Genomic DNA, 57,671 nt, shown 5'->3' with positions numbered 1-57,671 from the left:
GCGGTTCCCTCAGGCTGCCAATGTCCAACATAAATGGCAGTATAATGACCTCCGCAGAAGTTCCGCCAACTGCTTCTCCTGCAAACATGTCTTCAAAGGTGGCTTTGTCCGGCTTTTCCCCAAGCCATGCGGTTGGTCCATCCTCATAATCCGGCTGCTGATAGTTCTTCGCAAGCTTCATGGCTACGCCTTCACTTTCGCCAAATAAGATTTCTATCATCTACACTTCTCCCTGCTCTATGAGATATTCTAAGAATGCTTCGCATCCACGTGTTACATCCACATAAGTCTTATCGAACCTGCCGCTATACCATGGGTCGGATATTGCTGTCTGCTCTCCGGCAAAGGAAAGCAGCATGGATATTTTACCGCCACGATGCCCGGTTATCCGCTCGATTCCACAGATGTTGCTTTCGTCCATCCCTATGAGATAATCATAAATCTCATAATCGGATTTTGTCAACTGTCTCGCCCGCTTGTCCCGAAAATCGGTCTCCGGCGTATTCCCGATTCCATGCTTCTTAAGCTCCGTCTGCGCCGGCGGGTAAATCGGATTCCCGATGCCATTCCAGATTTCTTCGGTGCTGGTGGCAGCCGAGGCTATCTCGAATCGGTCGGTGAGGCCTCGTCTGGCGACGAGGTCCTTTAGGATGAATTCTGCCATGGGGGAACGGCAGATGTTGCCTAAACAAATGAAAAGAACTTTTATCATGGTTTTGTTTACTCCTTGTTTTGCCCTGGAATGCCCTGTTTTGCGATGGTTTCCGGGATTTGTGTAGTTTGCTCTGAAATTACGGATTGTGGTAAATCAGAGCAGAATTGAGCAAGTTGTTACTAGCTGTTAGTAGTAAAAGGGAATTTCTTACTACTAAGGATTTTTATCTTTTTCTTTGTCATCGTCTTCTTTACCTGTATCTACCGTCTCTCCTAACATTCCGTTTATACCAAGCGAATTTGCAAATCGTTGATTTCGTTCAGATAACTCTCTTGCTACATCCATTGCCGGAGTATAAGCTATTTTACTTATTTGAGATAAATTACCCATTTGGGACAACATAGAATTATTATATATTGCACTTTGCTTTGCAGCCGCTATAGCCATTTGATTACCTGCATTTTCAAGTCTTTTTGCAAAATTCACCTGTCCTGCAATATTTCCCATAACCTGATATTGTTTTCTAATCTGTTCCATCTGAGCACTCATTGCATTTCCAATCTCCAAAGAAGGAATTACACTTGATACATCAATTTTAGGAACTGCTGACTTAATAACCAATTCTCCCAAGGTTGATAACGCTGGTTTCATCTTTTCAATCCATCTTGGAATTGATTCACCCAACACTTTAACAAGCATATTTCCTAATGCAGATACTACATCTACTAATTTTGTTTCTGTATAAATATCTTTCTCTAGAACATTTATTGCTTCCACTAATAATTTATTAATGTTTTTCAGTGATTTTCTTACCTTTTCATATTCATTCTGCGTCATTCTCTTATTATGCATTACCGTATTTCTATGTGGTTGTAGCTCATCAATCTTTTCTTTAATATTCCTAAACTGTTTATACTCCGAAAAGAAACGATTCCATAAAGATTCGCTTCTGCATTGATTTACAATATCTAAAATTTCTTCTTTTGACAAGTCTTCTACGCTTGACTCAGATAATTCTTGTTCCAATACTTCTGAAATATTTCTTCCACAAAATGGCGTAAACAAATACTCTTTAAGTTGTTCATAAGTCAACTCATTCAAAGCACTTTCAACCATTTTCGTTTTGTTTCCCTTTCCCTTCATTGCATCCTGTAAACTTTTACTAAAAGAATTATCATACCACTCAACCCCAAATATTTTGATTATTGTTATATAAACTAATTCTCGTATTCGTCTTTCAAATATACCAAATAATGGCATTAACTTACAGCAGTATAACTGAGATACCTCATCATATGAAATTACAATATTCCATGTTTTCCTATGTTCACCTTGAATAAGCCTATTAGTTACACTATCAAGATATTTTGCGGCTCTAGCTGGTGTCTCATTACAACTCAATTTAAGAAAGACCATATTTTTTTCTTTTGAAGATATCTTATATTCAATTTTCACATTATTATCTAAATTTATCTCAAAAGAAGAATCATTTACATTATTAAACAAATTTTCAAAAAGCTGTTTTATCTGTTTTTTCATTCCCAAATTGATATCACTATTATTCTTGGGAAGAATTATCATATTTACTTCCATAAATAGGTCACATCCTTTCCAACTTATAATTATAACTTCAATCACCAACTTTTTCCACAAAAATAACGCCCCGGCCTAAGCCAGAACGTCATCCCACTTCCATATTAAACTGCCTTGAACATTTTCTGTGACATCGGTTTTTCCTTCTTCTGCTCAACCTCTGCCTGCGCCTTCCTAAACTCTTCCATTCGTTTCAATTCTTCCTCTGCATCATCGAATCCGATATGTGTGTACCAATTCATTATGACCGATATATCCGAATGCCCCATGAGGTACTGTAACGTCTTGGAATTCATTGCCGATTTTGCCATATTTGAACAATAGGTGTGGCGTCACACATGTGGCGTGATATTTTGCATCTACACCCGGTAGATATCATTGTATCTGCCGACCATATGATTGAATCGGTACTGCCAGTGCATTGCCACAAGTGGCATTCCATTATCATCGTAAAATAGGAATCCACTATATCCATCTATGGTTTTCTCCACTTTCGGTGCATTTCTATCCTCGATAATTGCCTGAAACATCTGTGCCCCATCCTCTGTGATTGGCAATACTCTAGTTCCGGCATCCGTCTTTGTAGTTTCTATGATGTATCGCATATCTGATGTTCTCTGCAACATATATCACTCTTACAGATAACTTTCCTCATAGAAAAATCCCACCTATCCAAGCTATCTCCTAACTCATGTTCAAAATTAAGAGACGACCCCATGGGTAAGATTTTGTATTCAAACATTTAATTCATTTTATTTTCATAGTCTTGCAATTCATGAAAAATATTGTCCACATAAACAGTATCGTTTTCAATACGATAAAGCATAAAATATCGATGCGATAAAAAATTGATTCTTCGATATCCTAATTCTCTTAGTTTGAGATTATCACAAAGTTTCAGGCTTCCTGCAACATTTGACAGACTTATTTTTGTTGCTTCAAAATCATTTAATAAATTTCTTGCAGCCTGCTCACTTTTCTTTTCAAGCAAAAGATATGTGATGAATCTATCAAGATCCTCCTCCGCATCCTTCATCAAAACAACCTTATAATCCATACTTTGACCTCATATCAGAAATCACACAATCTGCTTCCCTGAACATTCCCTGTTCTCTGGACTTTTTCAATTTTGCAAGCATCTCGTTCTCAGTCATCGGTGCATATGGATTTGATTCTACCTGTCTTTTTATTTCAAAAGGAAATCCATTTGCCGCAACAGCCTGTGTTAAAAACATTCTAATTGCTGTTGTTGTATCTGTGCCCAAATCTTTAAATAGTGCATCTGATTTACTCTTTAACTCATCTTCTACTCTAACCTGAATTGTACTAGCCATGTTCAGCACCTCTCTTCCATCTGTTTTCTTCATTATAATGCTAAATCATATCTATTTCAATACATTTGTATTGTTTGGTAGTGTAAATTTACTGTAGAAAATTAATAGACGGATCTTGAAAATCTGCCATATTTTCAATCTACTCTAACCCTCCATCTTCTTCCTGCGCTGCATCTTCCACAACTACTGTCTCACCCTGCTCTGTATTTTCTGCATCTTCCGTGCCTTCATCCAAAGCAAAAACGCCCTCTTCCGCTTTCTCCTTCTCCTCCTCTTCCGTTTCTTCCACTCCCCCATCCTTCCGGAACTTCTCCCGGAACTGCTCTTTCTTAGCTGCCACAGCGTCCTTGAGGGCAAGCTTCTTCTCTTCGCGGTTTTCTAAGGCTTCCTGCTTCTTTGCGTCACGGAGTTTTTGCTGTTCTTCGTGCTGCGCGGCTTTCTTAAGCTCTTTTTCCTGGCGCTGCTCTTCTTTGATGCGGAGCTTCTCGGCTTTATCCTGCTCCTTCTGCTGCAGGCGGTTCTGGCGAAGTTCGTCTTTCGCCTGCTGCTTCTGGCTCTTCTTGACCTGCTTTTTGGCGGAACGCTCGATAGAACGGATCATGCTCTTGGCATCACCGACTCTGCGACGGGCACTGCGGTATGGATCGTAGAGGAAATAGGATGCTGTGGTAAGTGCCAGCAGCACCAGTCCTACGATAAGGCAGATTGGAAGCAGGAAATCGTAGAAGCCGTACTTTAATTCATAGCCGATAAAGAGAACCAGCATCACCGGGAAAACTACTGCTGAGAAAATATCGCAGATGAGTCTCCAGAGAAAGAAGCACTGCTTCTGATGTACAAAAATGGCAGCCTGCACGCCGGTAAAGAACATCAGCATCAGACAGATTTGTGATGTGATTCCATGTAAAAAGCCTACAAAGACGCACAATGCCAGTGAAAAGAAAAACATGGCAAGGGCGTAGCCTCTGCGGTATGCATATTTATATTCCCGCATTCCCTCTCGCTTATCTGCACTCAGGTCATGGATTTCATATATCCGGTCATTGACCCGCTCCTTCATATCCTCCCGGTATTTGCGGCCTTCTCTGGCATGTGCCATATTTTCGTCCATGTCTTCGTCCAGTTCCTGCAACATTTTCTGTTCCATAAAAATCTGCTGCAGCAACTCATCTTCCCGCTCTCTGCGCTTTGTGATTTCATCCTGAATCCAGCTTGCCTTCTGCATCTGGAGACTCTCTTTCATCCATTGTTCCTTTTCCATATTTTCACCCATAGCTGCCTTCTCCGTTTCATACGCTTCCATTCTGTTCTATTTCTAATCAATCAAATCATTCTGAAATCTCGACAAATGCTCATAAGGAAGAATCAGTCTTCCCCGGTATAAGCCGCAGCCGTCATTCATCAGGCTGTTGCTTACTGCTGTAAACATGTCGACATCCACACCGGAAAGCTCCAGTTCCTGCAAACGCCTGCACCGTTCATAAGCTTCATCAAAATAAATGCATTCTCCCTCCGGGATGGTATCCCGGCGTGCTCTGGATGCTTCCTGCTTTTTCTCATAATTAATATGATTGGCGGAACCGATTTCTGCAATGTCATCCATCTGCTTTGTGCGAAGCTGCATTTCCACATAACATCTCGCACTGTTATCATAAAAAGTAATATGTAAGGATTTGTAATCGTCCTCCTTTTCGCTGGTGATATAATCCCGGTAATATGGTTTTACAGCATCATCCAAAAGCGGGGAACTGCTTCTTAAGACACCGCCTGTCGGCTCTGCCGTAAATCCACGCTCCTCTAAAAACTGTGGCAGCACATTTGCAATCTGATAAAGGTGCTTTAATTCCTCTTCTTCGCGGTTCTCATGATTTTTCAAATGACACCGTGGCATGGAAATCACAATCCGATATGCAATCAGATCACGGAAGCAGTTCAGCTTTTCCTTTAATTCTGCAATGTCCGGATAGCTTTTATGCTTTTTATAATAATCATAAATGTACTCTACAATATAGCCGTTGAATTTGCCCTCCGCACGAATCAGTGACTTGATTCTTCCTTTAAAAGTAAAGGAAAGATAAGGATATTCCATTGCCATATATTTGTAGAACTCACGGATTTTCTGGGACTGCGCTGTCAGGAAATCATTGTGCTCTAACAGTTCCATAATCTGAATCAGGAAATTGCAGTGCACCAGATCCACTTCATTTTTTGATACTTTTGCGGATGCCCGGAGGTCCTGCGTATACTTTTTCAATATCCGGAACACCGTTGCTCCGGAGTATAAGTAATCATTTAATGTAACCATTTTCCCTCGCTAAAATATCTTTTTATTTCAAATACTCTGCCAGTTCATATACCCTGTTTCTTGTTAATTCTGCCGCCTTATCATTTTCCAATAATGGCTGAAGGCTTCCGCCCTCGGCATCTTTGCCGGCTTCCTCTACTGCACTGTCTTTTGTCTTAATCCAGTCACGCTCTTCCTGGGTAAGAGTCGTCATAGTGTCCTCATCCAAAGTCTCTTTTAAACGGCTCCAGATAGAATTCAGCTCATTATCCCACAACTGATACAACTGCAGAGACAGGGTATTCATTTCCTGCTGTGTCAGTTCTCCACTGGAAAGGTCTTCCTGCATGGCTGCTGCTTTCTCCTCGATTTTCTGCAATTCACTCTCTATAGATACATCGGAAGTTGTGGTTTTATCATTTACCGTAACCTTATCTCCACTCGGTCCTAAAAAGGTATCAAAGGTCAGCGTATTAAAAATTGCATAGAATGGAAGCGTCGTATCCTCATCGGTAAGACCAATGGATGCCCAGTCCAGGAATCTTTCCGGCAATTCATCTAACGGTGCACCCGGCAGATAAATATATAAATCATAAACCTCTTCCAACCCAGCCGGTCCCGTGTAAATATATTTCACGCCGCCTTTAATTTCCGTGTCGCCTTCTGTTTCCTTCGTTGCAATATCCTCCAACTGCATCTCATAGGTATAATCATTTATCTTTTCCGGCCGGGTGAATTTTCCATAGAAATCACAATAGTAAAGGGTTCCATTTGGATATCCATCCCCGCTATCTCCCGCATCTGCATCATGATAATTTCCCACAAAAGAGCCATCCTCGGATAAAATCAATGTAGAATCCCATGCACCGGCTCCGCTGGTAAACATAAAGCTTTCTCCTGCAAGCTGTGCAAAAATGTCATCTTCATCCACATTTTCCGTTTCTGTCTCCTCTGTCACCTCTTCTGAGTTTTCCGTTTCTTCCGTCTCAGTCTCTGCCTCTGTTTCTGTGGTCTTTTTCTCCGACTCCACGACTCTGCTTCCGCAAGCCGCAAACGTTGACATTCCCAACGCTGCACTTAATATCATTACTAAAAACTTTTTCCCTTTCACAAACGAATCCTCCTGATGTTCCTTTTCGTTTCTCGCCCCTTTTTTATCTTTCTATTATTCTAAATCAAATACATCCTGGTTTCTTCCCCGTTCTTTTGCAGCATAGAGCTTCTCATCCGCTAAGCGGTATAATACCGTAACAGCAATCCCTTCTGTATAATGCTGTACTCCACTGCTGAAAGAACATTCGATATTCTTTTCATGCTTTGTAAATTCTTTATATTCCCATCTTATATGCTCTAGCATTTTACCGATTTCATCCGTGTTCATCCCCTTTAAAACCAGCATAAATTCTTCTCCGCCAAAGCGTACTGCAATCCCTTTATTCTTTACATGCTTTGTTAAAAGTCTTGCAAATTCCACCAGAATAATATCTCCAAATCCATGTCCGTATGTGTCATTCACATGTTTAAAGAAGTCAAGGTCAATCAGTACCGCATCAAATTCTTCCTTCTCATCCAGAATAAGGTCTCCCAGATACTGATTTAAATAACGACGATTATAGATTCCGGTCAGTGCATCTTTATCTGCGGCATCTTTCAACTGTTCATTCAACTTCTTTACTTCTTCTTCCTGTCTCTGTCTCTGCATCTGAAGCAGGATAGAAATTAAAAAGACACAAAGTAAAACGATAAGCAGGGAACAAAGTGTGCTCTGCAGCACGACTTCTTTTGACAGTTTTTCACTTTCCAGCGGTCTCATATAGGCTAAAATAACTGCTGCCACATCTGCTACAATTACCACGCCGGCAAACCGGATTGCATTTCCGGTTGGAATAAAAATCGCAATTGCTACCATCGCAAGTACCATGTATACAATCGTTCCCGTCTGATATATATAATACAGTGCCGGAAATTCCACAAGACTTAAGACTGCTATCATCAAATAAGACGCATAACGTATCTGTCCTTTTTTTATTCCAATGAAAACTTCCTGCGACCATAAGTAACATACAGATTCCGCAGAAAATCGTTGTTCCGCTCCATCCGAAAATCAATGCATTTCCAATAAATCCTGCCAGATTTCCGATACAGCTTCCCATTGCCAGCACATAAAACTGTCTGCGGCTCACATCAATTGAGGTATCAAATAAAAAATTCATCTTTCCTCTCCCATTTTATGAAAATAAGTTTTTCAATTCATCCAGTGTATTTACACATATCGTAAGTTTCTTTTTTAATTCATCATCTGGCTGTGTCTGGTCCGGGACCATTGCCACCTGACAGCCTGCCCTGCAAGCACTCATAACCCCATTGGGCGAATCCTCCACCGCAAGGCATTCTTCCGGAGCAAGTCCAAGTTGTGCACATGCAAAAGTATAGATATCCGGTGCCGGCTTTCCATGTTCTACCATGGTTGCACTGATGATTTCATCAAAGTACGGATATAGTCCTATCTGCTTTAAATATCTTTCTGTCCGTTCCATGTCGGTTGCCGTTGCAACTGCCCGCCGGATTTTCTTTTCTTTTAAAAAATTCAATAGCTCAACAGCTCCTCTTTTTATCTCAATACCGTTCTTTGCAAGATATTCCTCCATCAATTCCTTCCGGTAAGCCCGGATAGCCGGATAGTCAAGATTCTCATCTGCAAACATTTCCTTTAAATGCGCCGGTGCAAAGGGTTGTCCTAAGGAACGCATGGACAATGCCTGCTCATCACTCATTTCATAACCAAAATGCGCCATTGCCTTAGGCCAGCAGATTCTGTAGTATTTCTCTGTATCAATTAACGTTCCATCCATGTCAAATAAAACTGCTTTTATCATATTACATTTTCTTCCTGCCTTTTTCATTGACTAATTTGCCATACCCACTACCACAGTTACCGAAAAAAGATTTTCTTCCTGTTTCAGAAAAACATCCCCGTTCATTTTATGCATCAGCTTTCTGCATATATAAAGCCCCAGTCCGCTTCCTTCCTGGCTTCCTGCATTGGAGCCACGATAGAAGCTGTCAAAAAGATGCGGAAGTTCTTCTGCCGGAAGAACTTCTCCTGTATTTTCCACGGTAATCAGCACACAGTCTTCTTCTTTTGAAATTGATATACCAATTTTTTTGCCACTACCATATTTTATAGCATTTTCTATGATATTCTGCAATACTTCCAGCAAACGTTCTGTATCTGCTTTCACCAGAAAATTCTGATACTCCCCCATGTTAAACCCTATATGAAGCTGTGAAAGTTTATCTTTATAGTATACTGTATCTCGACAGACATTTCCGATGGCATGCCTTCTTCCGTAAGTTCTTCTGCCAGGTCATCTAATTCTTTTGCCAAATCAGCCCGGGTCTTTCCTGCCATATTCCCCATTGCCTGTGATACATCTGATATGTAGACATCACTTTCTTTTCCAAATGTCGTAATCAGATTCTTACTTTTCATGGTATCTGTTGTAATAACCACTCCCAGCATAAAAACGGAACAGAGGAAAAAGGACAATATAATCGTAAGGAACCGTCTTGGACTGCTTAAAATATCATTGACTGCCAGATACCAGGTACTGTTAAAACGGCTTTTTCCCAGCCGGTAAATGGATTTCTTTTTAAAGCGTTCTCCGGACTGACCGTTTCGAATAGCATCCACCGGTGTCAGCTTCTTTACTTTTCCGGTACACCGGTATGCAAACCAGATAGTAACTGCAATAACAATGACTGCTCCTATGAAATTTACCGTAATGGCATGACTGTTTCCCAACATCATATTTTCTGTCACAGACTGCAGCAGCATATTGCCAAATGGGATGCTTGCCAGGAATCCAATTGCTGCTCCCACAACAGCCAGCATCAGATATTTTACAAGATAAAGGCTTCGTATCTTAAAGTCCGTAATTCCGATGGTTTTCATGACACCGATTTCCCGGTATTCTTCTGTCACCGTAAAAGTAATCGTAAATTTCAACACTGCAAAGGATACTATCATCAAGCATACACTTAAAACCAGCACCACAAATGCCCCAATCATATCCATGACATAACATAATTTAAAAATGTCCCGTCCCCGGTTAAATAGGATGTTGGATGCATTGCTTAACAAAGAGGCTATTTCCGATGGATTGTCTGTGTCAATATAAATAATCTCGCCACGGTATTCTGCAAGACTTTCATCCGATGCAAATTTCTGATAATCCGCTTCATTTAAAATAAATCTTTTATTTCCCATAAATTCAGAACCCAGCAGCGCATCTTTTGCTTTTCCGGCAATCGTAAACTCCACACTGTTTTTGCCATGGGTAATCGTAAGTTTATCTCCCTCTTTTAAATCATTTGCATCTAAGAAATTTCCTGTGACATAGACCTCACCCTCAGGCACTTTTGTAAGCTCCTTATTATCCTTTGTGAAAAAATGTATCTCACTTTCGGAAATGGATTCTATGATCATTGCCTTGTTTGCTATATCAAGTTCTTTTCCCTCTGCCTTGATATTCCCCTTGGCTGCATACATAATATGATCCATGCGGTAGTCTTTTACATACTGACAGGTATCCAAAAGCTCCGGCACACCGCCATCCCCCTGCTGGGTCAATACTACATAATCTCCAATGTCTGCCTGATTAAGATAATAATCGGTTCCATTTACTACCGTCAGTACATTGTTCAGCCCGCTTGCCACAAACATGGCAGCTAAAATAATAAACAGCAAAATTACAATATTAATTGTTTTCTTTCGCTTTAAGTCTTTGCGTAAGATATCCCAAAACATCTTCTGCTCCTTTCTATCCTCTTAGTATACCTCAACTACGCGAAACACGCTTTGCAATTTTCTCGCTACTTGTAACAAAGAATGTGCCTTGGCACATTCCTGCGCCTGCGGCGGTCACTTGCGACATCTACCTTATACGCCGCAGTGTGCATCCTCGCGTTTTTTTACTTTGCAGGCAATTTCCTGTAAAGGGAAAAAAAGAACCGGCAAAGTTTTATTTCCTTTGCTGGTTCTACTATAACGAATCAATTATTAAAGAATCCTTAAATCTGAAAATTCTTATTTCATGCTTTCTTTTAAAATAAATGCCATCAGAAGTGCATCCGGTCCGATATGGGTTCCGATTGCCATTCCAACTTCATGTAAGCTGCTTTCTGTCAGTGAAAATGCTTCCATGGTTTCTTTCCGGAATTCCTCTCCCATTTCCGGGTTATTGCTGTGAGCAAATTCTACCGGCATGCAGCTATCCACTTCTCCTTTTTTCAAAAATGCCTGCATTCCGCTTTTGGCTGCTTTCATGCCGCGGGCTTTGGAATAGCCTTCAATCTCTCCATTCCGGAGCAGCAGCACCGGCTTGATTCCCATTACATTTCCCACTGCTGCAACTACCGGAGAAATACGTCCGCCCTTTTTCAAATATAATAATGTGGACGGAACACCGGTAAGATAGGTGCGGTTCTTTACTTCTTCCAAGATTCCTGCAATCTCTTCTGCACCTTTGCCTTCTTCTTTTAACTTCACGGCATACTCCACCAGAAGCCGCAGGGATAAGGATGCCTGCAGGGAATCCACGATATATATCTTTTCATATCCGCACATTTCCTTCGCCAGCACCGCTCCGTTATAAGTTCCTGAAAGTTTTGAGGAAATGAGTATCACCAGCACTTCTTCGCCTGCTTCTTCTGCCGCTTCATACTTTTCTAAAAATGCTGCCGGTGATGGCTGGCTGGATACCGGAAGTTGTTCCTCGCTGCGCAGTTTCTCATAAAATGCTTTGAAATTCTCTTCTGTATTCCGGTCAAATATAACATCTTCAAAGTTTGCCGAAATCGGCACCAGATCCACGCCCATTGCCTTTGCTTCGATTTCTAATATATCAGATCCTGTATCTGTAATTATCTTCATTTTCGTCTCCATCTCTTGACTGTTGTCTGTATCTATGCCACACTATATGTGAGATAATTTATATCACATTGTTGTGGCTGCATAAGTAGCATTGTAGCATAGTTTTCCCTTTTTTCAACGGTTTGATGTGAGACATTTTATATCATTTTGTATCATGATACGGATGTGGTGCCGGTGGGTGGGACAGTCGTTTTATATTTGTTATTACGATTTGTATTTGATACATACATTGTTTCTAACGTCAAAGAGCGGTTTTTCTTGCACTGCATTTTTCTTTTGCCGATAAAGCCTGTCTTTCCAATGTTTGACAGTATGCCGGACTCTGTTCGCCTGAATGCGGATACGATATATGCAGTCTGTTAGAGACGCTTAGAATTCCGGCAGCAACCGGCAACGCTGGCACAGGGACGTGCCAGCGAGGCACATCTTAAGCATGGATGCGAATATGTGCCGGGTGCCGGAAGATACGGAAACTTTAACGGAATTCTTAGCGTCTCTTTCAGACGGAATGTGGTATCCGCAACAGACGGACAGAGCCGGCATCCGGTCAAAGCAACGGAAAGGACAGCCTGACAGCAAGAAAAATACAGTGCTAAGAAAAATAACGCTCTTTGCGTAATGAACCAATGCACATATCAAATGCAAATCGTAAGAAACGAATATTATATTCTGTCCCACCCACCAGCACACATCCATAGCACATACGAACAGGAGCATTTAAATGAAAGAAACAGACAAACGATACGAAGCGAACCGCCAGGTAAAATTAAAGATTGCCCGTGCCCTGACCAAACTCATGGACACCAAAGCATTTTCCGATATATCCGTAACCGATATTATTACCACTGCCGAAGTGGCAAGAGCTTCCTATTACCGGAATTTTCATTCCAAGGAAGAAGTGTTAATTAAGATTACAGACGATATTATGGAAGAATACCGGAAGCGGGCAGAACAGCTTGAAAATGACTTTTTCAGCTATGAGGCAATTTTACTGATTTTCCGGTATTTTAAGACTTACAAGAAATTTATTTTAAGTGTATATAAGGCAGGTCTTGCATACATTTACTTAGACCTTTTTGATCAGGAATTAGAAAATCATATGGGTGACATGCCTTATAATGATATTCACCGGTATAAAGTCTACTTCTATTCCGGCGCACTTTATAATGTTTTTTTAAAATGGCTGCAAAACGGAATGAAGGAGCATCCTTCCGCTATGGCTGCCATGGTGGCGGAAATGTTAGAACAGGGAGCCTATCCGCTAGCTTAACTGCCAGCGGACATGGCTTCCTTCCTCATCTTTTGTGATAAGAAGCTGGTCTTCCATTTCCTGCTTTAGTTCTGTTACATGGGAAATGATTCCAATAAGCTTTGAGCCGCCTGCCATCTCCTTCAATACCCGGACTGCCTGCTCTCTTGCATGCTCGTCTAAAGAGCCAAAACCCTCATCAATAAACATCATATCAAGATGTATGGCAGCAGAATTTTCCTGAATCTCATCTGCCATGCCCAGTGCCATGGATAACGCCGCCATAAAGGATTCTCCGCCGGAAAGCGTACGGACTTCCCGCTCTTTTCCAGTTACATTGGAATATACCATAAGGTCAAGTCCCTTGTTCTTTCCGATTGCAGCCTTCTTCTCATCAAACATTCTAAGTTCAAACTGTCCTGCTGACATTTCTTCAAAACGGCGGTTTGCTGCATAAAGAATCCGCTCCAGATAATAACGTTGCACAAAGGTCTCCAAATCCATACGGCTGCCGGACACATTTCCGGAAATGACAGTATAAAGCCGTGTTATACGGTTGTGCTGCTCTAATACCTGCTGCCGCCCGCTCCATATTTCCTCTACCGCTTCTAAGATTTCCGTATCCTTCTGATTAGAAATCTCCCACTCATTGACTGCCCTGCCTGCAAGCTTACTCTGCTCCTCTGCTGCCTTAAGTTCCTCTGAAAGCTTCTCTATATCCGGTTTTTCTTTCTCTCCTACCGTTTCTTTCGCTGTCTCATAGCGGCTCTGATACATCGTCTTCTGATTCTGATAATCTTCCCTTTTCTGCCGCATCTCTTCCATGGCATCTATCGAATACTGCTCCACCAGAGTCTGCCATTCCAGTTTGGAAATATCTTTTTCTTCTATATATAAATCATATTTTTGCTGCCTGGCTTCTGCTTCCTTTTTCCGTTCCGGAAGTTCTCTTTCACAACGGACAATGCCTGTCTGTGTACCGGTTTTCTCTTCCTCTAAGCGGCTCTTTTCTTTATCAGCCTTTGCATATGCACTTTCTGCAGAAGCCTTCTTCTGCTGTGCTTCTGCCAAGACTTCATCCGCTTCTTTTTCAGATGTATAGTCAAGGGTGCGGTTCCGCTCTGTGTAAGCTGCCTGACAACGGTCAAACTGCTCTTTTGCCAATAGCTTCTTTTCTGTTGCTTCTGTCTCTTCTTCTTGAAGTGCAATCTTTTTTGCTTCTGCCTCTTCTAATTTATGAGACAATTCCTTCTTCTTTTTTATCTCCTGAGAAAGTGTTTCTTCTTCTTTTGCAAGCTTTTTCTTTTGCGCGACAAGCCACGGTTCTATTTCATTATCGGCTGCCGGGTTTATTTCCTTTCCAAAGTCTTCTATTTTCTTCCAGCACTTTTCCTTTCTTTCTGCCAACTCTTTCTCCCGGTTCTCTCTTCTTACGTGGCATGCACCGGCTTCTGTAGATGCCGCTTCCTGCTTCTGCTGTAACTTTGCAATCGTTTTTTCTAAAGCTTCTAACATTTCCCGGCTTAATTCTTCCTGCATTTCTACCGCAATGCATGGCTTTGGATGTTCCATGGAACCGCAGACCGGGCATGGCTCTCCCTCTTTTAATTCCTTTGCTAAAATACCTGCCTGCGCATCGAAAAACCGCTTACGATATGTTTCGTATTCCTGCTGCTTTGCCTGATACTGTCCGGATGCTTCCCGATAAATCTCTTTTGCATGTTCCTCCTGTTTCTTTTCTTTACCAAGAAGCTGCTTTGATTCTGTAATCTCTGCTACGGCATCTTCAATTTCTGCAAGAGCATTTTTCTTTCCGGTAAGCTGTAACTGCCTTACTTCCATTCCTTCGAAAGCTTCTGCTTCTTTTTTCCACTGCACGATATTCTGCTCTAAGACAGTGCTTTTTTCTTTTGTCTCTTTTTCCGTCTCTTCCGCCTGCTGCAAAGCATCTTTACTCTGCTCTACTTCCTGTGCGGCTTTTCTTATTTCTTTCAATGCCGCTTTCGTGCGATTTACTTTTTCTTCTATAATACTGTAATTCTTCTGCTGTGTTTCCTTTTCCGCCTCTGCTAAGTTTCTTTCCTTTTCTGCCTCTTTTAAAGCTTTCTTTATCTCCGGCAGCTTTTCTTCTAATTTCTGTTGTTCTGCCTTTAAATTCTCCAGCCTCTTTACCGCTTCTTCATACTGCTGATAGAGCTGCTTTGCATCATAGGCAAGCTTTATCATCTGCTCTAACCGGGCAGTCTCTTTTATCTCCTCTTCCGCTTCAAAAAGGCGTGCTAACTCCCGCTGTGCTTCTTCCATCTGGGTAAAGGATTTTTGCAGATTTTCCGCTTCCTGCAACGCACTCCTGCAATGCTCCCGCAGTTTTTCCGCTTCTTTTGCTTCCTTCTTTTTCTTCTTTCCCTCTTCCTTAAGATACTGGCACAATTGCTGCATCAATTCTAAAAAGCGTTCCATCTCCGGTGCTTTTGCATCCGCCTGCTGCATCTTCTTTTTCAATGCCAACAGGGCTTCGGCTTCTTCAAAGGCTTCCGGTATGTCCGCATTCTCAGCTTTGGCATGAAACTTCGTACGGATTGTGGCAATCTCTGCATCTAATTTTCTTTTCCGGTCTCCTAATTCATTGGCAATCTTTTCATATTTTTCTGTGTGGAATAATTTTCGGAAAATCACTTTTTTCTCATCGGATTTTGCCCGGAGCAGTTCCATAAATTCTCCCTGGGCAATCATTGCCACCTGCATAAACTGCCCCTTGGTCAGCCCGACAATATCAATGATTTTCTGATTCGTTTCCTTTTGCGAATAAACCTTTTCATCCGGCATGATTAAGGTAACGGATTCGCTTTCTTCTTTTTCACCGCTTCCCCGCTTCAATGGGCGGACATGTCTTGGCACACGGCGCACTGTATAGACGCCGCTTTCTTCTGTTCCTTCACAGAATTTTAATTCCACATAAGGCTCTACGCCCGCTGTAGCAAACTGACTCTGCAGCTCTGTTCCACTTTTTTTATTAGCAGTGGAACTGGCTTCTCCATATAACGCAAAGACTATGGCATCAAAAATAGTGGACTTGCCGGAACCGGTATCCCCGGTAATCAGGAATAAATTCTGGGATGGTTTTCGAAAATCAATTTTCGTCCGGTCTCCATAAGAACCAAATGCCTGCATTTCCAAAGTTAATGGTCTCATAACTCAGCCTCCTCCTCTACTTTATTGATGACTTCCTTAAGAATTTCTCTCTCTTCCTCGTTCATCTCTCCAATAAACTCACAGCATAGCGAAAAGGCATCAAGCTCTGCCTCATGCCGGAATTTTTCCATTTCATAATTGGCTTTGTGCAGCGTTTCTCTTCGGATTTCCAGCAAATTGGGAAATGCATGACGCAGCCGGTCCTGCATGTCAAAGACATTGACATCCACCTTATCGGTAAGAATCACAGTTACAAAATTATCGGATGGCTGCTTTAATACTTCTTCTAATTCCCCTTCCACAATGCGCACCTGGCGCAGTGGTTTTAACGGAATTACTCTGGTGGCAAGCTTTCCCTTTTCTTTCAGTTCCACCATAATAATGCCCTTTTTCTGTCCTGCTTCACTGACGGAGCAGGCAAGAGGTGTTCCACAGTAACGATAACACTCTTTTCCCACTGTCATAGGCTTATGAATATGTCCCAATGCCGCATAGTCAAACCGCTCCAACACATCAGCAGACACTTCATCAATATTTCCCACGGTGCGGATTTCGGAATCCATCCGCTCGACATCCTCTGCCGCTTTACCTGCCGGCAGATAGAATTGGTGGCTCACCAGCACATTCCGCTCTGTTTCATTTACATTTTCTCTTTCCAGAAGTTTATGCAAAGTTGCATCATACGAAAGATTGTTATCATTTTCATCCGTTCCCACAATCTGCTTTACCATAGACGGCTTCACAAAGGGCAGAAGATAAAAATTCACTTTCCCATACTTATCCGTCAGCGTCACTTTCTCAATGTATTCCTCTTTCGTCTCAGGCGGCTTTCCTATCATATATAAATGCTGTCTTGATAAAATGCTTCGAAAACAGTTCACTCTTGGTGCGCTGTCATGGTTTCCGCTAACCATCATAATGACAGCCTCCGGCACCATCTCCGTCAGTTCATTGATGAAACGGTCAAATACCTCTACTGCCTCTGCCGCCGGCACTGCTTTATCATAAATATCTCCTGCAATCAAAATGGCATCCGGTTTTTCTTCTCCGGCCCGCTCTACAATCTGATGCAGGATATATTCCTGGTCTTCCCTTAAATCATGATTCATTAATTTCAATCCGATGTGAAGGTCGGATAAGTGAAATATCTTCATAGCCCACGTGCTCCTTTTCTATACAAGATTATCCTGCAAAGTGAGATTATATTTTTCCCTTACTTTGTATTATAGCTTGTCTATGGTTCTGCCGCAACGGACTTCTGCAGAATTATATGGCAGCATTTTTAAGCAGGAGGCTAATTCTTTAGGTGGAAAATCTTTCAACTTCCTTCACTTCACAAAAATTTCGCAGTTTTTTTATTGATTTTATGACTTATTTATGTATAATAATTATGATGACGTAACTAGGATTTATAGTTTCTCAGTCAAGATATCATAAAAACCTGCTTTTTGCGGGCGATTATCATATTACTATATTTAAAGGAAAGAGGTAAAAAACAAAATGGCAGAAATCAATTTAAGCAAGTATGGCATTACTGGAACAACAGAAATTGTCTACAACCCATCCTACGAAACATTATTCGCAGAAGAGACCAAGCCAGAACTGGAAGGCTATGAAAAAGGTCAGGAAAGTGAACTTGGCGCAGTCAATGTTATGACTGGTATCTATACAGGTCGTTCCCCTAAAGACAAATTCATCGTTATGGACGAGAACTCCAAAGGCACTGTATGGTGGACATCTGATGAATACAAGAACGACAACCATCCAGCATCTGAGGAAGCATGGAGCGCCGTAAAAGACATCGCTATCAAAGAGCTTTCCAACAAAAAACTTTATGTAGTAGATGCTTTCTGTGGTGCTAACAAAGATACCCGTATGGCTATCCGTTTCATCGTAGAAGTAGCTTGGCAGGCACATTTCGTAACAAATATGTTCATCCAGCCTACTGAAGAAGAATTAAAGAACTTTGAGCCGGACTTCATCGTTTACAATGCTTCTAAAGCAAAAGTTGAAAACTACAAAGAATTAGGATTAAACTCTGAGACAGCAGTAATGTTCAACATTACAAGCCGTGAGCAGGTTATCGTTAATACATGGTACGGCGGAGAAATGAAAAAAGGTATGTTCTCTATGATGAACTACTATCTTCCATTAAAGGGCATCGCTTCCATGCACTGCTCTGCTAACACAGATATGAACGGTGAAAACACCGCTATCTTCTTCGGACTTTCCGGAACAGGTAAGACAACCCTTTCAACCGATCCTAAGCGTCTCTTAATCGGTGATGACGAGCATGGTTGGGATGACAACGGCGTATTCAACTTCGAGGGTGGATGCTACGCTAAGGTTATCGACCTTGACAAAGATTCCGAGCCGGATATCTACAATGCGATCAGACGTGACGCTCTTCTTGAGAACGTAACATTAGATGCTAACGGAAAAATCGATTTTGCTGATAAGAGCGTAACAGAAAACACCCGTGTATCTTACCCAATCAACCATATTGAGAACATTGTCCGCCCGATTTCTTCTGCTCCAGCAGCTAAGAATGTCATCTTCCTTTCCGCAGATGCATTCGGAGTACTGCCTCCAGTATCTATCTTAACTCCAGAGCAGACTCAGTACTACTTCCTGTCTGGATTTACAGCAAAACTTGCTGGTACAGAGCGTGGAATCACAGAGCCTACACCTACTTTCTCAGCATGTTTCGGACAGGCTTTCTTAGAGCTGCATCCTACAAAATACGCTGCAGAGCTTGTTAAGAAAATGGAAAAGAGCGGAGCTAAGGCTTACCTCGTAAATACAGGATGGAACGGAACCGGAAAACGTATCTCCATCAAAGATACCCGTGGTATCATCGATGCTATCTTAAGCGGAGCTATCTTAACCGCTCCTACAAAACAGATTCCATTCTTCAACTTTGAAGTTCCTACAGAGCTTCCAGGTGTTGATTCAGGCATCTTAGATCCTCGTGATACTTATGCAGATGCTTCTGAATGGGAAACAAAAGCATTAGATCTTGCTGACAGATTCATCAAGAACTTTGCTAAATACGAAGGAAACGAAGCTGGTAAGGCTCTTGTTTCTGCAGGTCCTCAGAAATAATTTCCCTGATAAGGAAATCAATAGAAACGGAAAACCGGATGTGATTCCACATCCGGTTTTCTTTATCTGTTTCTTATTTTGCTGCCAGATCCTTTACTACTTCACCTGCGATAATCAGTCCAGCGACAGATGGCACAAATGCCACACTGCCCGGAATATCACGCCGCTCCGTACATTTATGGGCTGCTCCCGGCGGACAGATACAGTTGGTTCTACAGCTGATTGCCATATCTTCAACTGGTCTGGTTGGCTGCTCTTCGGAATAAACCACCTTAAGCTTCTTTACACCACGTTTCTTTAACTCACGGCGCATTACTTTTGCCAGCGGGCATACCTTTGTCTTATAAATATCTGCCACACGGAACTGACTGGCATCTAACTTATTTCCGGCTCCCATACTGCTGATAATCGGCACATTCATCTCCTGTGCCTTCATAACCAGTGAAATCTTCGCTGTTACCGTATCTACTGCATCTACGATATAATCATACTCTTCAAAAGGAAATTCATCCGCATTTTCCGGCAGGAAAAAGCATTTATGCACTTCTACCCTGGCATCCGGATTAATCTCTAAAATACGGTCTTTCATGACGTCTGTTTTATATTTTCCAACGGTCTTTCTGGTTGCAATAATCTGACGGTTGAGATTCGTCAGACATACCTTGTCATCATCAATCAGATCAAAAGCTCCAACTCCGCTTCTTACCAGTGCTTCGCAGACATATCCACCTACTCCGCCAATTCCAAATACTGCAACCTTTGCATTCTTTAATTTTTCCATTGCTTCTTTTCCAAGCAATAGTTCGGTTCTTGAAAACTGTGTCAGCATCTTCTATCTCCTCTTCTTTGACTACGCTACATTTTACCGCGTCCTTATGTTCTTTGCAACAGAAAAATGCTGCACTCCCATTTCTGAAAGTACAGCATTCTTATTTTTTATTTCATGTCTTTTCTATTTCCGATATATCCCTTTTCACTTATTTCATACGGCGTCCTGCATTTAATCTGCCATATGCTCCCGCAGCCACTCCTGCCGCAGCAATCAGTACAAGAAGATACAGGAATATCTGATTGTCGTCTCCGGTTTTAACCTGTGTGCTGCTATCAGATGTTGCTGCTGCCGGTGTCTGTACCGAAGATGCACCCGGCAATGTTGTATCAATATTACTTCCGCCGGTTAATATAGTTCCATTATTATTTCCATTTGGTGTGCTTCCACCTGGTGTATTTTCCTGATTGTTTCCGCCGCCCGGGTTTGACGGGTTTAAGCTGTCGGAAGAAGGAAGTCCTTTTTCTACTACAATCTGTGTTGCAGAAGACGCATAATAATTGCGTGTTTCCTGATAACGTACCAGATAAGTTCCGTCGGCAAGTCCGGTCAATTCATTTTCTGTAATTGCGGTATAGGTAGTTCCATCAATACTGTATTCCATCTCCGCATTCACACCACGAATCTTTCCATCATTTTTGCCATCAATGGTTTCTGCTACTGCGGTAAGTCCTGTTGGTGCTCCACGATGTGCTTTGGTAATGCTGAAGTATTTTGTTACACTGCCTAAAAAGCGGGAACCACTGATAATTGCTGCAGCTGTATCACCCACTTCAATATTGTCAATATAAGTAACCGTAAAATCCCTTCCTTCAGTTAATGTCATTCCATCATACGTTACGGTTACAGCCGGCTCTTTTCCTGTGCCATCATAGACAAAGGCAGCCGGGCTTAAAGTAATGTCCGCTTCTGCCAGCTTCTTATTACGAAGCACCAGATTTTGGGCACGATTTCCGGATTCATCCAGTACTGTAATATCAGTATCAACAAAAACTGAATATCCGAAAGGAATTAATTTGCCCAATGCCTGTTCCATTGCTGGTACATTTTTATAGTTTGCCAGACCACTTATCATGTTTTCTACTGTAATTACAGAATCGTCATCCGGTGCTATTGTAATCATTTCTACAAAGAATGAGCAAGGGGATGCCTGTGAACCTACATGAAGTCTACTGCTCTTTAATTCCAGGCCACCATTTGCAGTCCAACTTATCTCATGGATATCCGCTTCCACATTTTCTAATGTACATTTATCAGAAAGACTAGTATTTGCATCATTGAGCATTCTCAGGTTCAGCTTTCCATTGGAAATGCTTAAGTGATTCATGATATTAAATGCATCTAATGTTAAACTCTTCCCATTTAAATCAAGATTTACAGCCTTATATACAGAGGATAAATCAATTGCTTCACTGCTGTTCTTATAATCAACTAATAATTTTACGGTATTGTATTTATTGGCATTGCTGAATGCATTGGATAGACTGTTATAATTTGTTACATTTCCGTTGGCATCTACAATAGCTGCCACCGGCTCCTGGTCATCACATACAACACATTTTCCATTGATACGCTTTGGATGCGTACATCCGCTGGCAGTATATACGGTTCCATCTACGATGGCTCCTTTCTTTGTGCCGTCTACAAGCTGGATTACACCTGTTGCAGGAATCCCGTTCACCATGGAAGTTAATGCTGTTCCTTCCGTATTTCTCTTTACCGTAACCGTTCCACCTGCATTCAGGTCGACTGCATTCAAAGTCGAAATTACATATGTGCTGCCTTCCTGTTCTATTGTAATATTCCCATCGGTACTCTCAATACTTCCACCGGCTCCGCCCCAGGTAAGTGATGAATCTGTTGTTCCATTCTGTTTCAGTGTTACATCATTCTTTGCCTTTATATCAAGTTCTGCCATAAACATCGGTACCGGTGCATTAGTTGAAATGCTTACTGCTCCTGCCAATGCCTGAATCGTCAGCTTACCATCTTGCATGACAGGGTTTGCGGTCTGTTCAATTGTAACATCCCCATTGGTTGAAGTTAAGCTCACCTGTGGATTACTCTTGCTTGTTATTCCCTTCGCTGATTTTAAAGAAATATCTCCTGCAGCTTCAATCGTAAGATTACTGTCAGTCAACACCCCTGTGCTGGTATTTTCCAGTTTTACCTTTCCACCGGTATTTTTCAGGGTAACATTTTCTGCACTGAAAATTGGATAATAATCAGATGCAGAACTTAATGCAAGGTCTCCTTCTGTCTGTGTCAGGTTCAGTGTGGATACTCCACTGTCAATCATACCACATGGTGCGGTTATCGTAACTTTCTTTCCACTTAAATCAACCACTCCACTGCTCAAAACAATTGGCTCTGAAGACGTTGATGCAGTTTCCAGTGTAATATCACCGGTTGTATCTATCTCAAATCTGCTGCCACCGTTTATTACATTACTATTACTTGTCACCTTAAAATTTCCGGTAAAATCCTTTGTGACAACGGCAGCACCGGTTCCGGCTAACAGAAATGCAGGAGAAGTTCCTTCTACAGTAAAATTTCCTGCTCCGGAAATTGTTAAGTTTCCGCCTGTTACTGTCACCGGATTCGGTCCGGAAGTAGCAATCTCCATATCATTATATACAGTCATGGTTGCCGTATCTTTATCAAAATAAATATAACCACCACTTTCCGGTTCTTCCCCTACTTTATCGACGCCACGAATCGTTGCAGATGGTCCCGGTGTAGAAGGAGGATCCACCGCCTTCACATACCAGCCCGTCTCTAATGTTGTAATTCCTATTTGAACGGATGCCGGCGTATCCTCTGCCTTTACCAGTAGTCCGGCAGCATCTCCCATAAATAAGCCTGTCATCATAGTCAATGCCATCAAAAATGCCAGACATCGTTTTTTTCGGTTTCTTCCCATATTTCCTCTCCTTTTTTATTCTATTTCTTTTGTTCACACAGTTTCTATTTTAAGAAAACGCTTAAAATTTTGCAACCAATTCTTCCAAATTGTGATTTTATCTTCCTGATTGTCGATAAAAAATGATTCTTATTTTCTTTCAATATGTTATACTTGTTTCGTATCCGGTGTTTTTTACTTTTTATATACAGGAGAATAATTATGCTGATTTACTTATGCGAAGATTCTGAAAGCGATGCCTTACGGTTAAAACATCATCTGAATACATATGCCACGAAACATCATTGTAATATGGAGATTCTACTTTTTTCTTCGGGCGAAGAGATGATTCAGTATTATAAGGAAGAAAAGCGTTATCCGGCTCTGCTGTTTTTAGATATCTATATGAATAGCCAGGACGGTGTGGAAACAGCACGTATCCTTCGCTCACTGGGCTATAAGGGTGGCATTATTTTCACCACTTCTTCTACGGAACATGCCATGGCAAGCTATGAGGTAAATGCTCTTTACTATCTGCAAAAGCCTTACTCACACACAGATTTTCTCAATGCCATGAGCCGCTGTGATACGCTTTTAGAGGAATCCAATGAAGTATTTACCTTTTCTGTCCGTAGGAAGGAATATTCTCTTCCTTACTCAGATATTCTCTTTTTTGAAACCGGGCAGCACAATGTCCTGCTGCACGCTATATCAGAGACTTTTACGATTCCCGGAAACCTGACACAGCTTACCGAAGACTTTGCCTCTGTTGCCTGTTTTCTTCCGGTTGGCCGCAGCTATCTGGTAAACTTAAATCATGTCACCGGAATTCTACAGCACGACCTTATTATGGAAGACCACTCCATTGTGCAGATTCCTTTTCGTAAACGTGACGAGGTAAGCAAGGCCGTTAATAGCTGGTTTGCAAAGCTTGAGAAAGAGCCAACTCCTCCCGGCTTATCCTAAGGCCAGATATTTCCCATGTTTCCAATGTACTCCTATTGTGAAAATGTTACAGACTTGTTACAATTCATTTGTACTTAGCTAAGACATATTCAGAAAAATAAGGAGGACGAAACTATGTGTTTTAATTTCAATAGCTGTTCCGAGTTATTTAACACAATCTGCAAATTATTCAGACTCGGATGTTAATATGTTTTATGCGATTTGCATAACCTAAAAAAAGCTGCCGATGGGCAGCTTTTTTCTGGGTAAAGATATTGTCTTTTTGATTGACAGTTTCTTTCTTATATGTTAGTTTTCTACTAGAACCATTATTGGTTCTTTTTCTTTACATATTATGTGCATATCATTTTAAGTAGTTCTTTTAATCTTCTTATTTCAGATTATTCCATGCATTTTTATTATCTTTTTTGTTTTAGTTTATTCCACTCTTGACACACGTATTAACACGTATTAATATAATATTGATCAAAGGAGAATTGCGTATATGCCAATGACTTCCAGAGAAATGGTAAACTACCTTAAGAAACATGGTTTTATCATAACCAGCCAAAGCGGTTCTCACATAAAATTATTTCATCCTATCACGAATAGAACCGTCATTGTTCCTTATCATAACAAAGACTTGAAGAAAGGATTAGAACAGGCAATTTTAAAAGAAGCCGGTCTACGATAATCCAATTTCTATCGAAAGGAGGTTCTTATGAACAAATTATTTTATCCTTCCATTTTTCATATTGCAGAAGAAGGTGGATTTTGGGTTACTTTTCCAGATTTACCGGAATGTATGACCCAGGGAGATGATATGCAAAATGCTTATGAAATGGCTGTTGATGCCTTAGGTCTTGCCCTGATAAGCCGTAAGCAGGAACATCAGGAGATTCCGGTTCCTTCCCAGCCAAAAGATATTAACGTTTCAAAAAATGAATACTGCATTATCATCGAATTCGATATGCTTGCTTATCAAAAACGCAATAACTCAAAAGCAGTAAAAAAGACCCTTACCATTCCGGAATGGTTAAATGAAGAGGCTATCTCACTCAATATTAATTTTTCGCAGGTACTGCAGGATGCCCTTATCCAAAAAATTAGAGCTAAGCTGTAACCCTTAAGCAGTTTTATCCGCTAGGTCACTTTTTGAAGTGAAAGATTTAACCTTTTTGTATTTATTGACATTTATCATTCTATTTTTCTATTCTGTGTTATCTGCAATGCTTTTGCCAGTATCTGCTCCTCCGCTTCGCTCGGATTGTTCCGATACATTTCCTCTGGAATATCCAGTGAAAACCGACCTAATTCCTTGATTTTCTCATCTATCTGTTCCCACAAATTCTGTCGTATGTCAAAAAGTTGTAAGATATAGCTTTTTCTTTCTTCTGTGCTTCATTTAACCGGATTTTCTGTGCTTTTAATGTATTTCGGAATGAGTTATACACATCCGCTTCCACACTATCCACATCTGTGCTTTCTTCAATTACTGGAGTGGCAATTTCCTGCACGATTCTTACCATATCTTCATAAGATACATTCTTTGTATCCTTCAGGTATGCAAATACCTTCGTCAGATTATCCGCCAGTTCCTTCGCATTGTAGGTGCTCTTATATTCCTGCTTGACCTCTGATGCAATCTTTCGCATGGTCTTTTCATCTATAGTCACGTTCTTAAGAGATTTAAAGCCATCCTCAATAATAGAGCCCATCTCTTTTTTCTGTATCAGAATACTCCTCGTCCAGGATTGCCATAAGGTCTTCGTCAATATCTATTGAGTATCTCTTCTCTGGGTTATCTGTAATACTTTTGCCATTATCTGCTCTTCTGCTTCTGATATATTGTTCAGATATACTTCTTTCGGTATCTCGTATGCGAACTGAATCAGTTCTACCACTTCTTCGTCCGTTTTCAATGCGTTGGCTACTCCCACTATTATATTTGTATCTACCCCACAAAAATCCAATCCCTTTATCAAATCCTTCATTGGTTCTGTAATTTTTCTTGAACCTTCCACTTTTCATTACCTCCTCTATATCGTCATGATATAATTCCACGTCATACTGTGCCAGCACTTTGAACTTATTTGCATTTTTATCCGTCACCTTATACAGATAAAAATACTTGTCCGAAAATGCAGGATTGATTTTTCTGCTTATAAAATCTTTACTGTAATTATTTTTCTCTACTTCTGATGCAAGTATAGCATATTCCCTTTTGCTAATGTAAACTTCTTTACTATTTTTTAAGATTGCATCTACATCAATAGAAAATACTGTATCCTGTTCAACTGCGGCTCTATTTACAACTTCCTTTCTACTAACTTTTATGGAATAATGTTCGCCCTCTTCTGCTGTTGCATTTCCCTATTTATAATTTTCCTGCGCCTTTGTCAGCTCATCCAGAAACATATCGCGGATTTCCTGTGCTTCGATTGCTTCTGCTCTCAGTGCTTTCTTTGCTGTGCTGGATAATACATGCTCATTCAGGTATGATGTGATTTTGTCGTAAACTCCCTTGAAGAAGTCAGCAATCGTCTTGAGAATGCTCTTGTGCTCACTCTCTGTCATATTCTCTGACATATATTTAGAAAACGCTTCCACTCCATCTTTGTCCGCAAACAGTCCTGCTACATAATCGAATACATATTCATTGGCAGAATCCTCTCTTTTTCTGTCGCTACGCCTTCCGCATTTTTCACTCTGCCTGCCTAAGTTCTTCCAGGCTCTTTCTCTCTCCGCCCGATTCTCTCGTTATTGCACCGCTCCGTGTATTCAGTTTTCTTTCTGTTGTTAAGGAATCCTCTTAAACTAAGTGTAGAACTTCTGCCAGCTAATGTGCTTGATATACTTCTAGCTGTTCCACTATAAGCACATACACCATGCTTTATGATTTAAAAGTTGATGTAAAAGAAGCGTCTCGGATTATGGGTCATTCTAATGTCAGAATTACGCTTTAGCAATTTCTTTACTCGATACTACTCGATAATTATTTTATCCAGTTTGTACTTGCTTGTACCTATTATCAAAAAGGCTGTAACCCTTGATTTATCAAGGATTACAGCCTTTTTTCCTGTTAAGCTGGCAACGGGAATCGGACCCGTGACCTCCGCACTACCAATGCGACGCTCTACCGACTGAGCCATGCCAGCAATTCTGTCGGAACTAATCCCGACTTGTAATACTATACTATAGAGAGCTATGATTGTCAATACTTTTCTACAGCATAATGTCAGATTTTTCTTTGCTATGCTCAATCTTCATATTTAACTTCCGGAACGGAATTGCAATTACAAGTCCAATCAGAAGTGAGATTATAATATAGATGCCTAAGATGCCAATGCATTTCCAATAAGTCATTCCATACATACCACCGATAGTCTCCCGGAGTGCATCCATTCCATAAGGGAATGGGAAGAAACGGTAAATCCGCTGATAGATTGCCGGCAGTACTTCGATTGGGAAGGAACCGCCTGCTCCTGCTACCTGGATAACCATAATGACTACCGCCAAAGCCTCTCCGACATTTTCAAAGGCTACCGTTAATGCATACATAAATAAGGTAAATACAAAGCTGCAGCATGCGCAGGCAAGCCAGAATAAGAATGGGTCATGGCATTGTATCTTAATATAAAACAAATCTCCCAGTGCAGTAATCAATGCCTGCACCTGTCCAATCAGGAAGAATGTAATATATCTTCCAAAGAATTTCTGGTAAGGTTTTGCATCCGGTATTTTCTCATCCGGAAGTACCTTTACATGAATGATTGCCACCAGAATCAACGCACCTACCCACAATGCCAGTACCGTATAGAACGGTGACATTGCCGAACCATAATTGGAAATCGGATAAATCTCTTTCGTCTCCATATTGACCGGAGAAGATAAGAAATCTCCTAACAAAGTCGGGTCGGTCTCTAAGATTTTCATCAAAGCCTGATACTGGTCACTGATTTCCAGAGCACTGAGACTTGTAATCACACTGTCAAGTCCGGTCTTCATTTCCTGTGCTGCTGCCAGTGAATCACTTAAGCTTTCATTTCCCTTATCGAGGGTTTCACTATAAGCATCCAATACTTCCGATACTTCATCAAAATCTCCATCGACACCATTTAAAATTGCCTGTGTCTGATTCAGTGACCCCTGCATGGACTGAATGGTTGTCTCCAGCTGACCTTTTACCGAATAGTCAAACGTATCTTTTAAAGCTTTTATTTTGGTCTTACAGGAAGTTATTTCGGTAGATATTTCAGTGTTTAAAGTATCCTTTGCAGTATTTAAATCTGTGACATTATTCTGGACACTGTTTAAATCTGCTTCAATTTTATCTAACTGTGCTTCGATTTCTGCAATCTGACCGGAAACACTTTCATCATCCTTCCAGTCTGCCACACTGTTTTCAAATAACTGACGGATCAGCGGCATCATATTAATTGCGCTCTGCAGTCCGCCGGAAGATAAATCACCATAGTTATCCAACTGATCTAAGGCATTCTGTATCAGCGTATTGATGTTGTCAAGGCTGTCGGCTGCTGTATTAAGATTTGCTGAAATAACCTCAGCCAAAGCACTGGCATTAAGGCTGCCGGAATTCAATGCTCCCTGCATGGTATTTACCGTATTCGAACCATCATCTACCATTGTATTCAGATTCGGCAGCATAACTTGTGTCGTATCAATCAGGCTGGATGCCGAATTGGTAATGCTGACAAAAGAATTCAGCAATGCAATATAGCCGTCCAAATCTCCGCTTAAATCATTAAGCTGTGTCAGAAAAAGATTCATCATAGAGCCGGAATCCATTCCATTTTCTACCATGACATCATTTACCTTTAACATGACTTCTGCCAGAGTGCTGACAAAGGTTGCATTAACCTGTTCCTGCACTGCCGTTTTTGCCTTGGATGTAATCTTTGGTGCAATGGCATTTTTCTTCTCATTTTCATAATAAATAATCTGCGGATTCTGTACTTCTCCGTTAAGGAAGCTTATCATTTTCTCGGAGAAATCCTCCGGAATAATCAGTGCCGCATAATATTCACTGCTGTATACACCGTCGGTTGCTTCATCCATGGTATCAGTAAACTGCCAGCCCATAGTCTGATTGGCTTTCAGGGCATCAATGACGCTGTCTCCGATATTTAAAGACAGACCTCCCATGTCAATTCCCTCATCTGCGGAATATACTGCTATCTTAAGATTTGATGTAGATTCCGGTCCATACGGGTCCCAGTTGGACAATATATTAAACCATGCGTACAGTGACGGAATAATAGAAAGACCTATTACAATAACCACTGCTACCACATTTGTGCTGACTCTCTTAAAATCCCGGTAAAAGATTCTAAAAATATTTTTCATGTGCTATCCCTCTGCTACTCCTTTGTGTTATCTGTTAAAATTTCCTGCTCTGCCGTCTGAAGTACGGTACGAATTCGTTCCTCTACCTGGGCAATTCCATCGCCAATCAGTGCATCTCTCTCCTGCTGCTCCCGGTTAGAAATCTCATTTAATTTTTCCTGTAATTTATAGTCCGAATATTCTACAAAAATTAAATATCCTGCCAGAATAAACAGCGATACAATCCACAGAATCAAAAATACAATTTTTGAGCTTTCTGTCCAGAATAACAATGCCAGGAAAATCAGTGGAATAATGATAAGGCACCGCAATCCGATGCGGATACGTTTCTGATTCTTCTTATGTATCTCCTGCTCATAGCCTAAAAGCATGTCATAAAGCTTTTCATAATCTTCTTTCTTTTCCATCCGCTCTTCACCTGCTCTCTTACATCATCTTCGTATCTTTCATTCGTTTTTCCACAAAATGATTGATACCCATAAATGGTACGCGAATCAGCAGTCCGATCAACAATGCCGCTACTGCGAAAATCAACAGCTCTGCCAGATTCTTCTCATAGACTCCGCCATACATGCCGCCAATAGTTTCACGCATGGCATTAATTGCATATGGGAATGGGAAGAAAATATATACCCGCCGATAAAATTCCGGCAATATCTCAATCGGATAAGTTCCACCGGAACCTGCAATCTGGATAACGACCATTACAACCACCAGTGCTTTTCCGATGTCTCCAAAGGAAAGTGTCAGCGCATAGATTAATAGGGTAAAAGTAAAACTCGTCAACGATGACGCAAACCAGAACAGTACCGGATTCTTCACCTGACAATGCAGCAGATAAATATTACCCAGCACAATAATCAATGCCTGTATCTGTCCCATCACAAAGAAAATGAGATATCTTCCAAAGAAAAGCTGATAACGCTTCGGATTCGTCAGATTCTTCTCAGAAGCCTTCACCTTAATCAGGGAAACCAGTACGATACCGCCTACCCAGAGTGCCAATGTCGTATAAAATGGTGCTACCGCAGAACCATAATTTTTAATCTCATAAACCTGCTTTGTCTCCACTTTTACCGGCTGTGCAAAGAATTTACCATAGGATTCCGGATCTCCGCCCAAAAGCTCCATGATAATCTGCATCTGTTCATCTTCCGATGCTTCATTCAGCTTGCTGATTGCTTTTTCTATCTTTGTATCACAGGTCTGCAGCAATGTCTGAATCTGTGTAAAGCTTTCATCTGTAGCATCTACCATATCCAAGGTTCCATCGAAAATGGTTCCCATGTCACCTAATGTATTATTCAGATTATTCAAAAGATTGGTTACATTAACCAGTATCTGGGATGCCGTATCCAGAATTCCGGATACTCCCGGCACCAGATTGTTGGTGTATACATTCTTCATATTTTCAATGGTCTTGCTGCAGGTAGACAAGGCTGTACTCATTCCGCCTGTCACAGAATTTACCGTATCTTCTACTGCATCTGATGCATTGTCCGGCATCAGTGCCTCTAAAAGCTTCTGCATTTCTTCTGCATCCTGCTTTAAACCTTCAATCTGTGACATCACATCATCCATATCCGTTTTCTGCTCATCCGTAAAGCTCTCATCTGTCTTGAGTCCGCTGATTGCTCCATAAAGCGACTGCAACTGGTCATTTAAAGTCTTAATATCATCCGTTGTTGTCTCAATACTTTCAGTTGTCTTCTTGGCAGAGTCTCCCAGCCCGGCATTGGTAATATCCGTTGAAATCTTATTCAAAGAATTCTCAATATCTGTTAAGGTTGTCTCCACATTCTTGGAAAAATCTGAAAGTGTAGTATCCGTACTGTCTAATTGTGACTTTGTTCCATTCAGGGAATTTACAGCTGAATCAATCTTATCTTCCACCTTTGACACACTGGAATTGGCTTCATCAATCCCTGCGCTTAACTCTTCATTTCCGGACAGGAAGCTGTCTATCATGGCATCATAGTCCTTTAAATTCTGGCTGAGCTGCTCTAATTTCTGGCGGAATCCATCCACACCGCCATCTTCACTTATTTTCTCAGAGAGATTATCCATCTGGGCAAACATGGCACTTGCCGCTGTCTCAAGAAATGTCTCATTGATACTGGACTTTAATGTGCTCACTGCAGTATCGGTAATTTTCGTTGCAATGGCATTTTTCTTCTCATTCTCATAATATGTAATGGTCGGATTCTCCAGTCCTTCAGAAAAGATGCTGAACATGCTCTCGGAAAAGCGGTCACCAATAACTACTGCCGCATAATATTTTCCACTTTCTACTCCGCTGATTGCTTCATCCGAGCTGTCTACAAACTGCCAGCCTATGGACTTATTCTCCTTCAACTGCTCAATCACCTGAACACCCATGTTGACGGTTGTGCCATCCTCTAATTTCATTCCTTCATCTTCAGATGCCACTGCAATATAGATATTTCCGGTGTTGGCATAAGGATCCTCGTTGGAATAAATATTAAACCATGCATACAAAGATGGAATAAAACACAATCCGATTGCAATGACCAGTGCGAAAAAATTCCTGCAAAGTCCTCTTACGTCCTTACGAAAAATGTGAATGATATTTTTCATGCTGTTACTTCCCTTTCAACTTCTTCTTTAAACGCTGCAACGCATTATCCACAGCCTTCGGCTCTTTTCCCATAGCTTCTGCAATCTGCTCATAGCGAAAGCCCTGCAGATAATACGACAACACTTCCTGTTCCATTTTGCTTAAAGTTTCATTTACTTTCCGCTTGAAATCTTCCCGGTCTTCCTGACTGATAAATAAATTCTCCGGATTCGCCTCATCTATAGTCTCTAACACATCCGCCAGATTCCTGCCTTCCGAATCCTCACTATCTGCATAAAGTGGTACATACGAATTGAGCGGTGCATGCTTTTTCCGATTGGAAGCCTCCACCGCTGTATACATCTGCCTTGCAATACAAAGGTCTGCGAAATGAAAAAAGCTGCTGTCTTTATCCGGCTGATAATCCCGGACAGCTTTAAACAGACCAATCATTCCCTCCTGAATCAAATCGTCCGTCTCACCACCAATGAGATAAAGTGCTTTTGCTTTTTTCTTAACCAGACTCTTGTATTTGTCCATCAGATAATCTGTAATTTCTTTTTCACCACTACGAAGTGCTGCAATTAATTCCTCATCACTCATATTCTGATAAGATTGCATCTCTCTCTCCTGTTAACTTAATCTCTGTCTTACAATTTCATAAGCTAAAACACCTGTTGCTACCGATGCATTTAAGGAGTCAATATCTCCCTTCATTGGAATCGATGCCACAAAGTCACAGTTTTCTTTTACTAATTTGCTGACACCTTCTCCTTCATTTCCAATAACCAGTCCGATAGAACCTTTTAAATCCAGATCATACATGGTTGTGCCACCCATATCTGCACAGACAAACCACATGCCCTGCTCCTTTAATTCCCGGATGGTATTGGTAAGATTGGTTACCTTTGCTACCGGTGTATAATAAATGGCTCCTGCGGATGCCTTTGCTACGGTAGCGGTCAGTCCCACTGCACGGCGCTTTGGAATAATGACGCCATGGGCACCTGCCAGATTGGCAGTACGGATAATTGCACCCAAATTGTGCGGGTCTTCAATATTATCCAGCAAAATGACAAATGGTGCTTCATTTTTCTTTCTGGCATTTTCTAAAATATCTTCTACGGTTGCATAGGAAAATGCTGCTGCCATGGCAATGACACCCTGATGCTTCTTCGTCTCTGACAACTGCTCTAAACGCTCTTTTGCCACAAACTGTACCAGCGTATCATGTTTTTTTGCTTCTCTTAAAATGGTCTGAATGGGACCGTCTTTACAGCCATCTAATACAAACAGCTTGTCTATGGTTTTTCCGGAACGAAATGCTTCTAAAACTGCATTTCTTCCTTCTATCTTCGTGCTTTCTGCCTGTGTGTTTTCCATCTGCATTTCTTCCATTCTACTTTCCTCCTGCCAGATCATTCTTTCCGGTCTTCACATTATAGTGTCTGATTGCTTCTTTCGCCAGTTCCAAAATCCGCTCAAACTGATCCGTCAGATATAAATAGCCCATCAATGCTTCAAAGCCGGTGGCACGGCGATAATCTGACATAGTTGCGTTTTTTGCCATAGTCGGAGACTTGGCATTTCTGCCTCTGCGGTAAATTTCCGTTTCGTCTTCCGTAAGCATCGGAGTCAGTGTCTCCATCATCGTTGCCTGTGCATGTGCTTTCACCAGATGGCTGGTGGTCTGATGCAGACGGGATGCCTTGGTATTGCCTTTTCCAACTACAATGCTTCTTATGACAAGGTCATAAATGCCATCTCCTATGTAGGCAAGTGCCAAAGGGGAGTAGGTTGCCACATCCACCTTTGGCAGGTCAAAATATTCTTTGATATGGGAATCTATGCCTTTTTCCATTTTACACCCTCTCTGGTATCCTCTAAGACAATTCCTTTTTCCAAAAGTTCATTACGAATTGCGTCTGCTTTGGCAAAATCTTTTTCTTTCTTTGCAGCCTTACGCTCTTCGATTTTTTCTAATACATATGCTTCTAAATCTGCATCGATTTCATCGGCAGGATTTGCTGCTTCTCCCGCTGCTAAATCAAGAGATAATACATAATCAAAATCTTTTACCAGTGCAAGCTTGGTTGCATCGGTCATATCGGCTTTCAATACTTCATATACTACAGTCAGTGCCATGGAAGTATTTAAATCATCCTCTAATGCCTGCAGGAATTTCTCTTTGTATGCATCAAATTTATCCTGCTCTACTTCTGTAGACGCATCCAGTTTTGCAATGGTCTTACGAAGCTTTACATAGGAATTTTCCATATTATCCATTACTTCATAAGAGAATTCCAATGGCTTTCTGTAATGGGACTGCAGACAGAACATACGATATACCAGCGGCAGATAACCTTTTTCTTCCAATAAGGAAACGGTCAGGAAATCTCCCTTGGATTTACTCATTTTTCCTGATTTATCATTCAGATGATGCACATGGAACCAGTAATTACACCATTTATGTCCCAGATATGCTTCACTCTGTGCAATCTCATTGGTATGATGTGGGAAAATATTATCCACACCGCCGCAGTGAATATCCATATATTCACCTAAATGCTTCATGCTGATGCAGGAGCACTCGATATGCCAGCCCGGATAACCAACGCCCCATGGACTATCCCATTTCAGTTCCTGGTTATCGAATTTGGACTTGGTAAACCACAATACAAAATCACTCTTGTTGCGCTTATTTTCATCCTCAGATACGTCATCACGGACACCTACCATCAGCTCTTTTTCGCTCTGGCTGGAGAATACATAATAATCATCTAATTTTGATGTATCAAAATATACATTTTCTCCGGCAATATATGCATAGCCTTTCTCTAAAAGTACCTCTATCATATGAATAAATTCCGGGATACAATTGGTTGCCGGCTCTACCACATCCGGACGTTTGATATTTAATTTGGAGCAATCGGAAAAGAATGCATCGGTATAATACTTTGCAATCTCCATAACGGTCTTGTGCTCACGCTTTGCGCCCTTTAACATTTTATCCTCACCGGTATCTGCATCACTGGAAAGATGCCCTACGTCTGTTATGTTCATGACACGCTTTACATCATAACCTGCATAGCGAAGTGTTTTCTCTAATACATCTTCCATAATATAGCTGCGCAGATTTCCGATATGTGCAAAATGATATACGGTTGGTCCGCAGGTATACATTTTCACTTTGCCATCTTCGTTTGGCACAAAGGTCTCTACTTTTCTTGTAAGGGTATTAAAAATCTTTACGTTGTTCTCCATGTTATCCTCCATCGTTCCTGGAATTACTTATTTAATTCTTTTCTACTTCCTGCTTTAATGCTTTTATCTCTTTTTCCATATCAATGATACGGTTGCATAATTCTGAATTTTCCCGCTGCAATACATTGATGTCTTCCTGTACCGGGTCCGGCAGATTGCACTGATCCATATCGCTGCGTGGAATTTTTACATTGTTACGTTTTACAATTCGTCCCGGAACACCTACTACGGTACAATTTGGCGGCACCTCTTCAATTACCACACTTCCGGCACCGATTTTCGAATTCTCGCCTACCGTAAAGGAACCGATGATTTTTGCTCCTGCACTTACCATTACATTATCCTCTAAGGTCGGATGACGTTTTCCGGTTTCCTTACCGGTTCCGCCCAAAGTTACACCCTGATATAAGGTTACATTATCTCCGATAATTGATGTCTCTCCGATGATAACGCCGGTACCATGGTCGATAAAGAATCCTTTTCCAATTACTGCGCCCGGATGTATCTCAATTCCGGTTTTTCTTGCTGCTTTCTGTGAAATATATCTTGCCCGGAAGAAATGTCCCTTCAGGTAATGCTTATGTGCACGCCTATAACTAAGCATAACACGAAATGACGGATAAAGCAAAACCTCCATTGGAGATTTTAATGCCGGATCACGCTCCTTGATAATCTCAAATTCCTCTTTTAATTCTTTTATAAAACCCATGATTACAGCCTCCTGTTCACTGTATAGATTCTTTCCTTTATGCATGCAAGCCTGCAATTTTTCTCGCGGAGCGATTTTTTACTTTACAGAAAAGCAATTTCCTATAAAGTAAAAAATCGTCTCTATATAAATATAGAGACGAAGTTATTCCGCGGTTCCACTCTAAGTAAAGCATTGCTGCTTTCCCTCAATACACGTAACGTGTGCTATTCGTTCCTGGCTACTTGCTTTCACCGGGACTGCTTCCGGATGCACTTCATATACTTTGGAATCAAGACTGCTTTCAGCCGATGACCGTCTCTCTCTTTTATTCACGCATGTATACTACTCTTTCCGTTCACTGCATTTATCAATTCATTTCTGAATCATTTTTAAATTCTTTTTACGCTACTAGTTTATGCACGAATTGCCATTTTGTCAATAGAAAAGTTATTTTCCGCATCCCGGGCAGCCTGCACAATTTCGTTCACTGCCTCCCACTGCTATGCTGTTTTCATAGATACTTGAGATAGCACAGATTGCCTGGGAGCTGATTCCATCTTCGCTTCCGGTAAAGCCAAGCCCTTCCTCTGTGGTTGCCTTTACATTTACCTGACTGACGTCTATCTTCAATGCCTGTGCAATATTTTCTTCCATCTTCTCAATGTGTGGACGCATCTTTGGCTTCTGGGCAATAATCGTAGCATCGATATTATCAATGACATAATTCTCTTTCTCTAAAAGCTGTCCCACTTCTTCCAATAATTTTATACTGGAAATCCCCTCATATGCCGGGTCTGTATCCGGAAAATGCTTTCCGATATCTCCTAAAGCTGCTGCCCCCAGCAACGCATCCATGATGGCATGTAACAATACATCTGCATCCGAATGTCCCAGCAAGCCAAGACTGTGCGGTATCTCCACTCCGCCTATGATTAATTTTCTTCCTTCTACTAATTTATGAACATCATATCCCATTCCTACTCGCATGTGATTACCTGCTTTCTTTTTTTCTTTTCAACTTTCCGGCTCTCTGCTTTCTCCTATCTCGGTCCAGCTCCGCAGTGCACGCGGGAAGCTGCCATGCACCTTCCCGCTCTCGGGCTTTCGCCCTATCAAAAACAAGGAAAATCCAGTTTTGTCTGCAAGCAGCCAATCTGGATTTTTCTTGTTTTTGGCACTGCTCAATGCTTACGGACATTATACCACACTAGAGGTATTTTCTGATAGCTGTTTATAGATTTCTTTTTTCATATTATTTTCTGTTTTGCATCATACTATAGTTTCAGGAGGTATTTTTATGAATTCTAAAAAACTTTTTATCTGGGGTTTTCTCTTTGTGTCTGTGATTGGATCCCTATTACATTTCGTCTATGAATGGTCCGGTAACAATTCCATCGTACGGCTTTTTGCACCATGGAATGAATCCACCTGGGAGCACATGAAGCTTCTTTTCTTTCCAATGCTGGTTCTTGTGCTTTTTCTTTTTTTCAAACTGCCGGAACAAAGTCCGATTCCAGTAGCACTCTCCATTGGGACGCTGGTTGGGTTGGCATTGATTCCAATTCTCTTCTACACATACACCAGTGTGCTTGGCTTCTCTGTCATGGCGATTGATATTGCAATTTTCTACATCAGTGTTCTGGGTGTCTTTCTTACCGGATGGTTTCTGAAAGATAACCGCGAACTTGCCAACCGCAGGGGACTGCTTCTTACCTGCCTTGTAATTCTTGCAATTCTGTTTTTTATCTTCAGCTACTATCCGCCTGGGATTGGGCTTTTTCAGGAGCCATAAGCTATTTTTAAATATAGAAGCAGGTAGGTAAGGGATTTACAAGAAATTGGGTAAGAAACACTCTGTTTGCAGTGTTTCTTACCCAATTTACTACGATGCAACTCTTCTGGCTTCCCGGAATTGCGACTTTGCTAAGCTAGATTGGGCAAAATAAAGATTGTTTCCAGCTTTTTTGCCCAATCACAACTGTTCTATACAGGAACTAGACCAGAAGCACTCTTCGCCGCCCACGCACTACCAAAATCCACCACTGACAGATTCCACGCACCGACAGAATTCACCACCTGCAGTTCTTTCCAGACCCCCAGGCCTTTTCTTGCTACTCGCAAAAAAAAGAATCCTGCATCTGCAAGATTCTTTTTCAGTAGCGGAAGGGAGATTTGAACTCTCGACACCACGGGTATGAACCGTGTGCTCTAGCCAACTGAGCTATTCCGCCATATTCAATTATTTATTTTGGAATGGGACCTACAGGGCTCGAACCTGTGACCCTCTGCTTGTAAGGCAGATGCTCTCCCAGCTGAGCTAAGATCCCATATTCCTGCGGGTTACTCATCTGCAACCCGCTTTGCTAGTATACTATATAGGAATAGTGAAGTCAAGCACTTTTTCAAAAATATTTTTGAAATATTTAAAATTTTTGAAAATATTTCAAGATTCAAAATTACTCCAATAATTCTGTCAAGCTGTCGGATACCTGCCTTATGAAATACCTTTGCAAATCATACATCTCTCCTTCTCCCTACTCCTTCGCAATAAACAAGACGCCCAGTGTTCCCGGTCCACAGTGGCTGGATACTACACCACCCGCTCTGGTCTCTAAAATTTCATGAAAGACATGCAGGTCATTGAGATAAGCCCGTACCTTATCTACGATTTCCGGGGCACTGCCGGAATGAGTGATAAATACGCGTTCCGGGCGGGCATTCTTAAGTGCTTCTTCCATATCCTTTACATAAGAAAATACAACCTTTTCCATATTACCACGATATTTCTTTCCCGGTCCCATCTTACCATCCTCAACACCAATCCGCGGATGAAGCTTTAATGCACCTCCGGCTAAGGCAGCCAGTCCACTGCATCTGCCACCACGATAAAGATAGGTTAAGGTTTCTACCACAAAGCTTGCCCGAACCAGAGGCTTTAATTCTTCGATACGGGCGGTAATCTCTGCCGCGCTCTTTCCCTGCTGTGCCATTTCGGCTGCTTCTATGACAAGAAGTCCGATACCGGTAGAAAGGTTTGCAGAATCAATTACTGTAACCAGATTTTCTGCCTCCAGTTCTTCCGCTGCAAGACGCATCACATTCATGGAAGAAGACATCCCGGATGCAATGGCAAAACAGATAACCTCCTGACCTTTTTCTACATAAGGCTTTAACAATTCTACTGCCTGCTCTGCGGATGGTGCTGAAGTCTTTGGAGTGGTCTTGTGTTCATCCGACCAGTCAAAAATCTCCTGCGGAGTAATATTTACTCCATCCAGATATTCTTCGTCACCTAATAAAATGTGAAGCGGAAGAATGGTAATATCATAACGTTTTACCAGTTCTTCAGATAAATCACAGGTACTATCTGAAATTATCTTTACCATATCAAAAACCTCCCAAAATAAAAATTTACATTTCTTCCAGCAGACGTTCTACCAGTTTTACACAATCAGCTGCATCCGGGGAATAGCCATCTGCACCGATTTCATCTGCAAAGCTCTGTGTAATTGCTGCGCCGCCTACGATAATCTTGCTGTTGCAGCCGCGCTCTTTTGCCAGTTCTACCACATCCTTCATACGCATCATGGTAGTGGTCATCAGGGCAGAAAGTCCGATAATCTGGGCATTTTCTTTTAACGCTGTATCCACAATAATATCTGCCGCTACATCTTTGCCCAAATCTAAAACACGATAACCATAGTTACGGAGCATCAGTGCTACCAGATTCTTACCGATATCGTGTATGTCACCTTCTACGGTTGCAATAATAATGGTTGCCTTTGGCTCTGCGTCCTTATCTTTGGAAAGCATTGGCTCCAAGTATTCAATGGCATGCTGCATGGTCTGCGCACTGGAAATCAGCTGCGGCAGGAAATAAATCTGCTTGTCAAAAAGGACACCTACTTCATTAATGGCAGGAATCAACTGTCCATTAATAATCGCTCCCGGTTCTTCTCCTGCTGCCAAAGCTTTATCTACTTCTTTTAAAATATTGCCCTTATTTCCCTTTAATACACAGTCAAATACCGGATTTGCCGGCTCTAAAGTGCCTGCCGAAGCTGCGTTATCGGTTGCCGGAGCTTCCTTCTGTGCCCGCTGGTTCATCCGATTGATATAGCGGATATCGGAACCTTCTTTATGTAAAAGCATATCCGAAGCCACTGCCGCATTCATTAATAAATCCTGGGATGGATTTGCAATTGCCATCGTAAGTCCTTTTGCAATTGCCATGGTAAGAAATGCACTGTTTACATAAATACGTTCCGGCAGACCGAAGGAAATATTGGAAAGTCCACAGGCTGTGGCAAGGCCCAATTCATCCTTACAATACTGGATGGTATCGAAACATTCCAATGCTGCCAGCGGATTGGCACCTACCGTTGCTACCAGTCCGTCCACGATAATATCTTCTTTATGAAGACCGATTTTTAAGGCGGCATCTAAAATGGTACGGACAATCTGCCGCTTCTCTTCTGCGTCTTTTGGAAGTCCCTCGTCAGAAAGCGGAAGCAAAATAAACATTGCTCCATATTTCTTTGCAATCGGAAGCAATTTTTCGAATTTCTCTTTTTCTAAGGAAATAGAGTTAATCAAAGCTCGTCCCGGATAAATACGAAGTGCTGCTTCAATAATATCCACATGGGATGAATCGATACAAAGCGGACAATCCACTGTATAAGTAACCTCATGAATGGTATTTAACATCATCTGTTTCTCATCAATTCCATTCATACCCATATTGACATCCAGAATGGCTGCACCATTTTCCTCCTGCGCCCGTGCCATATCACGAACCATATTAAGGCTGCCTTCCCGAAGCTCTGCCTGCAATTTCTTCTTTCCGGTCGGATTAATCCGCTCACCAATTACCATAAATGGTCCGTCCAAATCAATTTCTACCGTCTTACGCTCGGAAGTAAGCACTCTTCGTCTTGGTGCTTCCACATGATGGATTCCCATTGGTTTTACTTTATCTGCCAATGCTTTGATATGTGCCGGGGTCGTTCCACAGCATCCACCAATAATCGAAACGCCTTCTTCGATTAATTTTGCACCAACTTCTGCGAATTCTTCCGGTGTGGTCTTGTATACCGTTACACCATCCTCTAATTCCGGTAATCCGGCATTTGGCTTTGCCAAAACAGGAACATAGGCATATTCTACAGTCTGGCGAATCGGCTCTAACATTTCCTCTGGTCCTGTGGAGCAGTTCATTCCCACTGCATCAGCACCCAGGCTCTGCAACGTAACTACCGCAGTTACCGGATCTGTTCCATACAAGCTTCTGCCATCCTCGTTATAAGTCATACTTGCCATAATCGGCAAATCACAGGTTTCACGGATTGCCAGCACAGCGGCTCTTGTTTCCTGCAGACTCATCATGGTCTCAATGATAAATAAGTCTACTCCCGCATCTGCCACAACTTTGACCTGTTCTTTATAAATATCTACCAGTTCTTCAAACTGCAATTCACCCATCGGATAAAGCTGCTGACCGGTCATGGTAATATCACCGGCTACCAGCGCTTTTCCGCCTGCTGCCTCTTTGGAAATGGCAACTAATTGCTGGTTCATCTCTACCAGCTTATCTGCCAGTCCATATTCTTCTAATTTAATGCGGTTTGCAGTAAAGGTCGGTGCCAAAAGAATCTGTGTTCCAGCCTCCACATAAGCCCGCTGCAAATCTATCATGGTCTGTGGATGCTCTAAAATCCACTGCTCCGGGCAGACTCCTACCGGCATTCCTGCATTCTGAAGATTGCTTCCGGTTGCACCATCTAAGATAACCGGTCCATTTTTTACTAATTCCTTAAATTCCTCTCTTGTCATCTGCGTTCTTCCTCCTGTCGGATTGCCTCAATAATTCTCGCAATTAAGCCCGTCCGGTTAAATGGTGTCATAAAATAAAATCCGTCTGCAATATCATATAATTTTGCTGCGATTTCAACAGATAATTCAATTGCCACTTCTTCTGCCTCTTCTCTTGTCATATCTTCCCGATACCGGTTTACAATTTCATCGGAAACATGGATGCCCGGCATCTCATTTTTCACAAACATTGCATTCTTATAGCTTACCAGTGGCATAATACCGCACATGATTTTGGTGTCAATGTGTTCCTTGATATAAGTCAGTCTTTCCACATCTTTCTCGGTATATACCGGCTGTGACAGGAAATAACCGCATCCTGCTTCCGCTTTACGCTTCATCCGTTCAATAATCGCATCCGGATTGGCGCCATGATAATTCAATGCACCACCATAATAAACCGGCTCCTGTGCAAAAACTTCTAAATTCATTTCCTTAACATACTGCATCAGTTTGATGGAATTGAAATCAAAAACAGAAGTCACTCTTTCGCGGTCTGCCCTTGAAACCGGGTCTCCGGTCACAATCAGGAAATGGCGGACATCATTCATATGCATGCCTAAAAGACCTGCACGCAACGCAATCACATTGCGGTCACGGCAGCTGATATGTGGCATTACTGCCACACCGGTCTTCTGCTGGATTTTCACTGCCAGCTGTCCGGCATCCATTCTCGCCCGTGCCATTGGGGAATCGGAAAGGGTAATCAGATCCACATTACATTTTCTTAAATCTTCTGCTCCTTTCATAACCTTGGATGCATCCTCGGAAAATGGCGGATCCAATTCTACAATATAAGCCTTCTCGCCACGGGAAAGCTTCTCTTCAAAAATAGACGGAGTTCTTGTAACCTCCTGCGTTACTACATTTTCAATTTTCTTTGCTGCCTTCGGCACATCCTGTAACTCGCCAGAAAGCAAAGCAATATATTCCGGTGTTGTTCCACAGCAGCCACCTAAAATATCTGTGCCAAGGGCTGCAATATCCTTCATTTTTTCTGCATAATAAGATGCATTATTGGAATAAATTGTCTTTCCTCGCAAAGTATATGGGTACCCTGCATTTGGAAGTGCTGATACGAATTTGTCACTGGAGAACTTCAGGTTCTTCATAAACTGATACATGTGGGTACTGTCCAGTTCACAGTTAAATCCATAGGCATCCACATTTTCCATCTCGGAAGCTTCTACTGCCACACGCTGCATGGAAAGACCGGAGCGGGTGTATCCACTTTTGTCAAACGCAAACTGCACCAGAATAAATGCGTCTGATTTTTCTTTGATATATGCCGTCACCGGCTCAATATAGGTAAAGTCACTCTGTGTCTCAAATACAAAACAGTCTGCGCCACAGGAAAGGAAGGTGTCACAAATTTCTTTGTACTCCTGTAACACATTGTCATAGTCCTGATGGTCAAGATCATAAATCGGTCCTAAATCTGCTCCGATAAATACCGGAATCTCTTTTCCATTTTCTGCCTGAAATGCGGTTACTGCTTCCTTTGCAATCTCATAGCCCGCCCGGACTGTCTCTTTTACTTCCTGCATATCTGCAAGAAACATGGTATTTGCTGCAAATGTATTGGTGCGGATCAGCCTTGCTCCCGCACGCAGATATTCTAGATGAATCTCCTTAATCTGCTCCGGATTCTTAAGATTCTCCTTTTCTGCAATCACGGTATCTTCGCTGTATTTTTCCTCATAATAAGTGCCCATGGCACCATCGGTTATCAGTCTTTGTTCTTTGATATATTCCTTTATATTCATAGTATACTCCAGTTTATCTTACATTTGAATTCCTACTAATTATATATGTAAGCTCCTTTTCCTGCAACTTAAAAATATAAATTTAATCCGGTGAGTTGCTTTTTTCATTTTCTGTGCTACACTGTTATTCATTGACAATGATATTTTCAAATACAAAGGAGTACACTTGATGAATTCAGTAAAGCTAATTGCCTTAGACATCGATGGCACCCTCTATAATAAAGACGGTGTCATTACCTCTTATAATAAAGAAATGATTCGAAAAGCCGTAGAAAACGGGATTACCGTTATTATCTCCACCGGCCGGCCTTATATCGGTCTTCCTGTGGATGAAATGAAGGAGCTTGGCATCCAATATGCCATTACTGCCAACGGTTCTGCGGTATACCGCGTCCCGGAAAAGGAACTGCTCTTAGATGAAAGCATGGATACCGATTTAAGTGTCCGGCTGTTACGCAAGCTCTATACGCAGTCTCTTCATATCGATGCCTTTATCAATGGTGACGGCTATACCCAGTTTTCCACCAGCGAGCTTACCAACCTATTAGATATTCCGGATTCCTTAAAAAAATATATCCAGACCACCCGGAAGACGATTACTGACTTAGCTGCTTATATCGAAGAACATAAACTTTGTGTTTCAAAACTGACTTTAAACTTTGCACCGGATGCAGATGGAAGCTATACCACAAGAGAAAAAACAAAAGAAATCTTAGACACCTTCCCGGAAGTCACTTATGTGTCCGGCGGTTTTCATAACTTAGAAGTTACCAGATGCGGCATTGCCAAATCCAAAGGACTTAAATTCCTCTGTGATTACCTCCACATTTCCATGGAAGATACCATGGCGGTAGGTGACAGCGAAAATGATCTCGATATCGTCAAAGCTGCCGGCATTGGCGTTGCCATGGGAAATGCGCAACAGCTCTTAAAAGATTCGGCTGATTTCATTTCCCTTTCTAATGAAGAAGATGGTGTTGCATACGCAATCGAGCGGTTCTGCTTTTAACAGAACCGCTCGTTGTATACGCTAGAACTTTGTACATACTTTATATTTATGTCGTAAAGTATTCATCGTATAGTCGTTATAATCTATTTTCTTATCCTTCTGAAGTCTTCCTAATACAATACCTGGATCACGATTTATTTTATTTGCAAATTTCTTAATAGCCTGTAAATCAAATTCACCCTGTCTTATAAATTCCTGATAATACCCTTTCGGAATCAGACTATCTTCTGCGAAACGATTCGCCGCTTCCTCCTGCTCACCACAATTTTTAATGTTTCATGTACTTACCATCTTCTACTAAAAAAAGACCTTGCAGAAAGGATTTCTCCTATCTACAAGGTCTTGCTCTTCTTTATTCCTATTTTTTATTTGAAGTATGCTACTCCACTTTCGAACAGCTTCATATCCTGCTCGCCGTAAATGTTGACTGCAACAGACTCTCCACGACGCTCTGCATGTGCCATCTTACCAAGGACACGTCCGTCCGGACTGGTGATACCTTCGATTGCCATGTAAGAACCGTTTACGTTCCACTCTTCATCCATGGTTGGAACACCGGCTTCGTTTACATACTGGGTTGCCACCTGACCATTCTCAAAGAGCTTGTCTAACCACTCCTTCGGAGCAACGAAACGTCCTTCTCCATGAGATGCCGGGTTACAGTATACGCCGCCAAGCTCAGCCTGTGCTAACCATGGGGACTTGTTGGTCACTACCTTGGTATATACCATCTTGGAAATATGACGTCCGATGGTATTGTAGGTCAGAGTCGGTGAATCCGGTCTCTGGTGTGTAATCTTGCCGTAAGGAACCAGACCTAATTTAATCAGTGCCTGGAATCCGTTACAGATACCAAGTGCAAGACCGTCACGCTCATTTAAAAGCTTGTTTACAGCTTCTTTCATCTTCTCATTACGGAATGCTGTTGCAAAGAATTTTGCTGAGCCTTCCGGTTCATCTCCTGCGGAGAATCCACCAGGGAACATGATAATCTGTGCTTCATCAATTGCTTTTACAAATACATCAACAGAATCACGGATGTCTTCTGCATTTAAGTTCTTAAATACCTTTACGGTTACATCTGCACCTGCATTTTCAAATGCTTTCGCACTGTCGTACTCGCAGTTGGTTCCCGGGAATACCGGAATAAATACATGTGGGCGGGCAACTTTGTGCTTGCAGACATAAATGTCTTTTGTATCGTAAAGTCCGCTCTTCACTTCTTCTGTTCCGGTGGTTGCTCTGGTTGGGAATACTTTCTCTAAAGTCTGTCCCCATGCTTCGATTGCTTCATCCATGGAAATGCTCATATCACCATAGATAAAGTTCTTGCTGTCATTTACTGCACCCACAACAGCTCCGTTCGCTGCAAGGCCTGCTGCTGCAAGGATTTCCTGTGCTTTTACAACTTTATTTTCCGGAACTTCTGCTACGATATTTCCAAAGCCCGATGCAAATAATGTTTCTTTTGTTACATCTACATTTACAGTAACGCCAAGTTTATTACCAAATGCCATCTTGCTGACTGCTGCTGCAAGACCTTTTCCGTCTAATGCATAAGCTGCTACGATAACGCCTGTCTCAGTCATCTCATGAATTGCATCATAAAGCTTCATAACCTGTGCGTAATCCGGCATATCATAAGCATCTTTTTCGATGGTAAATAACATCAGCTTATCATTTTCTTTCTTAAGCTCCGGTGTGATAACATCTTTTTCTTTTGCTACATCAACTGCAAAGGATACCAGTGTTGGCGGTACATCAATTTCATTGAAGGAACCGGACATGGAGTCCTTTCCACCGATGGATGGAAGTCCGAAACCAATCTGCGCATTATAAGCACCAAGCAGTGCTGCAAATGGCTGGCTCCAACGACTTGGCTCCTCCGACATTCTGCGGAAGTATTCCTGGAATGTGAAACGAATCTTGTGGAAATCACCACCGGCTGTTACGATACGGGAAACAGACTCTAATACTGCATAAGCTGCTCCATGGTATGGGCTCCATGAAGATAAATATGGATCAAATCCGTAACTCATCATGGTTACTGTATCGCATTTTCCATTCATAACCGGAAGTTTTGCAACCATACTCTGTGTCTCGGTCAACTGATATTTTCCACCATATGGCATGTATACACTGCCTGCTCCGATAGAACCATCAAACATTTCTACGAGACCCTTCTGGGAACATACGTTAAGGTCTTTTAATTCATTTAACCATGCAGCTTTCATATCGCCTGCTGCAACTGCTTCTTCTACAGCCTTTGTGCCGATTTTATTTAAATAATTCTCTTCTTTTACCGGAAGCTCTACCTTTACATCAGTCTCCTGATGTGCTCCGTTGGTGTCTAAGAATGCTCTGGAAAGATTTACAATTTCTTTTCCTCTCCAGGATAATACTAATCTTGGCTCTTCGGTTACAACGGCAACTTTCACAGCCTCTAAGTTTTCTTCTTTTGCATAATCTAAGAACTGCTGTGCATCTTCCGGTGCAACAACAACTGCCATACGCTCCTGAGACTCGGAAATAGCAAGTTCTGTTCCGTCCAGTCCAGCATATTTCTTAGGTACTTTATCCAAATCAACCTGTAATCCGTCTGCAAGCTCTCCGATTGCTACGGACACTCCACCGGCACCAAAGTCATTACATTTCTTAATAATGTGGGCAACTTCTTCTCTGCGGAAAAGTCTCTGAATCTTACGTTCGGTAGGTGGGTTACCTTTCTGAACCTCTGCTCCACAGGTATCAATGGATTCTGTATTGTGTGCTTTAGAGGAACCGGTTGCTCCACCGCAGCCATCACGTCCGGTACGTCCGCCTAAGAGGATAATAATATCTCCCGGATCAGAAGTCAGTCTCTGAACGGCACGACGAGGTGCTGCTCCCATAACGGCTCCGATTTCCATTCTCTTAGCAACATAATCCGGATGATATACTTCTTTGACATATCCAGTAGCAAGTCCAATCTGGTTACCATAGGAACTGTATCCCTGTGCTGCGCCGCGAACCAGTTTCTTCTGAGGAAGCTTTCCTTCCATGGTATCTTTTACAGATACGGTAGGGTCAGCAGCTCCGGTTACACGCATTGCCTGATATACATAGGTACGTCCTGACAACGGGTCACGGATTGCTCCACCAAGACAGGTTGCAGCTCCACCAAACGGCTCGATTTCGGTTGGGTGGTTGTGGGTCTCATTTTTAAAGTTTACAAGCCATTCTTCTGTCTTGCCATCTACTTCAACAGGCACTACGATAGAGCAGGCATTAATCTCATCGGACTCTTCCTGATCCTGTAATTTTCCTTCTTTTTTCAGACGCTTCATTGCCATTAATGCAATGTCCATTAAGCAGACAAATTTGTCATCTCTACCCTCATACATTTTCTTATGTGTATCAAGATAATCCTCATATGTCTTTTCCATTGGCTCTTTGTAAAAACCATCTTCAAATGCAACATTTTTCAGTTCGGTAGAAAATGTGGTATGACGGCAATGGTCTGACCAGTAGGTATCCAGCACACGAATCTCGGTCATGGATGGGTCTCTATCTTCTTCTCCATGGAAATAGTTCTGAATATGTAAGAAATCCTTGAATGTCATAGCCAGTCCAAGGGAATCATAGAGTGCTTTTAATTCCTGCTCCGGCATATCCTTAAATCCAGTCATAATCTTAACATCTGCAGGCTCCGGGAACTCTGTTACCAAAGTCTCAGGCTTCTCCATGCCGGTCTCTCTGGAATCTACCGGGTTGATGCAGTGATGCTTGATTGCCTCTAACTGCTCAGCGTTGATATCTCCGTAAATAACATACGTTGTTGCGGTACGGATAACCGGCTCTTCATCCTCTTTTAAAAGCTTCACACACTGCTCTGCAGAATCTGCTCTCTGGTCGAACTGTCCCGGAAGGAATTCAACGGAAAATACTTTTCCATCCCCCATTTCAAAATTCTCTTCATAGACATCATCTACCGGCGGCTCTGAAAATACAGTCTGAACTGCTCTTTTATATACATCATCGGAAATGTTTTCAATATCATAACGAATCAGGACACGTACCTTATCTACTGCGCTGATTCCAAGATAACTCTTAATCTCTGCATGTAACTCTTTGGCGCGTACTGCGTAAGCGTCTTTTTTCTCTACATACACTCTTCTTACCTTACTCATCTTCTACCTCCTGAATGTTTACTTTCTTATGCTCATTATAGCACGGCATTATGAATAAGAACAATTAATATATTTAATTTTATTTATAAGAGTTACTAATGTTGACACAGTTATAAGCGTCACTTATAATAAAGGAAAATATGTAAGATATGCATTCTGATATGATAAAGGAGCCATTATGGATATTAATTACGAATTATATAAAGTATTCTACCACGTTGCTACTTCCTTAAGCTTCTCGGAAGCCAGCAAGCAGCTTTACATTTCCCAGTCTGCAGTAAGCCAGTCCATCAAGACCTTAGAAAAGAAATTAGAGCAGCCGCTTTTTATCCGGAGCACCAAGAAAGTCCAGCTTACTCCGGCAGGACAGGTTCTGTTAAAACACATTGAACCTGCCATGAATCTCATCGCCCGCGGGGAAAACCAGCTCTTAGAGTCCAATACTCTTGGATTGGGTCAGCTTCATATTGCTGCCAGCGATACTATCTGCCGCTATTTTTTAGTACCTTATTTAAAAGAATTTCATAAAAAATTTCCCAGCGTTCCCATCAAGGTTACCAATGCAACCTCTCTTGGCTGCGTTGACCTCTTAGAGCAGGGAAAAGTCGATATTGCCGTTACCAACTGCCCGAATGTACGATTAAATCAATCCTACATCCGCAAAATGGTACTGGATTTTACGGATGTATTTATTGCGAATCCATCCTACTTTAATTTAAAACAACAGGAATTAAGTTTCCGGGATTTAACAAAATATCCTCTGCTGATGCTCGATAACAAGAGTACCACCAGCGAATTCATGCACAATCTCTTCCTCTCCCATCAGTTGGAGCTGATTCCGGAAATTGAACTGAGCAGTAATGACCTTCTGATTGACCTTGCCCGCATCGGTCTTGGCATTGCCTGCATTCCGGACTACTGTTTAAAACATGAATCCAAAGATTTGTTTATCTTAAAAACCTTAGAACCTCTTCCGCGAAGACAGCTTGCCGTCTCCGTCAATCCGAATCTTCCGATTCTTACTTCTACGGAAGAATTCTTAAACCTGCTGCCGACATTATAAATGCATTTCCTCCCAGAAGGTTGTCAGCTTTTCTTCCAGATTGGAAAGTTGGCACACACTCCGCTGTTCCCACTCTCTTGGGAACAGCCGCTGATAATCATTCTGCAGAAAGCGTTCATCCAAAAGCTCGATAATTCCCACGTCTTCTGCAGTCCGGATAACACGTCCCGCTGCCTGAAGTACCTTATTCATTCCCGGATACCGATAGGCATAGTCGAATCCCATGCCCTCTTTCTTATCATAATACTCTTTTAAAATTTCCCGCTCATTGCTAATCTGCGGCAGACCGGTTCCTACGATAATTGCGCCAATCAACTGCTCCCTCTTTAAGTCAATTCCTTCTCCAAAGATGCCGCCCATAACACAAAATGCCACCAGGGACTCTTCTTTTTCCTCCTGAAATGCTTCTAAGAAAGCTTCTCTTTCCTCTTCCCGCATGCCGGATTCCTGACAGATGCAGGTAATTGTTTCATCCATCCGCAGTTCAAATGCCTCATGCACTTTTTTCAGGAAAAGATAGGATGGGAAAAACACCATATAATTGCCCTTTTTCTTCTTTATTGTACGATAAATATAATCTGCAATCCTTCCGTATTCTTCCGGTGTTCTTCTGGTATATTTACTGCTGACATCATTTCCGATTAACAAAAGTCTCTTATCCTGAGAAAATGTTGTCCTGGCATAAACCGCATAATTATCCGTTTTATTCGTCAAAAGCTCCTTATAATACTGAACCGGCAGCAGCGTTGCCGAGAAGAAAATCGTAGCATTTCCCTTATCCAGACACTCCTGCAGATTAAAGGACGGATCCACGCAAAAAAGCTTTATGACAAATCTGCCCTCTTCATCATGCTGCCCGTAAATTACATAATGCTCATCCACACGCTCATAGATATTCAAGAAATTGCGCAATTCAAAATAGAAATCAAGAACCACATCCCGCCCCGGGAACTCCGGATTCTTCTGCATATATTCTTCGATTTTTGCTGCAAGACGCATACAGGAGAAAATGAGATTCGGAATGCTTTCGTAAATCTGATAGGTTTCGCATTCTCTCTTATATTCTAACATCAGCTTATTGCATTTGCTCAGTTCCTTCTCAATGGCAGAGCTTCTTGGCTTCATAATTTTCCGCGCCGCAAGAATATCCTCTTTGACAAGGGCGGCACTATACATCTCCCGTCCACGTTCCACAAGATTGTGTGCCTCATCCACCAGAAAGATATAATCACCCTTGATGCCATCTGCGAAAAAACGCTTTAGATACACATTCGGGTCAAAGACATAATTATAATCACAGATAATATTATCCGCCCAGGTTGCCGTGTCCAGACACATTTCAAACGGGCAGACCTGATATTCTTTTGCATGTGCCTGCAAAACTTCTCTTGTCATATTATTTTCTTTCTGTAATAAATCGTAAACCGCATCATTTACCCGGTCAAAATGCCCCTTTGCATAAGGGCAGCTTACGGGATTACAGTCCACTTCCTCACAAGGGCATAATTTTTCTTTCGCTGTAATCTGCACACTTTTTGCCCGATAACCCTTTTCACATAAAATGCCAAGGGTCTCTTTTGCCACATTTGCGGTAACAGTCTTGGCAGTTAAGTAAAAAATCTTATCACCTAATCCTTCTCCCACCGCTTTGATTGCCGGATATAATGTAGAAATGGTCTTGCCTACTCCGGTGGGTGCCTGAATAAACAGATTCTTTTTTCTGGCTATCGTACGGTAAACCCCGGCAGCCAACTCCTTCTGTCCCTCCCGGTACGGAAACGGAAATGCCAGTTCCTTAATGGATGCCTGCCGTTTCTTCCGCCACTCATACTGAAAATCCGCCCATTTCTTATATTTTAAAATCAAATCTGAAAACCATTCCTGCAGCTGCTGCATACTATATTCATAAGAAAAATATTTTAAATCTCCGGTATCGAGATTTCCATATGTCATCTGAACATTGATTTTCTGTAAATCATTCTGGATTCCATATATGTACGCATAGCACTTTGCCTGTGCCAGATGTACCTTTACGGGTTTTTCCAATAAGTCAAGGCTTAAATATACGCCTTTTATCTCATCAATGGTAACTGTTTCTTCTATTATAATGCCGTCTGCCCGTCCCCAGATTCCAAGCTCATAATTTTCTTCCTCAATGATAATATTTAAAGGAACCTCGGCATGGTAAGTGCTTCCCATCTTCTTTTGAATCTTCCGATGGAGTCTGCTGCCCGCCTGCATGGCTTCCATCGTATCAAGACTGGCTCTGCGGTTATCAATGTCTCCGGAACGCAAGATAAACTCCACCAGATTTCGTACCGATATTCTTATCTGCTCACGTTCCATTCCGCTGTCACCCCTTTTCATCCCATCTTATACTTATTTCTATTTATGCTATTCACTATTTTTTCTATTTATCAATTTTTGAAAAATCTCATTTTTCTAGCAGACTTTAAAGGAATTGAAACGTACTCTCATTTCATAATAACAAAAAAATACCAGATAGAAAAGACAATATCCAAATTGTCCGCTACCCGGTATTTCTTCTTACCTTATGAACCTGTATTTTCTGGCTGCCAGAAAACCTGTGCCATCATTTAAGCAGTTGCATACTTGCTTAATACATTCTCAAAGTTCATATCATGTCCGCCATACTTAACAGTAAGCTCTCGATTCAGATCTAGACTTAATACTCCAAGAAAAGACTTTGCGTCAATTATTACTCTATTGTATGAAATATCAATGTCAAAATCACATTTTCCTGCCTCACGTACAAAGTCTCTAACCTCTTCTGTGCCAGCTAATTTGATTTTCTTTTCATTCATTTTTTTCACCATCCTCAAAAAAATAAACTGATTTACTTTTGATTCTTGAGCATTATGACACCATTTCTTTTTTTTGTCAATTTTCGCTTACCATCTTAGTATATGAATTTTATGAGCATTTTACACAATAAATTTTTCTGTTTTTCTCCATTTTGGTCTTACCAAAATTAGTTTGCCTGTCACATTTTGTCGTTTTTTATGGTACTTTAGTCACATTTACAAGTTTTTTTTTACTCAGTCAATATTTTTTATCGTTTTTCACAAATTTTTGTGTCAAAAAATAAGGTAATAAGCCTCGCATTCCTTCAAAAGTCTTCAAAAAAGCTCCAAATTCCATCATTATTCCTAAACTTCTTTCCACACATAACATTTACATAATACTTACTATTGCACTTTTTTCCGTACATTCAGCGGTTTTCCATATAAGTGGACATTTTGTGTATTATAACGTGATTGTATCACTCATTATATTACGTCTTTCGAAGATATCCAGATCTGCTTTTTCTTGAAATATACTATCTCTATAATAATAAGAAGAACGGACACTCCGATTACTGCCAGATAACCATATTTCCATTGAAATTCCGGCATTCCCGGAAAATTCATTCCATACCAGCCTGTAATTAGTGTCAATGGCAAAAAGAGAGTTGTTACAATGGTCAGAATACTCATAATCCGGTTCTGGTGAATATCAATCTGCGTCTGATACATTTCACGGATTTGCTGTAAATACTCGCGGATTGTCTCTACGTAATTATGCAGCCGTTCCACACGATTCATATAGCGTTCCCAGCCCTGTTCCTCTTCTACTAAAGACTCCCGGTTCATATACATCTGCATGAAATCTCCCATATTCATCAACTGTTCATAATATGCCCGGCTCTCTGAAAGCTGCTTCCGATAACGCATAATTACTTCATTAAAATGCTCCGGTATCCTCTTAATTACAACATCCTCTACCTTCTCCAAATTTTCCTCTATCTTTTGCAGATAAAGAATATCATTGTCAATTAATGCATTACAAATAAAGAGCAACACCATATGAAGTGTGCAGCCATCAAACATATCATTTTTGACCTTTGCCAATATTTCCTGTAATTCCTCATCTTCTTCTATTAAAAATAGTTTATTTTCAAAGAGATAAAAGCCAAAGGAAAACTCTTTTTCCTTTTTACTTCCCTGTTTTGGTACATGTATAATCCCCTGTACACATTCATGAAATGCCTCTACTTTGCTATAGCGGATAAAACGCATGCTGCTAATCAGATTCTTTCGATGCGGATAATTTCCTTCTAATTGCTGAAATTCTTCCATATTTAATAGTATTATCTGCGGTTCTGATTCCTTTTCTATATTTTTCCCATTATCCCTTGCTAAAGAAAGTTCTCCTGATGCCGCATGCAACCAATACCTGTTCATTTCTCTTACAGCTCCCTTCCTCACAATCCTGTTTTCATTCATCACATATTTTCTTCTATGTCAGCAGACTACCCTTTATAAAACTTCTCTTTCATTACTTTCTCTTAGATTTTAACACTCTTTGTCTATTTTATACCACTTTTCTTTTTTATACAAAATTTACTGCTAATAGCTGTTTGTGAATTCATGCTAAGTCTGCCAGTAGCTTCTTACGAATACCTGGCACAACTACGAGAAACACGCTTTGCGAGTTTCTCGCTACTCGCATAACAAAGAATGTGCCTTGGCACATTCTCACGCCTGCGGCGGTCGCTTGCGACATCTACCTTATACGCCGCAGTGTGCATCCTCGCAGGGCGTTTTTTACTTTACAGGAAAGCAATTTCCTGTAAAGTAAAAAAAAGAAAGTATAAAATATACTTTCTATTTAAGAACAGGGGTGGAAGGAATCGAACCCTCCTCTGGAGTTTTGGAGACTCTTATTCTACCGATGAACTACACCCCTATATGCTAAAATGACGTACAAGTACGTCACAATAGGTTTGTTTTGTAACATACCTTCAAAACTTCATACAGGAATCCGAAAACTTTATTTCTAAGATGGTCATCTCAAATGCTTCGCATTTTCGATGTCATTTGCAGGCAAATGTTCGTCCGGCTTAAGAGCTGTTTCCGCAGATAAATCTGCTCCACATCTCTTCATCCGTCCTACCATCTTACTGCTTTTTGGTCAAGCCCTCGACCGATTAGTAACAGTCAGCTCCACACGTTACCGTGCTTCCACCTCTGCCCTATCTACCTGATACTCTTTCAGGGGTCTTACTGTCTTATAGACAGGGACATCTCATCTTGGGGGGGGCTTCACGCTTAGATGCCTTCAGCGTTTATCCCTTCCGGACTTGGCTACCCAGCTATGGATTTGGTATCCAGCTGATGCACCAGTGGTCCGTCCAGCCCGGTCCTCTCGTACTAAGGCCAGCTCCCCTCAGATATCCTACGCCCGCGCCGGATAGGGACCGAACTGTCTCACGACGTTCTGAACCCAGCTCGCGTACCGCTTTAATGGGCGAACAGCCCAACCCTTGGGACCTGCTACAGCCCCAGGATGCGATGAGCCGACATCGAGGTGCCAAACCACTCCGTCGATGTGAACTCTTGGGAGTGATAAGCCTGTTATCCCCAGGGTAGCTTTTATCCGTTGAGCGATGGCAATCCCACTTTATGCCACCGGATCACTAAGTCCTACTTTCGTACCTGCTCCACCCGTCGGTGTCGCAGTCAAGCTCCCTTCTGCCTTTGCACTCTTTAAATGGTTTCCGACCATTCTGAGGGAACCTTTGAGCGCCTCCGATACCCTTTCGGAGGCGACCGCCCCAGTCAAACTCCCCGCCTGGCATTGTCCCACCGCTGGTTCACAGCGGCTGGTTAGAAACCCAATACTGCAAGGGTGGTATCCCAACAGCGACTCTGTTAAGACTGGCGTCCTAACTTCTTCGTCTCCCACCTATCCTGTACATGCAGTACCGAATCCCAGTACCAAACTGGAGTAAAGCTCCATGGGGTCTTTCCGTCCTGGCGCGGGTAACCAGCATCTTCACTGGTACTTCAATTTCACCGGATGTATTGTCGAGACAGTGCTCAAATCATTACGCCTTTCGTGCGGGTCGGAACTTACCCGACAAGGAATTTCGCTACCTTAGGACCGTTATAGTTACGGCCGCCGTTTACTGGGGCTTAAATTCAAAGCTTCGCTTGCGCTAACCTCTCCTCTTAACCTTCCAGCACCGGGCAGGCGTCAGCCCATATACTTCACCTTTCGGTTTTGCATAGACCTGTGTTTTTGCTAAACAGTTGCTTGAGCCTATTCTCTGCGGCCTGATTTCTCAGGCACCCCTTCTCCCGAAGTTACGGGGTCATTTTGCCGAGTTCCTTAACAATACTTCTTCCGTCGGCCTTAGGATTCTCTCCTCATCCACCTGTGTCGGTTTACGGTACGGGCACATATGGCACAATAGCGGCTTTTCTCGGCAGCCGGTCCGCATGCTTCGCTACTCTAGTTCGCTCCACATCACAGCAAGGACTTTCGTGTGCGGATTTGCCAGCACACCATCCCCTCTGCTTGTACCAGTCTTTCCATTCCTGGCTCATGCTTTCCTTCTGCGTCCCCACAGTTCTGACCATATGTGGTACAGGAATCTAAACCTGTTGTCCATCGGATACGCCTCTCGGCCTCTCCTTAGGTCCCGACTTACCCAGGGCAGATCAGCTTTACCCTGGAATCCTTGGATATTCGGCCGGAAGGATTCTCACCTTCCTCTCGCTACTCATTCCGGCATTCTCTCTTCTTATCCCTCCACTGCTCCTTACCGGTACAGCTTCGTCGGTCTTAAGAATGCTCCTCTACCAATCATACTAGGTATGATTCCACAGCTTCGGTGTTGTGTTTCAGCCCCGGACATTTTCGGCGCAGGGACTCTCGACTAGTGAGCTGTTACGCACTCTTTGAATGAATGGCTGCTTCTGAGCCAACATCCTAGTTGTCTTTGAATCCCCACATCCTTTTCCACTTAACACACACTTTGGGACCTTAGCTGGTGGTCTGGGCTCTTTCCCTTTTGACTGTCCAACTTATCTCGTACAGTCTGACTCCCGTTCATCATCTTAATGGCATTCGGAGTTTGATATTCTTTGGTAAGCTTTGACGCCCCCGCGGAAATTCAGTGCTCTACCTCCACAAGACTAAAACGAGGCTAGCCCTAAAGCTATTTCGAGGAGAACCAGCTATCTCCGGGTTCGATTGGAATTTCTCCCCTATCCACACCTCATCCCCACCCTTTTCAACGGATGTGGGTTCGGTCCTCCAACGCCTTTTACGGCATCTTCAACCTGGACATGGATAGATCACCCGGTTTCGGGTCTACTCCTACTGACTAAACTCGCCCTGTTAAGACTTGGTTTCCCTTCGGCTCCGGACCTTAAGTCCTTAACCTCGCCAGTAAGCGTAACTCGCCGGACCGTTCTACAAAAAGTACGCGGTCGCACATATAAAGTGCTTCCACAGCTTGTAAACACAGGGTTTCAGGTTCTCTTTCACTCCCCTCCCGGGGTCCTTTTCACCTTTCCTTCACAGTACTATGCGCTATCGGTCACTAAGTAGTATTTAGCCTTACGGGGTGGTCCCCGCTTATTCCATCAAGGTTTCTCGTGTCTCGATGTACTCTGGATACCGCCATGTCAGCTCTTCTTTCGCTTACGGGACTTTCACCCTCTCTGGTCTGCTTTCCCAAAACAGTTCTGCTGGAATTGCTGAATCAATTATGCGGTCCGAACCCCGGAATGCACGCACTCCGGTTTGGGCTCTTTCCATTTCGCTCGCCGCTACTTTGGAAATCGATTTTTCTTTCTCTTCCTCCGGCTACTTAGATGTTTCAGTTCACCGGGTTCCCTTCCATACGTTATGGATTGGCGTATGGATACATGAGGTATTCTCATGTGGGTTTCCCCATTCAGACATTCACGGATCAAAGGATATTTGCTCCTCCCCGTGACTTTTCGCAGCTTATCACGTCTTTCATCGGCTCTTAGTGCCAAGGCATCCACCCTGCGCTCTTCTTCGCTTGACCTTG

The 57,671-nt window shown here is 41.9% G+C and carries 46 protein-coding genes, 4 tRNA genes, 1 rRNA gene, 1 pseudogene and 1 other annotated feature (1 of these 53 running past the window's edge); of the genes and pseudogenes, 9 read left to right on the top strand and 43 right to left on the bottom strand.

Features of this window, described 5'->3' with window-relative positions; all coding sequences use genetic code 11:
- The 14 genes and pseudogenes from DWW33_RS03235 to DWW33_RS03170 all read right to left on the bottom strand — a co-directional run.
- A protein-coding gene (locus DWW33_RS03235; protein ID WP_118638831.1) for a DUF3658 domain-containing protein crosses the window boundary here: on the bottom strand, nt 1-220 show its 5' end (the start). The gene continues 677 nt to the left of window position 1, outside the view; the window shows 220 of its 897 coding nt (coding positions 1-220); it begins with the start codon at nt 218-220; the stop codon falls past the left edge of the window.
- Nucleotides 221-712 (bottom strand): low molecular weight protein-tyrosine-phosphatase, encoded by a 492-nt coding sequence (locus DWW33_RS03230; protein ID WP_118638830.1) that lies wholly within the window; start codon nt 710-712, stop codon nt 221-223. It lies immediately after the preceding gene.
- Nucleotides 713-868: 156 nt separating this feature from the next.
- Nucleotides 869-2,248: a hypothetical protein gene (locus DWW33_RS03225; RefSeq protein ID WP_118638829.1), complete on the bottom strand. Its 1,380-nt coding sequence runs from the start codon at nt 2,246-2,248 to the stop codon at nt 869-871.
- A gap of 104 nt (nt 2,249-2,352) precedes the next feature.
- Nucleotides 2,353-2,877, bottom strand: a pseudogene (locus DWW33_RS16270) (tyrosine-type recombinase/integrase); the annotation flags it as partial.
- Between the two features lie 113 nt (nt 2,878-2,990).
- Nucleotides 2,991-3,305 carry a type II toxin-antitoxin system RelE/ParE family toxin gene (locus DWW33_RS03215; RefSeq protein WP_118638828.1) on the bottom strand — a complete coding sequence of 105 codons (315 nt, stop codon included), beginning with the start codon at nt 3,303-3,305 and terminating at the stop codon, nt 2,991-2,993.
- Nucleotides 3,295-3,582, bottom strand: a complete 288-nt coding sequence (locus DWW33_RS03210; RefSeq protein WP_118638827.1) for a type II toxin-antitoxin system RelB/DinJ family antitoxin — start codon at nt 3,580-3,582, stop codon at nt 3,295-3,297. The genes DWW33_RS03215 and DWW33_RS03210 overlap by 11 nt, the downstream gene beginning before the upstream one ends.
- A 139-nt stretch (nt 3,583-3,721) precedes the next feature.
- Nucleotides 3,722-4,885: a hypothetical protein gene (locus tag DWW33_RS03205; RefSeq protein WP_118638826.1), complete on the bottom strand. Its 1,164-nt coding sequence runs from the start codon at nt 4,883-4,885 to the stop codon at nt 3,722-3,724.
- 12 nt (nt 4,886-4,897) lie between these two features.
- A complete protein-coding gene (locus DWW33_RS03200; protein ID WP_117698592.1) occupies nt 4,898-5,887 on the bottom strand; it encodes a guanosine polyphosphate pyrophosphohydrolase in 990 nt (329 codons plus the stop codon).
- Between the two features lie 22 nt (nt 5,888-5,909).
- Nucleotides 5,910-6,977: a lysozyme inhibitor LprI family protein gene (locus DWW33_RS03195; protein ID WP_118638825.1), complete on the bottom strand. Its 1,068-nt coding sequence runs from the start codon at nt 6,975-6,977 to the stop codon at nt 5,910-5,912.
- A gap of 54 nt (nt 6,978-7,031) precedes the next feature.
- Nucleotides 7,032-7,859, bottom strand: a complete 828-nt coding sequence (locus tag DWW33_RS03190) for a GGDEF domain-containing protein (RefSeq protein ID WP_118638824.1) — start codon at nt 7,857-7,859, stop codon at nt 7,032-7,034.
- A 235-nt stretch (nt 7,860-8,094) separates the two neighbouring features.
- Nucleotides 8,095-8,742 carry an HAD family hydrolase gene (locus DWW33_RS03185; RefSeq protein WP_118541960.1) on the bottom strand — a complete coding sequence of 216 codons (648 nt, stop codon included), beginning with the start codon at nt 8,740-8,742 and terminating at the stop codon, nt 8,095-8,097.
- 30 nt (nt 8,743-8,772) lie between these two features.
- Complete coding sequence (locus DWW33_RS03180; RefSeq protein ID WP_117698596.1) at nt 8,773-9,132, bottom strand: sensor histidine kinase; 360 nt, start codon at nt 9,130-9,132, stop codon at nt 8,773-8,775.
- A gap of 8 nt (nt 9,133-9,140) precedes the next feature.
- Nucleotides 9,141-10,676, bottom strand: coding sequence for an ABC transporter permease (locus DWW33_RS03175; protein ID WP_118638823.1), 1,536 nt, complete (start codon nt 10,674-10,676; stop codon nt 9,141-9,143).
- Nucleotides 10,677-10,955: 279 nt separating this feature from the next.
- Entirely contained in the window at nt 10,956-11,801 is an 846-nt protein-coding gene (locus tag DWW33_RS03170; protein WP_158577445.1) for a DegV family protein, read from the bottom strand.
- Between the two features lie 433 nt (nt 11,802-12,234).
- Here DWW33_RS03170 and DWW33_RS15545 point away from each other — a divergent pair, with 433 nt between their 5' ends.
- Entirely contained in the window at nt 12,235-12,420 is a 186-nt protein-coding gene (locus tag DWW33_RS15545) for a hypothetical protein (protein WP_147404698.1), read from the top strand.
- 102 nt (nt 12,421-12,522) lie between these two features.
- Entirely contained in the window at nt 12,523-13,071 is a 549-nt protein-coding gene (locus DWW33_RS03165) for a TetR/AcrR family transcriptional regulator (RefSeq protein ID WP_118638821.1), read from the top strand.
- Here the strand turns inward: DWW33_RS03165 and DWW33_RS03160 are convergent.
- Nucleotides 13,063-16,242: an AAA family ATPase gene (locus DWW33_RS03160; RefSeq protein WP_118638820.1), complete on the bottom strand. Its 3,180-nt coding sequence runs from the start codon at nt 16,240-16,242 to the stop codon at nt 13,063-13,065. The two genes, DWW33_RS03165 and DWW33_RS03160, sit on opposite strands and share 9 nt — an antisense overlap.
- Nucleotides 16,239-17,396 carry an exonuclease SbcCD subunit D gene (locus DWW33_RS03155; RefSeq protein WP_118638819.1) on the bottom strand — a complete coding sequence of 386 codons (1,158 nt, stop codon included), beginning with the start codon at nt 17,394-17,396 and terminating at the stop codon, nt 16,239-16,241. Before DWW33_RS03155 ends, DWW33_RS03160 begins: the two co-directional genes overlap by 4 nt.
- Nucleotides 17,397-17,742: 346 nt before the next feature.
- On the opposite strand from DWW33_RS03155, the gene pckA reads away from it, so the two are divergent.
- Nucleotides 17,743-19,347, top strand: coding sequence for a phosphoenolpyruvate carboxykinase (ATP) (gene pckA / locus DWW33_RS03150; protein ID WP_118638818.1), 1,605 nt, complete (start codon nt 17,743-17,745; stop codon nt 19,345-19,347).
- A 73-nt stretch (nt 19,348-19,420) separates the two neighbouring features.
- Here pckA and DWW33_RS03145 read toward each other — a convergent pair whose 3' ends face one another.
- Entirely contained in the window at nt 19,421-20,176 is a 756-nt protein-coding gene (locus tag DWW33_RS03145; RefSeq protein ID WP_022242242.1) for a tRNA threonylcarbamoyladenosine dehydratase, read from the bottom strand.
- 148 nt (nt 20,177-20,324) lie between these two features.
- Entirely contained in the window at nt 20,325-23,099 is a 2,775-nt protein-coding gene (locus tag DWW33_RS03140) for a hypothetical protein (RefSeq protein ID WP_118638817.1), read from the bottom strand.
- A gap of 201 nt (nt 23,100-23,300) precedes the next feature.
- Between DWW33_RS03140 and DWW33_RS03135 the strand changes: the two genes are divergently transcribed.
- The 3 genes from DWW33_RS03135 (at nt 23,301) to DWW33_RS03125 (ending at nt 25,146) form a co-directional block, all read left to right on the top strand.
- Nucleotides 23,301-24,044 carry a LytR/AlgR family response regulator transcription factor gene (locus DWW33_RS03135; RefSeq protein WP_158577444.1) on the top strand — a complete coding sequence of 248 codons (744 nt, stop codon included), beginning with the start codon at nt 23,301-23,303 and terminating at the stop codon, nt 24,042-24,044.
- Between the two features lie 484 nt (nt 24,045-24,528).
- Entirely contained in the window at nt 24,529-24,717 is a 189-nt protein-coding gene (locus DWW33_RS03130; RefSeq protein ID WP_117840672.1) for a type II toxin-antitoxin system HicA family toxin, read from the top strand.
- Nucleotides 24,718-24,744: 27 nt separating this feature from the next.
- Nucleotides 24,745-25,146, top strand: coding sequence for a type II toxin-antitoxin system HicB family antitoxin (locus DWW33_RS03125; RefSeq protein WP_117840670.1), 402 nt, complete (start codon nt 24,745-24,747; stop codon nt 25,144-25,146).
- Between the two features lie 74 nt (nt 25,147-25,220).
- Here the strand turns inward: DWW33_RS03125 and DWW33_RS15620 are convergent, their stop codons facing one another.
- From DWW33_RS15620 to ispF, 14 genes are all read right to left on the bottom strand, one after another.
- Nucleotides 25,221-25,370, bottom strand: coding sequence for a hypothetical protein (locus tag DWW33_RS15620; RefSeq protein WP_158577443.1), 150 nt, complete (start codon nt 25,368-25,370; stop codon nt 25,221-25,223).
- Entirely contained in the window at nt 25,355-25,798 is a 444-nt protein-coding gene (locus DWW33_RS03120) for a hypothetical protein (RefSeq protein WP_147404697.1), read from the bottom strand. The genes DWW33_RS15620 and DWW33_RS03120 overlap by 16 nt, the downstream gene beginning before the upstream one ends.
- A 3-nt stretch (nt 25,799-25,801) precedes the next feature.
- The gene (locus DWW33_RS03115) at nt 25,802-26,047 is read right to left on the bottom strand and encodes a hypothetical protein (RefSeq protein ID WP_118638814.1); all 246 of its coding nucleotides are present in this window, start codon (nt 26,045-26,047) and stop codon (nt 25,802-25,804) included.
- Nucleotides 26,048-26,396: 349 nt separating this feature from the next.
- A complete protein-coding gene (locus DWW33_RS03110; RefSeq protein ID WP_118638813.1) occupies nt 26,397-26,612 on the bottom strand; it encodes a hypothetical protein in 216 nt (71 codons plus the stop codon).
- Between the two features lie 496 nt (nt 26,613-27,108).
- Nucleotides 27,109-27,181: transfer RNA gene (locus DWW33_RS03105), tRNA-Thr, on the bottom strand.
- A gap of 67 nt (nt 27,182-27,248) precedes the next feature.
- On the bottom strand, nt 27,249-29,390 hold the full coding sequence (locus DWW33_RS03100; RefSeq protein ID WP_118638812.1) for a YhgE/Pip domain-containing protein: 2,142 nt from the start codon (nt 29,388-29,390) through the stop codon (nt 27,249-27,251).
- Nucleotides 29,391-29,404: 14 nt separating this feature from the next.
- Complete coding sequence (locus DWW33_RS03095; protein WP_199534923.1) at nt 29,405-29,797, bottom strand: hypothetical protein; 393 nt, start codon at nt 29,795-29,797, stop codon at nt 29,405-29,407.
- A 19-nt stretch (nt 29,798-29,816) separates the two neighbouring features.
- Nucleotides 29,817-31,988: a YhgE/Pip domain-containing protein gene (locus DWW33_RS03090; protein ID WP_118638811.1), complete on the bottom strand. Its 2,172-nt coding sequence runs from the start codon at nt 31,986-31,988 to the stop codon at nt 29,817-29,819.
- Nucleotides 31,989-31,992: 4 nt separating this feature from the next.
- Nucleotides 31,993-32,589, bottom strand: coding sequence for an RNA polymerase sporulation sigma factor SigH (gene sigH, locus DWW33_RS03085; protein WP_022242898.1), 597 nt, complete (start codon nt 32,587-32,589; stop codon nt 31,993-31,995).
- A gap of 12 nt (nt 32,590-32,601) precedes the next feature.
- Nucleotides 32,602-33,357 (bottom strand): 23S rRNA (guanosine(2251)-2'-O)-methyltransferase RlmB, encoded by a 756-nt coding sequence (rlmB, locus tag DWW33_RS03080; RefSeq protein ID WP_416390276.1) that lies wholly within the window; start codon nt 33,355-33,357, stop codon nt 32,602-32,604.
- Between the two features lie 10 nt (nt 33,358-33,367).
- Nucleotides 33,368-33,829, bottom strand: a complete 462-nt coding sequence (locus tag DWW33_RS03075; RefSeq protein ID WP_022242900.1) for a Mini-ribonuclease 3 — start codon at nt 33,827-33,829, stop codon at nt 33,368-33,370.
- Nucleotides 33,814-35,232, bottom strand: coding sequence for a cysteine--tRNA ligase (gene cysS / locus DWW33_RS03070; protein ID WP_117698606.1), 1,419 nt, complete (start codon nt 35,230-35,232; stop codon nt 33,814-33,816). The genes DWW33_RS03075 and cysS overlap by 16 nt, the downstream gene beginning before the upstream one ends.
- 31 nt (nt 35,233-35,263) lie before the next feature.
- Entirely contained in the window at nt 35,264-35,941 is a 678-nt protein-coding gene (gene epsC / locus DWW33_RS03065) for a serine O-acetyltransferase EpsC (protein ID WP_022242902.1), read from the bottom strand.
- Between the two features lie 131 nt (nt 35,942-36,072).
- Nucleotides 36,073-36,291, bottom strand: a binding site (T-box leader).
- A 79-nt stretch (nt 36,292-36,370) separates the two neighbouring features.
- Nucleotides 36,371-36,910 carry a 2-C-methyl-D-erythritol 2,4-cyclodiphosphate synthase gene (gene ispF / locus DWW33_RS03060; RefSeq protein WP_022242903.1) on the bottom strand — a complete coding sequence of 180 codons (540 nt, stop codon included), beginning with the start codon at nt 36,908-36,910 and terminating at the stop codon, nt 36,371-36,373.
- A 310-nt stretch (nt 36,911-37,220) separates the two neighbouring features.
- Here ispF and DWW33_RS03050 point away from each other — a divergent pair, with 310 nt between their 5' ends.
- Nucleotides 37,221-37,715, top strand: coding sequence for a DUF6512 family protein (locus DWW33_RS03050; RefSeq protein ID WP_118638809.1), 495 nt, complete (start codon nt 37,221-37,223; stop codon nt 37,713-37,715).
- 365 nt (nt 37,716-38,080) lie between these two features.
- Here the strand turns inward: DWW33_RS03050 and DWW33_RS03040 are convergent.
- From DWW33_RS03040 to DWW33_RS03020, 5 genes are all read right to left on the bottom strand, one after another.
- Nucleotides 38,081-38,154, bottom strand: a tRNA-Met gene (locus tag DWW33_RS03040).
- A 23-nt stretch (nt 38,155-38,177) separates the two neighbouring features.
- Nucleotides 38,178-38,250, bottom strand: a tRNA-Val gene (locus DWW33_RS03035).
- Between the two features lie 207 nt (nt 38,251-38,457).
- Nucleotides 38,458-39,309 carry a DegV family protein gene (locus tag DWW33_RS03030; protein WP_118638807.1) on the bottom strand — a complete coding sequence of 284 codons (852 nt, stop codon included), beginning with the start codon at nt 39,307-39,309 and terminating at the stop codon, nt 38,458-38,460.
- Nucleotides 39,310-39,334: 25 nt separating this feature from the next.
- Complete coding sequence (locus DWW33_RS03025) at nt 39,335-41,755, bottom strand: homocysteine S-methyltransferase family protein (RefSeq protein ID WP_118638806.1); 2,421 nt, start codon at nt 41,753-41,755, stop codon at nt 39,335-39,337.
- Nucleotides 41,752-43,560 (bottom strand): bifunctional homocysteine S-methyltransferase/methylenetetrahydrofolate reductase, encoded by a 1,809-nt coding sequence (locus DWW33_RS03020; protein WP_118638805.1) that lies wholly within the window; start codon nt 43,558-43,560, stop codon nt 41,752-41,754. Before DWW33_RS03020 ends, DWW33_RS03025 begins: the two co-directional genes overlap by 4 nt.
- 169 nt (nt 43,561-43,729) lie before the next feature.
- Between DWW33_RS03020 and DWW33_RS03015 the strand changes: the two genes are divergently transcribed.
- Nucleotides 43,730-44,569, top strand: a complete 840-nt coding sequence (locus DWW33_RS03015) for a Cof-type HAD-IIB family hydrolase (protein ID WP_022242649.1) — start codon at nt 43,730-43,732, stop codon at nt 44,567-44,569.
- A 365-nt stretch (nt 44,570-44,934) separates the two neighbouring features.
- Here DWW33_RS03015 and DWW33_RS03010 read toward each other — a convergent pair whose 3' ends face one another.
- Complete coding sequence (locus tag DWW33_RS03010; RefSeq protein WP_117840654.1) at nt 44,935-48,738, bottom strand: phosphoribosylformylglycinamidine synthase; 3,804 nt, start codon at nt 48,736-48,738, stop codon at nt 44,935-44,937.
- A gap of 178 nt (nt 48,739-48,916) precedes the next feature.
- Between DWW33_RS03010 and DWW33_RS03005 the strand changes: the two genes are divergently transcribed.
- Entirely contained in the window at nt 48,917-49,801 is an 885-nt protein-coding gene (locus DWW33_RS03005; RefSeq protein ID WP_022243377.1) for a LysR family transcriptional regulator, read from the top strand.
- Here the strand turns inward: DWW33_RS03005 and DWW33_RS03000 are convergent.
- The 5 genes from DWW33_RS03000 to DWW33_RS02980 form a co-directional block, all read right to left on the bottom strand.
- The gene (locus DWW33_RS03000; RefSeq protein WP_117840652.1) at nt 49,796-52,147 is read right to left on the bottom strand and encodes an ATP-dependent DNA helicase; all 2,352 of its coding nucleotides are present in this window, start codon (nt 52,145-52,147) and stop codon (nt 49,796-49,798) included. The genes DWW33_RS03005 and DWW33_RS03000 overlap by 6 nt on opposite strands.
- 251 nt (nt 52,148-52,398) lie before the next feature.
- On the bottom strand, nt 52,399-52,626 hold the full coding sequence (locus DWW33_RS02995) for an HPr family phosphocarrier protein (RefSeq protein ID WP_117698613.1): 228 nt from the start codon (nt 52,624-52,626) through the stop codon (nt 52,399-52,401).
- Nucleotides 52,627-53,091: 465 nt separating this feature from the next.
- A complete protein-coding gene (locus DWW33_RS02990) occupies nt 53,092-54,045 on the bottom strand; it encodes a magnesium transporter CorA family protein (RefSeq protein WP_158565963.1) in 954 nt (317 codons plus the stop codon).
- Nucleotides 54,046-54,479: 434 nt separating this feature from the next.
- Nucleotides 54,480-54,550, bottom strand: a tRNA-Trp gene (locus DWW33_RS02985).
- A 221-nt stretch (nt 54,551-54,771) separates the two neighbouring features.
- A 23S ribosomal RNA gene (locus DWW33_RS02980) occupies nt 54,772-57,668 on the bottom strand.
- Between the last annotated feature and the right edge of the window lie 3 nt (nt 57,669-57,671).

This window comes from Roseburia sp. AF15-21, from assembly GCF_003479505.1.
Taxonomy (GTDB): Bacteria; Bacillota; Clostridia; order Lachnospirales; family Lachnospiraceae; genus Roseburia_C; species Roseburia_C amylophila.
The sequence above is the reverse complement of the archived record's forward strand: the minus strand, read 5'-3'. Positions and strand labels throughout refer to the sequence as shown.

Bases quoted from the DNA above. Each gene is read 5' to 3' on its own strand.
- DWW33_RS03230 (WP_118638830.1), bottom strand. From the start codon at position 712: ATGATAAAAGTTCTTTTCATTTGTTTAGGCAACATCTGCCGTTCCCCC.
- DWW33_RS03225 (WP_118638829.1), bottom strand. From the start codon at position 2,248: ATGGAAGTAAATATGATAATTCTTCCCAAGAATAATAGTGATATCAAT.
- DWW33_RS03215 (WP_118638828.1), bottom strand. From the start codon at position 3,305: ATGGATTATAAGGTTGTTTTGATGAAGGATGCGGAGGAGGATCTTGAT.
- DWW33_RS03210 (WP_118638827.1), bottom strand. From the start codon at position 3,582: ATGGCTAGTACAATTCAGGTTAGAGTAGAAGATGAGTTAAAGAGTAAA.
- DWW33_RS03205 (WP_118638826.1), bottom strand. From the start codon at position 4,885: ATGGAAGCGTATGAAACGGAGAAGGCAGCTATGGGTGAAAATATGGAA.
- DWW33_RS03200 (WP_117698592.1), bottom strand. From the start codon at position 5,887: ATGGTTACATTAAATGATTACTTATACTCCGGAGCAACGGTGTTCCGG.
- DWW33_RS03190 (WP_118638824.1), bottom strand. From the start codon at position 7,859: ATGATAGCAGTCTTAAGTCTTGTGGAATTTCCGGCACTGTATTATATA.
- DWW33_RS03185 (WP_118541960.1), bottom strand. From the start codon at position 8,742: ATGATAAAAGCAGTTTTATTTGACATGGATGGAACGTTAATTGATACA.
- DWW33_RS03180 (WP_117698596.1), bottom strand. From the start codon at position 9,132: ATGGGGGAGTATCAGAATTTTCTGGTGAAAGCAGATACAGAACGTTTG.
- DWW33_RS03175 (WP_118638823.1), bottom strand. From the start codon at position 10,676: ATGTTTTGGGATATCTTACGCAAAGACTTAAAGCGAAAGAAAACAATT.
- DWW33_RS03170 (WP_158577445.1), bottom strand. From the start codon at position 11,801: ATGAAGATAATTACAGATACAGGATCTGATATATTAGAAATCGAAGCA.
- DWW33_RS15545 (WP_147404698.1), top strand. From the start codon at position 12,235: ATGGATGCGAATATGTGCCGGGTGCCGGAAGATACGGAAACTTTAACG.
- DWW33_RS03165 (WP_118638821.1), top strand. From the start codon at position 12,523: ATGAAAGAAACAGACAAACGATACGAAGCGAACCGCCAGGTAAAATTA.
- DWW33_RS03160 (WP_118638820.1), bottom strand. From the start codon at position 16,242: ATGAGACCATTAACTTTGGAAATGCAGGCATTTGGTTCTTATGGAGAC.
- DWW33_RS03155 (WP_118638819.1), bottom strand. From the start codon at position 17,396: ATGAAGATATTTCACTTATCCGACCTTCACATCGGATTGAAATTAATG.
- pckA (WP_118638818.1), top strand. From the start codon at position 17,743: ATGGCAGAAATCAATTTAAGCAAGTATGGCATTACTGGAACAACAGAA.
- DWW33_RS03145 (WP_022242242.1), bottom strand. From the start codon at position 20,176: ATGCTGACACAGTTTTCAAGAACCGAACTATTGCTTGGAAAAGAAGCA.
- DWW33_RS03140 (WP_118638817.1), bottom strand. From the start codon at position 23,099: ATGGGAAGAAACCGAAAAAAACGATGTCTGGCATTTTTGATGGCATTG.
- DWW33_RS03135 (WP_158577444.1), top strand. From the start codon at position 23,301: ATGCTGATTTACTTATGCGAAGATTCTGAAAGCGATGCCTTACGGTTA.
- DWW33_RS03130 (WP_117840672.1), top strand. From the start codon at position 24,529: ATGCCAATGACTTCCAGAGAAATGGTAAACTACCTTAAGAAACATGGT.
- DWW33_RS03125 (WP_117840670.1), top strand. From the start codon at position 24,745: ATGAACAAATTATTTTATCCTTCCATTTTTCATATTGCAGAAGAAGGT.
- DWW33_RS03110 (WP_118638813.1), bottom strand. From the start codon at position 26,612: ATGTCAGAGAATATGACAGAGAGTGAGCACAAGAGCATTCTCAAGACG.
- DWW33_RS03100 (WP_118638812.1), bottom strand. From the start codon at position 29,390: ATGAAAAATATTTTTAGAATCTTTTACCGGGATTTTAAGAGAGTCAGC.
- DWW33_RS03095 (WP_199534923.1), bottom strand. From the start codon at position 29,797: ATGGAAAAGAAAGAAGATTATGAAAAGCTTTATGACATGCTTTTAGGC.
- DWW33_RS03090 (WP_118638811.1), bottom strand. From the start codon at position 31,988: ATGAAAAATATCATTCACATTTTTCGTAAGGACGTAAGAGGACTTTGC.
- sigH (WP_022242898.1), bottom strand. From the start codon at position 32,589: ATGCAATCTTATCAGAATATGAGTGATGAGGAATTAATTGCAGCACTT.
- rlmB (WP_416390276.1), bottom strand. From the start codon at position 33,357: ATGCAGATGGAAAACACACAGGCAGAAAGCACGAAGATAGAAGGAAGA.
- DWW33_RS03075 (WP_022242900.1), bottom strand. From the start codon at position 33,829: ATGGAAAAAGGCATAGATTCCCATATCAAAGAATATTTTGACCTGCCA.
- cysS (WP_117698606.1), bottom strand. From the start codon at position 35,232: ATGGAGAACAACGTAAAGATTTTTAATACCCTTACAAGAAAAGTAGAG.
- epsC (WP_022242902.1), bottom strand. From the start codon at position 35,941: ATGGGTTTTATAAAAGAATTAAAAGAGGAATTTGAGATTATCAAGGAG.
- ispF (WP_022242903.1), bottom strand. From the start codon at position 36,910: ATGCGAGTAGGAATGGGATATGATGTTCATAAATTAGTAGAAGGAAGA.
- DWW33_RS03050 (WP_118638809.1), top strand. From the start codon at position 37,221: ATGAATTCTAAAAAACTTTTTATCTGGGGTTTTCTCTTTGTGTCTGTG.
- DWW33_RS03030 (WP_118638807.1), bottom strand. From the start codon at position 39,309: ATGGTAAAGATAATTTCAGATAGTACCTGTGATTTATCTGAAGAACTG.
- DWW33_RS03025 (WP_118638806.1), bottom strand. From the start codon at position 41,755: ATGACAAGAGAGGAATTTAAGGAATTAGTAAAAAATGGACCGGTTATC.
- DWW33_RS03020 (WP_118638805.1), bottom strand. From the start codon at position 43,560: ATGAATATAAAGGAATATATCAAAGAACAAAGACTGATAACCGATGGT.
- DWW33_RS03015 (WP_022242649.1), top strand. From the start codon at position 43,730: ATGAATTCAGTAAAGCTAATTGCCTTAGACATCGATGGCACCCTCTAT.
- DWW33_RS03010 (WP_117840654.1), bottom strand. From the start codon at position 48,738: ATGAGTAAGGTAAGAAGAGTGTATGTAGAGAAAAAAGACGCTTACGCA.
- DWW33_RS03005 (WP_022243377.1), top strand. From the start codon at position 48,917: ATGGATATTAATTACGAATTATATAAAGTATTCTACCACGTTGCTACT.
- DWW33_RS03000 (WP_117840652.1), bottom strand. From the start codon at position 52,147: ATGGAACGTGAGCAGATAAGAATATCGGTACGAAATCTGGTGGAGTTT.
- DWW33_RS02995 (WP_117698613.1), bottom strand. From the start codon at position 52,626: ATGAATGAAAAGAAAATCAAATTAGCTGGCACAGAAGAGGTTAGAGAC.
- DWW33_RS02990 (WP_158565963.1), bottom strand. From the start codon at position 54,045: ATGAACAGGTATTGGTTGCATGCGGCATCAGGAGAACTTTCTTTAGCA.